At 43.8% G+C, this 57671-nt stretch carries 41 protein-coding genes and 1 pseudogene (2 of these 42 cut by a window edge); 10 read left to right on the top strand and 32 right to left on the bottom strand.

From position 1 onward, the window contains the following. From V3V99_15245 to V3V99_15235, 3 genes are all read right to left on the bottom strand, one after another. A protein-coding gene (locus tag V3V99_15245; protein MEE9444018.1) for a M28 family peptidase crosses the window boundary here: on the bottom strand, nucleotides 1-924 show its 5' portion. The gene continues 2226 nt to the left of window position 1, outside the view; the window shows 924 of its 3150 coding nt (coding positions 1-924); its start codon is at nucleotides 922-924; its stop codon lies beyond the left edge, outside the window. A gap of 260 nt (nucleotides 925-1184) precedes the next feature. Further along, complete coding sequence (locus tag V3V99_15240) at nucleotides 1185-1679, bottom strand: hypothetical protein (protein MEE9444017.1); 495 nt, start codon at nucleotides 1677-1679, stop codon at nucleotides 1185-1187. A gap of 74 nt (nucleotides 1680-1753) precedes the next feature. Continuing rightward, nucleotides 1754-2164: a DUF2784 domain-containing protein gene (locus tag V3V99_15235; GenBank protein MEE9444016.1), complete on the bottom strand. Its 411-nt coding sequence runs from the start codon at nucleotides 2162-2164 to the stop codon at nucleotides 1754-1756. A gap of 527 nt (nucleotides 2165-2691) precedes the next feature. Here V3V99_15235 and V3V99_15230 point away from each other — a divergent pair. The 7 genes from V3V99_15230 to V3V99_15200 all read left to right on the top strand — a co-directional run bounded on the left by V3V99_15230 (nucleotide 2692) and on the right by V3V99_15200 (nucleotide 13179). Next, nucleotides 2692-3066 carry a transposase gene (locus V3V99_15230; GenBank protein ID MEE9444015.1) on the top strand — a complete coding sequence of 125 codons (375 nt, stop codon included), beginning with the start codon at nucleotides 2692-2694 and terminating at the stop codon, nucleotides 3064-3066. Between the two features lie 297 nt (nucleotides 3067-3363). Then, nucleotides 3364-6786: an FG-GAP-like repeat-containing protein gene (locus tag V3V99_15225; GenBank protein MEE9444014.1), complete on the top strand. Its 3423-nt coding sequence runs from the start codon at nucleotides 3364-3366 to the stop codon at nucleotides 6784-6786. A 265-nt stretch (nucleotides 6787-7051) separates the two neighbouring features. Further along, on the top strand, nucleotides 7052-9535 hold the full coding sequence (locus tag V3V99_15220; GenBank protein ID MEE9444013.1) for a C1 family peptidase: 2484 nt from the start codon (nucleotides 7052-7054) through the stop codon (nucleotides 9533-9535). Between the two features lie 368 nt (nucleotides 9536-9903). Beyond that, nucleotides 9904-10215 carry a hypothetical protein gene (locus tag V3V99_15215; protein MEE9444012.1) on the top strand — a complete coding sequence of 104 codons (312 nt, stop codon included), beginning with the start codon at nucleotides 9904-9906 and terminating at the stop codon, nucleotides 10213-10215. Continuing rightward, nucleotides 10208-11296, top strand: coding sequence for a pentapeptide repeat-containing protein (locus tag V3V99_15210; GenBank protein ID MEE9444011.1), 1089 nt, complete (start codon nucleotides 10208-10210; stop codon nucleotides 11294-11296). Before V3V99_15215 ends, V3V99_15210 begins: the two co-directional genes overlap by 8 nt. A gap of 1 nt (nucleotide 11297) precedes the next feature. Next, on the top strand, nucleotides 11298-12029 hold the full coding sequence (locus V3V99_15205; GenBank protein ID MEE9444010.1) for a hypothetical protein: 732 nt from the start codon (nucleotides 11298-11300) through the stop codon (nucleotides 12027-12029). A 13-nt stretch (nucleotides 12030-12042) separates the two neighbouring features. Continuing rightward, the gene (locus V3V99_15200) at nucleotides 12043-13179 is read left to right on the top strand and encodes a hypothetical protein (protein ID MEE9444009.1); all 1137 of its coding nucleotides are present in this window, start codon (nucleotides 12043-12045) and stop codon (nucleotides 13177-13179) included. Between the two features lie 126 nt (nucleotides 13180-13305). Here the strand turns inward: V3V99_15200 and V3V99_15195 are convergent, their stop codons facing one another. From V3V99_15195 to V3V99_15130, 14 genes are all read right to left on the bottom strand, one after another. Continuing rightward, on the bottom strand, nucleotides 13306-13659 hold the full coding sequence (locus tag V3V99_15195) for a hypothetical protein (GenBank protein ID MEE9444008.1): 354 nt from the start codon (nucleotides 13657-13659) through the stop codon (nucleotides 13306-13308). Nucleotides 13660-13758: 99 nt separating this feature from the next. After that, on the bottom strand, nucleotides 13759-14685 hold the full coding sequence (locus tag V3V99_15190) for a hypothetical protein (protein MEE9444007.1): 927 nt from the start codon (nucleotides 14683-14685) through the stop codon (nucleotides 13759-13761). A 254-nt stretch (nucleotides 14686-14939) separates the two neighbouring features. Then, nucleotides 14940-15503 carry a serine O-acetyltransferase EpsC gene (epsC, locus tag V3V99_15185; GenBank protein ID MEE9444006.1) on the bottom strand — a complete coding sequence of 188 codons (564 nt, stop codon included), beginning with the start codon at nucleotides 15501-15503 and terminating at the stop codon, nucleotides 14940-14942. Between the two features lie 45 nt (nucleotides 15504-15548). Next, complete coding sequence (locus V3V99_15180; protein ID MEE9444005.1) at nucleotides 15549-18062, bottom strand: AsmA family protein; 2514 nt, start codon at nucleotides 18060-18062, stop codon at nucleotides 15549-15551. A 7-nt stretch (nucleotides 18063-18069) separates the two neighbouring features. Continuing rightward, nucleotides 18070-18753: a metal-dependent hydrolase gene (locus V3V99_15175; GenBank protein ID MEE9444004.1), complete on the bottom strand. Its 684-nt coding sequence runs from the start codon at nucleotides 18751-18753 to the stop codon at nucleotides 18070-18072. Between the two features lie 84 nt (nucleotides 18754-18837). Continuing rightward, entirely contained in the window at nucleotides 18838-19914 is a 1077-nt protein-coding gene (gene mnmA / locus V3V99_15170; protein MEE9444003.1) for a tRNA 2-thiouridine(34) synthase MnmA, read from the bottom strand. Nucleotides 19915-19981: 67 nt separating this feature from the next. Continuing rightward, nucleotides 19982-21148: a cysteine desulfurase NifS gene (nifS, locus tag V3V99_15165; protein ID MEE9444002.1), complete on the bottom strand. Its 1167-nt coding sequence runs from the start codon at nucleotides 21146-21148 to the stop codon at nucleotides 19982-19984. A gap of 91 nt (nucleotides 21149-21239) precedes the next feature. After that, nucleotides 21240-23189 (bottom strand): BamA/TamA family outer membrane protein, encoded by a 1950-nt coding sequence (locus V3V99_15160; protein MEE9444001.1) that lies wholly within the window; start codon nucleotides 23187-23189, stop codon nucleotides 21240-21242. Next, the gene (locus V3V99_15155; GenBank protein ID MEE9444000.1) at nucleotides 23189-26728 is read right to left on the bottom strand and encodes a translocation/assembly module TamB domain-containing protein; all 3540 of its coding nucleotides are present in this window, start codon (nucleotides 26726-26728) and stop codon (nucleotides 23189-23191) included. The genes V3V99_15160 and V3V99_15155 overlap by 1 nt, the downstream gene beginning before the upstream one ends. After that, the gene (locus V3V99_15150) at nucleotides 26721-27242 is read right to left on the bottom strand and encodes a carboxymuconolactone decarboxylase family protein (protein MEE9443999.1); all 522 of its coding nucleotides are present in this window, start codon (nucleotides 27240-27242) and stop codon (nucleotides 26721-26723) included. The genes V3V99_15155 and V3V99_15150 overlap by 8 nt, the downstream gene beginning before the upstream one ends. 207 nt (nucleotides 27243-27449) lie before the next feature. Further along, nucleotides 27450-28634 carry a S1C family serine protease gene (locus V3V99_15145; protein MEE9443998.1) on the bottom strand — a complete coding sequence of 395 codons (1185 nt, stop codon included), beginning with the start codon at nucleotides 28632-28634 and terminating at the stop codon, nucleotides 27450-27452. A 29-nt stretch (nucleotides 28635-28663) separates the two neighbouring features. Then, on the bottom strand, nucleotides 28664-29251 hold the full coding sequence (locus V3V99_15140) for a hypothetical protein (GenBank protein MEE9443997.1): 588 nt from the start codon (nucleotides 29249-29251) through the stop codon (nucleotides 28664-28666). A gap of 25 nt (nucleotides 29252-29276) precedes the next feature. Continuing rightward, nucleotides 29277-29879 carry a sigma-70 family RNA polymerase sigma factor gene (locus tag V3V99_15135; GenBank protein MEE9443996.1) on the bottom strand — a complete coding sequence of 201 codons (603 nt, stop codon included), beginning with the start codon at nucleotides 29877-29879 and terminating at the stop codon, nucleotides 29277-29279. Between the two features lie 198 nt (nucleotides 29880-30077). Next, entirely contained in the window at nucleotides 30078-31301 is a 1224-nt protein-coding gene (locus V3V99_15130; protein MEE9443995.1) for a DUF401 family protein, read from the bottom strand. Nucleotides 31302-31413: 112 nt separating this feature from the next. Here V3V99_15130 and V3V99_15125 point away from each other — a divergent pair, with 112 nt between their 5' ends. Beyond that, entirely contained in the window at nucleotides 31414-32256 is an 843-nt protein-coding gene (locus V3V99_15125; GenBank protein ID MEE9443994.1) for an aminotransferase class IV, read from the top strand. Nucleotides 32257-32416: 160 nt separating this feature from the next. Here V3V99_15125 and V3V99_15120 read toward each other — a convergent pair whose 3' ends face one another. Continuing rightward, the gene (locus V3V99_15120) at nucleotides 32417-33160 is read right to left on the bottom strand and encodes a hypothetical protein (protein MEE9443993.1); all 744 of its coding nucleotides are present in this window, start codon (nucleotides 33158-33160) and stop codon (nucleotides 32417-32419) included. A gap of 121 nt (nucleotides 33161-33281) precedes the next feature. Beyond that, entirely contained in the window at nucleotides 33282-33944 is a 663-nt protein-coding gene (locus V3V99_15115) for a hypothetical protein (protein MEE9443992.1), read from the bottom strand. A 762-nt stretch (nucleotides 33945-34706) separates the two neighbouring features. Here V3V99_15115 and V3V99_15110 point away from each other — a divergent pair. Next, entirely contained in the window at nucleotides 34707-35942 is a 1236-nt protein-coding gene (locus V3V99_15110) for a sodium:proton antiporter (protein MEE9443991.1), read from the top strand. On the opposite strand, the gene V3V99_15105 is transcribed toward V3V99_15110, so the two are convergent. From V3V99_15105 to V3V99_15075, 7 genes and pseudogenes are all read right to left on the bottom strand, one after another. Next, nucleotides 35931-36686, bottom strand: coding sequence for a 3-oxoacyl-ACP reductase family protein (locus tag V3V99_15105; protein ID MEE9443990.1), 756 nt, complete (start codon nucleotides 36684-36686; stop codon nucleotides 35931-35933). The genes V3V99_15110 and V3V99_15105 overlap by 12 nt on opposite strands. Nucleotides 36687-36722: 36 nt before the next feature. Further along, a complete protein-coding gene (gene hypD / locus V3V99_15100) occupies nucleotides 36723-39086 on the bottom strand; it encodes a trans-4-hydroxy-L-proline dehydratase (protein ID MEE9443989.1) in 2364 nt (787 codons plus the stop codon). A 6-nt stretch (nucleotides 39087-39092) separates the two neighbouring features. Further along, entirely contained in the window at nucleotides 39093-39896 is an 804-nt protein-coding gene (locus tag V3V99_15095) for a glycyl-radical enzyme activating protein (GenBank protein MEE9443988.1), read from the bottom strand. 2 nt (nucleotides 39897-39898) lie between these two features. After that, nucleotides 39899-40636, bottom strand: a complete 738-nt coding sequence (locus V3V99_15090) for a lysophospholipid acyltransferase family protein (GenBank protein ID MEE9443987.1) — start codon at nucleotides 40634-40636, stop codon at nucleotides 39899-39901. A gap of 94 nt (nucleotides 40637-40730) precedes the next feature. Then, nucleotides 40731-41506 (bottom strand): annotated as a pseudogene (locus V3V99_15085) (exodeoxyribonuclease III). Between the two features lie 67 nt (nucleotides 41507-41573). Beyond that, nucleotides 41574-43475: a DUF3857 domain-containing protein gene (locus V3V99_15080; protein MEE9443986.1), complete on the bottom strand. Its 1902-nt coding sequence runs from the start codon at nucleotides 43473-43475 to the stop codon at nucleotides 41574-41576. Nucleotides 43476-43510: 35 nt separating this feature from the next. Further along, the gene (locus V3V99_15075; protein ID MEE9443985.1) at nucleotides 43511-45457 is read right to left on the bottom strand and encodes a DUF3857 domain-containing protein; all 1947 of its coding nucleotides are present in this window, start codon (nucleotides 45455-45457) and stop codon (nucleotides 43511-43513) included. 327 nt (nucleotides 45458-45784) lie between these two features. Between V3V99_15075 and V3V99_15070 the strand changes: the two genes are divergently transcribed. After that, complete coding sequence (locus tag V3V99_15070; GenBank protein ID MEE9443984.1) at nucleotides 45785-47599, top strand: HD domain-containing protein; 1815 nt, start codon at nucleotides 45785-45787, stop codon at nucleotides 47597-47599. A gap of 11 nt (nucleotides 47600-47610) precedes the next feature. Here V3V99_15070 and V3V99_15065 read toward each other — a convergent pair whose 3' ends face one another. From V3V99_15065 to V3V99_15040, 6 genes are all read right to left on the bottom strand, one after another. Continuing rightward, nucleotides 47611-48582 carry a DUF523 and DUF1722 domain-containing protein gene (locus tag V3V99_15065; protein ID MEE9443983.1) on the bottom strand — a complete coding sequence of 324 codons (972 nt, stop codon included), beginning with the start codon at nucleotides 48580-48582 and terminating at the stop codon, nucleotides 47611-47613. A gap of 3 nt (nucleotides 48583-48585) precedes the next feature. Further along, on the bottom strand, nucleotides 48586-49374 hold the full coding sequence (locus V3V99_15060; protein ID MEE9443982.1) for a DUF116 domain-containing protein: 789 nt from the start codon (nucleotides 49372-49374) through the stop codon (nucleotides 48586-48588). Between the two features lie 54 nt (nucleotides 49375-49428). Continuing rightward, entirely contained in the window at nucleotides 49429-52386 is a 2958-nt protein-coding gene (locus tag V3V99_15055) for a hypothetical protein (GenBank protein ID MEE9443981.1), read from the bottom strand. A 15-nt stretch (nucleotides 52387-52401) separates the two neighbouring features. Then, nucleotides 52402-55257, bottom strand: coding sequence for a fibronectin type III domain-containing protein (locus V3V99_15050; GenBank protein MEE9443980.1), 2856 nt, complete (start codon nucleotides 55255-55257; stop codon nucleotides 52402-52404). A gap of 556 nt (nucleotides 55258-55813) precedes the next feature. After that, the gene (gene lpdA / locus V3V99_15045; protein MEE9443979.1) at nucleotides 55814-57205 is read right to left on the bottom strand and encodes a dihydrolipoyl dehydrogenase; all 1392 of its coding nucleotides are present in this window, start codon (nucleotides 57203-57205) and stop codon (nucleotides 55814-55816) included. Nucleotides 57206-57363: 158 nt separating this feature from the next. After that, nucleotides 57364-57671, bottom strand: partial view of a hypothetical protein gene (locus V3V99_15040; GenBank protein ID MEE9443978.1) — the 3' portion only. 271 nt of this gene lie beyond the right edge of the window; the window shows 308 of its 579 coding nt (coding positions 272-579); its start codon lies beyond the right edge, outside the window; the stop codon is at nucleotides 57364-57366.

The raw sequence follows: 57671 nt of genomic DNA, 5'->3' as shown, positions 1-57671 counted from the left end.
AATTTTATCACCGCGCGCCGCGGCTTCATCCATGTAATGATAGGAACCCCACATCCAAGATTCCTCGGAATCAAAAGCAATAAATACAAATGTCACTTCAGTCTCAATATCTGCCAATATCCTGGCTATTTCCAGCGTCCCCGCCGTTCCGGTACCATCATCGTCCGCTCCCGGACAATCAGGCACGGCGTCGAAATGCCCGCCGACGATGATTTGATAATCTGGAAATAAAGTTCCCAATTTTGTACAGACTATATTGACGCTGGGTACCAGATGGCGATCCCACAATTGAGAACCGGTAAAAGGATCATAATAAATTGAATCATATCCAAACGACGCGAATTTATCGGCAATCCAGTCGGCCGAGGCAAAGCAGGAATCAGTGCCGGTTAACCTGCGATAAAATGCCTCCAGACGATAAAGGTAGGCCTCCACCGAATCCTGCTCGATTTGATCAATCAGCCATTGCAGATCGATATTGCCCAACGTATAATCGGGATTAAGAGCCTGATAAGGCGTATAAATTATTTTCTCGGGAGTCCTGACTATCGGTGAAATATCTCCGGTCGATATACTCTTGGCATCAATATTGAATATCCGCACATCTCCCTGCTCAAAAAGCACCGGGTATTTCTGAGCATTGCTTTTATCGCGTCGGAGATCGATCGACAGCTCATCGACATCAACATTAGACGCTATAAGTTTAATGTCAATTGATGATTGCTGAATTAAATCATAGTTTTGTTTATCACAAAGTATCAAATATCCGTCATGCAATTGCATGACAGGTTGTATTGTGAGGGAATTTAAATAGCCCGCGCTGGTGTTACTCTCAACCGAGATCTTATATAGATCGGCTCCGGAAACCGGGGCAAATGAGGTAAGGAAAATGATAAAAATCGCGCATATAGATTTGATAAACATACCGCCTCCCGGACAAATCATCACAATTTTAATACTCAGACGAATTAGCCATAGATATGTTCAACGTCAGGAGTATTGGCCGCCTGAATTAAATAAAGCATAATTTACAATTTTGTCAATGATTGTTATTACTCACAAGGATTAACCGGCGAAATAGAATGTTTGCACGGGTATTCGAATATTATATACCCGTCAGTCCTAAAGATATCGGACGAATCAACCGTCTCAATAGTTATCTGAATTAGCCAGGATTAGGCATTCTAAAAAGACCAATTCACAATCGGGAATACCGGAAATTGTCCGCCCTGCTTGATTATATTAACGAGTCCGATTTGAAGGCCCTTCATACTTCGGGCATAGTTGACCAATCCCAGTTGAAACCCATTGGCGTAATTGGCGTAGTTTACAATCCCCCATTGGAATCCTTCAAAGTTGCCTTTCACAATATTCACGGCGTTATCCTGCCAGCCGACAAAATCTGCATCGGCTATACCGACAAATCCCCATTGCACTCCCTTGGTGACACCGGTCGTAGTGTGATTGACTAATCCCCAATCCAAACCGGTCACGGAGACGCTGCGGCCGTAAAGCAGACTGAGACGGACGCCGGAGATCGGATCGTTTTCATTAAAAATTTGAACCGGAGTGAAAACCGATATTTGTATCGGTCTTTTTTGTTGAGCAAATGCGGATGGAGCAATAATTAGCAGAGAAGCTATAAATATCAACGTAATTATAAAGTATTTGGATGACATACCAACCTCCTTTTCGTTCATACAAACTATAGAGGTGTTGATGACCAATAGTCAAGCAATAAATATTGTCCTGATTATAAGCAATATTTCGAAGAGTCCGCCGAAGAAGTAGTGTTCCTCTTATTCCGAATTTTCCGAGCAATCATCCAGCCGTATAGGATTAAGTTTAAACCGAGAACAAGTACGCCCAAAACTATCTGCACTTCGCGGGTCAGGCCGGTGGGATATATTATGGCCAAAAGGTAATGCTCAATGAATCCGCCGGTGTAACCGCTTTGGTTTCCCAATTGCCGGAACTGCTGTTCCCATGGGGTCAAAGGACAGATCCACCCCTGAAACTCGATTAGCATTCCCCAGATAGCCGCCGGGATATGCAGATAGGCGACCCATCGCCATTTCATTACCAGAAAGGCTCCCAATATCACGAAGCCGACAAATCCCAGATGAATGACTAAGATTATATTCGCCGCGATGATATAGCCCATATTATAAACTTTTGGAGTTGAGCTCCCCTAAGTCAAGACAAAAAAAATAGTCGGGATAGAGCCCAACGGGCTTCAGTCAAATAAACTTGTAGCGACAACTCTCGAGTTGTTCCTACAGGTGAACATCTCCTCCGTACCATTGGATATGTATAATAGTTATCCCTTTGTAGAGACAACCCTCGGGTTGTCTCCGAAAAGCATTATCTCGTCATCGCGAGGAGATCTCCCGCATAGCGAGAGGACGACACGGCAATCTCTGGTTTAGAGTTATCCACATTTGCATTTTCAATAATTCCTTTTAATGGCAAACAACAGTTAAGTTTACAGCGAATTGGGTTCGTTTTGTCCTTTTTAGTACTTGTCAATAGACTGCTCCGCCATTTATCACAAATTCTCAATCATAGACTATTCCATTCATAAATGCGATTGTTTTCAGAAATTACAATTGATTTGATATAAAATTGCAAATGCCCGGTGGCCCACCCGAAAAACAAGCGCCTACCAGAGCTATGGACCGGAGTCATCATTTGGCCGACAAGCGGCACTATCGTCGTATTATTGCCGATGCCCTGTATGTTTTTGAGGTGGTCACCAAGACTGAAGCCAGGAAGCGATTGCGGACTTTTACTGGCAAGTGGGTAGAAAAAGAACCCAAAGCGACCCGTCTCTTTCTCAAGGGAAGAGACGCCTGCTTTGTCTATCTGGACTATGATGACCCGATAAGAACGAGGTTAAAGACCAACAACCCGATTGAGAGATACTTTGAGGAAATTCGCCGACGAATTATCCCGATGAGAGCATTTAATAATGCCAAAAGCGTCGAAAGAATCGTTTATGGAATAATTGCTTACGTCTTAAATAACAAACAGGATATGCCTAATTACCAATTTACACACTTCTAAAGATATTACCTGTTTACACTACCTGAGTGATTTTCGTGTTGACAGGAGAAATACATATGGTTATACTAAAATAGGAATATAACGTCGTGGTTGGGCTGGTTAGCCAAGAACTGAAGTCTTCTGGCGAAAAATAGTTTAGTCCATCTTTGACCTTATTGTCTCATTTTAACTGGCTGCCGGAAGCCTTACCGTAGATTTTCATTCTCGTCATACAGCGTTCTCAAAGTAAGCTATCAACTGCATTCCCATCCATGACATGATACGGCCCAACTATATTGAAGACGGAGGTTCTTGAAAATGAAATCCGCAAAGGTGATTTTTATGGGATATACCATTCTACTGTCGGTGTTCATAATCCTGTCTTGCACGGCAGCAGAATGTGTGGCGTCGAATCGACCGTACCCGTATGAAAATGATTTGATTGAAATTATGTTTTCCCCCAGCATTCAGGCGCGTTTGAGAGATGGTGTTCCTGTAGATTTAAAGAGAGACGCTCTGGTGGGAATGAAAAATCTTCTTGCCCAACGCGCTGCTGTAGAATGGCATCGCATTTGTGATGTCCCTGAAGAACGGCTTGATTCAATTCATGCCAGGGGAGAGGCGCGTTCGGGGAAATCGCTGTATAATTTAAATAACATCTACCGTTTGAAGTTGCATGATGAGATTGAGATATGGGAGTTTTGTCAACAATTGGAGGAACTCCCCGAAATCATGTGCGCCCGTCCAGTTCCAAAACCAATGCCTCCGCCAACGCCGCCTGATTATGAACCGCAACAGGGATATCTTAACGAAGCCATATATATGGCCGGTCTTGGCGCGCGGCATGCCTGGGAGCTGCCGGGAGGAACTGGCAGCGGAGTTACTATCTGCGATTTGGAGTATAGCTGGAATTACAATCATGCCGATATTTCAAAATCTTTGAACTCCCAGATAAATTCAAATATCGCAGACCCTTATTCTGATGATGACCATGGCACGGCGGTGGTCGGTGAGCTGGTGTCTGACAGTAATGGCTGGGGCACAACAGGTATGTGTTATGATGCGGATTTGTATAACTGTGGAACGTATTACGGTTTGCCTACGCCCAACTGGAATGTACCCGGTGCGCTGGCGATTGCAATCGATAGCCTGTCGGCAGGAGACATTATCCTTATCGAGCAACAATGGGATTATGATAACATTGGAGGATATATTCCGATTGAATGGTGGACCGATTATGCTCCCATGGGACAATCCTACAACCCCGTATATGTGGCTATTGAAACGGCTGTTGCCAATGGGATTCATGTTGTTGAAGCAGGCGGTAATGGCGGCGTTGATACCGACACTATTGCTTGGTACGGCAATTCCGGAGGCATTATAGTCGGAGCCGGAGGTGCGATGGTACTTGCCTTTAATCAACGTTTGTTGTTTTCCAGCTATGGCTCGCGTTTTAATCTGCAGGGATGGGGCGAATACGTGATTACAACCGGATATGGCGATTTATATGCCGCTGAAGGAAAAGATTACTACTACACATCAATGTTTGACGGGACATCAAGCGCTTCTCCTACAGTAGCCGGCGCAATGGCATGCTGTGTGGGATATTGGAAGGCCCTGGGATGGGATCCGGCGCTGCTATCTCCGGACAGTCTGCGGGATATTTTAACTGTCACCGGTACCCCTCAGAATACATCCGTTCCCGGAAATATCGGTCCTCGACCCGATTTGCGGCGGGCCTGCTCGCTCATTGTGGAGCAGGAAATTGATTGGGCGGATGTGACTCAATCTCCTTTGAGTAATGATTCTGAACGCGGCTTAGGTGTGGCCGCCGGGGATTATGACAATGATGGCGATATAGATTTTTATGTCGCCAACACCGATGCTTCAAATAATTTGTTCATGAATAATGGTGACGGTTCATTTTCGGATGTCACGGCACCCCCCTTAGATGATGCCAATAGTGGAGTAGGCGTTGCCTGGGGTGATTATGACAACGATGGGGATTTGGATTTGTATTTGGCCAACCAAAATGCGGCCAATAAACTCTTCCGTAATAATGGCAGTGGCAGTTTTTCAGATGTGACCTCTGCTCCCCTAGACGATGCCGGTATGGGTATGGGTGTCGCCTGGGTTGACTATGATAATGATGGCAACCTGGATTTATTTTTGGTAGTTTACGATGGCAACGATAAACTCTTTCAAAATATTGGCGGTGCGTTTGTTGACGTTACTGCCCCGCCGTTGGGCGATGGCGGGTACGCAGGTGGCGTCGCCTCGGGTGATTATGATAATGACGGAGACCAGGATTTATATCTTACTCGCGCCAGTGCGACTTCTAACATTCTTTATCGTAACGATGGCGGAGGGGATTTCACCGACGTTACTCCGGTGGTTCTGGCCGGTGCCGAGATGAGTATTGAGGCACATTGGGAAGATTTTGATAATGATCTTGATCTGGATTTATACGTGGTAAATAACAGTGATGCCAGTAAAATGTTTCGTAACGATGGCGGAGGAATTTTTACTGACGTTACTTCCAGTCCCATAGATGATGCTGGACACAGTTATGCCGCCACTTGCGGCGATTATGACAATGACGGCGACCTGGATATATATGTGGCGGATTTATGGTTCATGTCCCGTAATAGGCTGTACCGCAATGAAGGCAATTTCAATTTTGTTGACGTTACAACCGGTCCCATTCACTATGAGAATGATGGCAGCATTGCCAGTGTTTGGACTGATTACGATCAGGATGGCGATTTGGATATTTTTGTAACAAACAATGGCTCGCCGGGTCCAAACAGACTTATCAGGAATAGGTTGAATAACGGCAATAGTTGGCTACATATAAATCTGATCGGCACGGTTTCCAACAAATCCGGCATCGGCGCCAGAGTACGGATAAAAGCCGGTGGGCAATCACAAATACGGGAAATTACCGGAAGCTCCGGTTATTGTTCATTTAATACTCTGACTGCGGAGTTTGGATTAGCAGGTAATACGCAGGCTGATTCAGTAATCATAAACTGGCCCTCCGGAATCGTCCAGGAGTTGGGCACGTATGAAGTGAATCAAGCAATCACGATTACGGAACCCGATACAACTGTAATCCTCGGCGATGCCAACGGCGACGGAGCGACAAATGTTGGCGACGCGGTTTATATCATCAATTTTGTGTTCAAGGGCGGCCCGGCTCCCGATCCTGTTTTATCTGGAGATGCTAATTGTGACGGAGCAACTAATGTTGGAGACGCGGTGTATCTGATTAATTTCGTTTTCAAAGGCGGTCCCGCTCCATGTGAGAAGAGTTATCCAACGGGTACATTGACGGCTTTCAGCAACTGCAAAAACCTTCAGAAAACATCAACAGCATCAGATAACACGCCTACAAATCTGGATTGCATTGAGTATCAATATGACGGAATTAGCACATTATCACTCAGCCATATCAACGCCGGATTTAACTGTTGCCCGGAAGAAATGATTATCAACATAAACGTTGAGAATAATATAATAACTATAGACGAGACAGGAGTTGAAGGAATTTGCAGTTGTAATTGTCTTTTTGACTTGGATTATGAAATCCGAAACCTACCTCAGGGTGAATATACAATAATCGTCAGCGAACGATTTACTTTTCCCGAGGAAGAGCTTTTAGAATTTACTGTAAATCTTTCTTCTTCGCCTATGGGGAGTTTCTGTGTAACAAGAAATTATTATCCTTGGGGATACTAATAAAAATTGCCGCCTGAATACAATCTTGTTTGTTGGGGCAGATCAGAATAAAGGTTTTTAACCAAAAGGGGGCTTTTTTTATTTTTATCACAACAGAACGTTGCTATATCCTCTTTGAGATTATGGCCTACCCTTCGTGATTCGCTGCCGGGGGAGGCCCGGTATTTTCGAATTGACAAAATAAAGGCGTATCATTATATTGGAGTAAATACAAATCATTTACTGAACTTCGAGCAGGGGCGCTTAATAACAATGGAGGTAAGAAATGAGAATTCCGTTTTTATTGCTGGGGGTCCCTCTGTTTTGCATGACACTAACATTACGGGCCGATGAACTACAGGAAATTCCTACTTGTGATAAATCAATAATAGTTCAACCTTCCTCTTCATCCGCAGTTTCGATTGGCGAGTACAGCGTTTCGAGTACCCCGATCCCTTCAGTCAAAGATATTGATTGGATAAAGGATAACCTTTCAACCGATGGTCAAAAAGCCGGACAATTTCCCTCGCGATACGATTGGCGGGAAAACGGACTGGTGTTTCCGGTCGTTAGTGTCGGCCAATGCGGTTCTAATGATGCCTTCGTAGTCCTGGAACAATTGCAATCCAGAATGCTTCTGGATGGTGTATCGACATATGATTTTTCCGAAAATAATGTCAAAGAGTGCGAATGGTACGGTTCAAGTTGCACTAGCTTAAACGATCATAGGTGCACGAATTTTCTCTCAAAATTTGGTGCGGTTATGGAAACTTGTGATCCCTATGTCGCTTCTGATGTTGCCTGTAATTCGGGTTGCCCATATGCCGCCACAGTTATGGACTGGCTGCGCATTTCGAGATCCACGCCCCATCCGACTAATGCTCTCAAGGACTATATTTATGCTTATGGACCGATATTCGCAGAATTTTACTCGGGATATAATGATGCCTGGCGAACGGAATTTGTCAACTATGACGGTTCGTACACTCTTTACTATTCCGGTACAGAGGCGGCTTCTCACCCGGTATTAATAATCGGTTGGGATGATGATCTTACTCATGCGGGTGGAACCGGCGGCTGGATAGTAAAAAATTACTGGGGTGATGACTGGGGCGGTCCCTGTGGATACGGAACCGAGCCGGGATATTTCACGATTGCCTATGGTTCGGCAAACATGGGAGCCTGGGCTTCTTGTATCACTGATTGGCAGCCCTATGATCATTATGGCGGTGTATTATCTTATGATGAAGGCGGTTGGACTAACAGCTGGGGATATCCTTCTAATCCGGATTCAGTGACCGCATGGGGCATGTGCAAATATGTCGCTCCGGAAGCGATGACAGTGACCCGGGTTGAATTCTGGACCGGCGATACTACTACCGATGTTGACGTTTATGTATATAATAATTTCGACGGAACGACGCTCAGCGGGTTGCTGGGGAGCAATCTTAATTCGAGTTTCGCGGAGGCGGGGTATCATTCCGTGGCTCTGGATGCATCTTTTAATATTGGCCAGGCAGAGGATATATATGCCGTAATCAAAGTTTCCAACCTGAACTATCCCTATCCAATAGTTGCCGATCGACAAGGGCCCGCCCAACCTGGAGGATATACATTTCTGAGTTCTGATCCATCAGTTGGCTGGTACGACATGAGTGCAGGTGAGGCACACGATGTCGCCATTCGGCTTCGCTATCAAACCGGTACCTGTATTGATAGTGATGGTGATAGTTACGGTGATGCCGGTCACCCGGAAAATGAATGCCCCACCGATAATTGTCCGGATTATTGGAATTATGACCAGGCAGATACAGATAGCGATGATGTAGGCAATATTTGTGACAACTGTCTTATTGATTACAATCCTCTTCAGGAGGACTCCGATGGCGACGGAGCAGGCGATGCCTGCGATATTTGTCCGGGCTACGATGACAATCTTGACAGTGACCTCGACGGTGTTCCCGATGGTTGTGATCTCTGTCCCGGATACGACGACACGGTCAACAACGATACTGATACGATCCCTGATGATTGTGATAATTGCCCCTATGATGATAATCCGAACCAGGCTGATTCTGACGGTGACAGCAGGGGCGATGCCTGCGATATATGTCCGGGTTATGATGACTTTATTGATGATGACTATGATGGGATTCCTAACGGTTGTGATGTCTGCCCCGGGTTCAACGACAATTTTGACAATGACAATGACGGGGTTCCCAATGGCTGTGATCTATGTCCCGGATTCGACGACAATCTTGACGATGACAACGACGGGGTTCCCAATGACTGTGATCTCTGCCCCGGGTACGACGACAATCTTGACGATGACAGCGACGGGGTTCCCAATGGCTGTGATGTCTGCCCCGGGTACGACGACATTATCAATAACGATACCGATACGATCCCGGATGGTTGCGATAATTGTCCCAATGATGCTAACCCAAATCAAGCCGATTTCGACGAGGACGATGTTGGTGACCTATGCGATAATTGTATTGAGGTTTTCAATCCCAACCAGGCCGATCAAAATGATAATGGAGTCGGCGATGCCTGTGACTACGTTTGCGGTGACGCCAATGGTGACAGGGATACAAATGTCGGTGACGCCGTTTATATCATCAACCACGTTTTCAAAGGGGGCCCACCCCCTGAGCCTCTAATAGCAGGAGATGCTAACTGCGATGGAGACTGCAACGTGGGTGATGCGGTATATTTGATAAGTCATGTCTTCAAGGGCGGCCCCATCCCGTGTTTCGACTGTCCGTAAATTGATTTGACCATACAAAAATAAAAAAGGCCGATGTTGATCGGCCTTTTTTTATTCACACAGAACGCCCCTATATTTTCTTTGGGATTATATCTGGGTCATTGAAAATTGTGGCCGACCCTTCGACGGTTTCTGATTGCCTTCAAACAAACAATGTCTTGGATTTAAATATATACTGCCCGAATTGTCTGGCGACATACATCCCCGAAATCGCATCAGAGTGACATATAGTGTCACTCTAACATTAATATCTTCCTTGAAGATATTGACAATCTAATATATATTTCCTATATTTCTTCTGCGCTCATACAGCATCATTCAGATATAAATATCGAGCGGGAAAATATAATCCAAATCTGGGAGGGGAGATGAAACGAATATTTGTAGCATTCGTCTTAATTTCGGTGCTATCCAGTACCGGATATTCACAGAGTTTACTGAATCTTATACAGTGGCCGGTTGACGAGGGTGGTAATGACCATTGGTATTCAGTCATGGCGGGACAATACTATTGGGCGTATGCTCTTATTGCGGTCTCGGTAATCGACGCTGAATCGTTACGCGACGCTTTAGCCCGCACCGACAGTCTTCAAACAAATATTATTCGCAATGAGATGGCATACAATATCAAATCTGCGGATAGTGGATTAAATAAATGCTGGATAATATGCCATGACTGAAAAAGACAATAAAAACACTGACGATTCAGCCAATGAATTTGACGCCAATCCGTCCAAGGAAGGCCCAAGCAGGTTGGAAATTCACGAAATTGAACACAGACTTGATAAGAATGAAAACGAATTAGAAGATTTAAGAAAGAAGATTGAAGAAAAAGGGAGAGATTGGCTCGGCATTCTGGCAATCGTTGGCCGTTTACTCATCGCCACAGTACTAGCGATTGCGACCTATTTAGGGGCTACGGTGATTCCTGAAACCATCAACCGACAATCTCTTGAATCACAAAAAATTATTCATTTGTCCGAATTGGTTCCGAAGCTTTACTCAGACTCAACGGCGGCCAACAGGAAGCCTATACTAATCTCTATGGCATCACATGGTGTACCGGCCGTGCCCTTTCTCCTATTGGCTTTAGAGGATGCCAACGAGAATGATGATACAGAACTGATTCAAGGCGTGATTTCGGCCATGAAGTATATGGACGACAACGCTAGAAATGAAATTAACTCCAAACTTGGCCTGGAAATAAGCCAGTTAAGGGAGGATAATCTTGGAAAGAATGTCCATTTCATGTGCTACATAATAGATATCCTTGATACCTGGCAATCGAATGAGACCACTCAAAGTCTACTGGAAAGATATTTTATAAAAGTCAGCGTCATTGACAAAAATAAAAGAAAGTTGAAAGAACTCAACGGAACGGTCTTAAATGCCCTGGCCAAAATCGGGACCATGACTTCCCGATTACCCCTTGCCGCGCTCGATTTTGAAGGGCAGGATTTGAGTGGTATCGATTTTTCCCAAGCCGATCTGAGCCAGAGCAATTTGGCCAACTGCAAGCTGACCGATTGTACTTTTGAGGGTACCATATTAGATTTGTGCAATCTTGAGGGGGCAACATTTTTTTTAAGACAACATGATAGCCATCAGGTATTGGGCATTTTTAAGAATCTATCCAAGGCTCAGTGGCAAAACGCGTATCTGGACTCAACCGTCTGCGAGTTACTCAGTGAACTCACCAAAGAGAATGGTCGGGAGGCGACAATCTTTGAATTAACCAAAACTCTTATGGATGAAATATAGAATGATAAAACGATCCACATACCCGGGTGCCATAATTTTGTTAATGCTTCCAATTATGCTCACACCGGTCACCCCCTGCGCTCAACCGGATCTGGAGAGTGACGATACCGATTCTCTTGTAGATTTGAAAATTATTGTGGAGATAGACTCAATTCCTGAAAATCTGTTGGCGCTTTCTATGGATTCCACAATTCTTATTTCCCTGTTTCGGGGGCAGTACACAAACAACAGGCCATATGCACAAAAGGTATGTACGCTGGAATACAATGAATCTCAAACAGCAAGAATGGTTTCATTCGATAGCATACCGCTGGCATCTTATACTATTGAATTTTATTTTGCCAAGTACGACCATGTATATAGCCAGACCAAGGATTTGTTGGACTCGACGGAATTCAGATTCAATCTCACCCCACATTTCTATACGGTGATGTTTTATGCCAATCCTCAAAAGTACAAGGCACATTGCACCTATAGGAAAATCAAAAAAATAAAAAACGACAGCTATTATTTCGGCGATTCAAATCCTGCCAATGGTATCATCGAAATTTCATTACTGGAAAGAAAAATATGCCGTGTGATTCTTGAAATGTGCGAACCTGAGATTGATTTTACCGAGGTTCTGGATTTTAGCTGCAATTCGTTCAGAGGGAGATATACCAAGGGCATACCTCTGGCGGACAGGTCTGCCCGGCCATTTATTGAGGTAATTATATCCCCCACTGATAAATGAGGAGATAGGAAAAATGAGCTATAGAACGATTCATATCACGGGCGCGGCATTAATTCTTCTTTTGTTGGCATCATTAGGCAATGCCCTCGATATACCATCCGAGCTATCTGAAGGTAGGGTATTCGGAGCATCTATTTCGAAAAGTGATTATGACACTTTGGTTGAGTTTGCAAAGGCTCCTCGCACCGAAATGTCAAGGCAGGTACTCGATATAATCAAGCGCGCCTACCCTGATTCCACATTGGAAAGAATCGGCTCCGGCGAACATTTTATTATTTTCCTTGCAGTCGGAGGACTCAATCAAATCGTATACATCCACGAGTATACCCATAAGGCATTTTTCATTCGATTTAAAAAAGGTTTCTGTGATCCGGGCGACATTCGCATGTTCGCACGCGATATATTTGCGATATGGATAACTGACAGCGCTGACGATTTTCTGACCTCGGTGGAGATTGATATTTCGAAATTAACACGTTCACTGCAACTTACCTCATTTGAATCGCCAGCCCCTATCAGGGAATATATCAACGAAGATGGCAATAAAAAAGAAATCGAGATCGGCATTAAGCATTTTAAGATTCCATTTCATCCGGCCAGTATTGCGCTTACCTTCGTACGGAGAGATCTGGATACATATGAAAGGAGGACCTGGAGCCGCAGTTACCGAGTTCTTCGGCCAGTTACCTTTTTTGGTGAATTCAATATTGGTATTGGTATGTTCATACCGATTTCCGATGCCGATTTGAAACGTTATGAGATTGAGTCAAATGTCATTAAGCGCAAGGATTTCGATGAGACGGTTTTTCTGACCGTCGGGCTTGATTGGTCCGCTCGCAGAGATTTAAAACATTTTGGAAGTTTCACCGGTTTGCTGCTCCCGGACTTCTTCATGGGGATTGGTGTGCCTGTGGATTTGAAGAAGATGGACAATAACAGTTGGATTTTGGGATATAGCTGGCCGATTTCAAGCGACCTGATAAAAATAAGTTTGGCCTTGCACTTGCCGGGAGAAAATTCGTTGTCCGAGGGCTATAGTGCGGGCGATACTGTGAGCGATCTGGACGCCAATTTCGCTATTGAGGAAACGGAGCTAACCTGGATCATGGGTTTATCAATTTCATTCAATTCCATTGGCAATCTGTTTTAGACAGTAGGGCAGGATCCCCGCGATCCTGCCAATACACCTTGCTTTATCGCACTTTGCGCGATTGGCAGGAGCCCTGCGGGCTCTTTCCCTACGGATTTCTATATACAGATTTATATGGATGCCTGGTTAATTCTGGTTCAACTTACTTCTATTCTTTTCTAAATAGTGAATCGTGCAAATAGTGTATGTAGAAGTATGGATTTCTTCCCTTATCTGCCCTCTCAAAACATCTCCCTTCTTGTAATCATCATATACGCCATAAGTATACTGCAAGTCATTGCGTGTAGCCTTATAGTTCTCACCCTTCTCCGTCAGGCAGATGATCTCTTTTTCACTTGCCTTAATCATCGGAATTGTCTCCCGTCTTATTTTGTCATCTTTTGACCAATTGCACATTTTGAGTTCGCCCCCCCCATCCTTAATCTTTTCCTGAAGGAATATTACAGCCCTATTCCAAAAATCATCGAAATTCATACGCATCTAACACTCCTGATATTCGTAAACTGCGTTTATGCCACCAAACTCATCAGCCCAGCCAGCCAGGGCAGGATCCCTGCGATCCTGCCAATAAATCTTGTTTCACTCGGCCCAGATACACATCCAGATTGAGATTACGCTTCCGATCGCGTCGGCGAATATCTTAGGAGTTAATTCTCGCAATTTGGCTTCATAGTCTTCGTTATTATCGGGATCGGGATTTTCCGGCGGGAATAATACCAGACTCCGCTTCTTTGTTTTGATACATAATTCAACCATAAAATCCATCAACTTATTGCGGGGAACCGCATAGGTTTTGATTTTCTTTACGTCAGCGGAATTGTCGACATCAAATGTAATTGAATCGGAGTAATCGGTCAGTTCGGTATTATCCTGCGCCCGCTGAATATCGATAAGCCCTTCCCTCAATCCGACTGGAGTGGCCGCCTTATCCCATAGCGATTCGATTTTCCCATGCCATTTGGTGGAATAATAATTCCCCTCCGCTGGCTTTTTATCGGACGGTTTGTCGTCTCGTATATCGCAGTGCATGGGAACGTTGGCATCGGCCACATAATGGGAAATAAGCAGTAGCAGATACATCAACTGCTGCATGGAATAGCTATCGTTGTGATCTCTCAGCTTAATCAAATTGGCTATAATTTTCCCCAGATGATCGACCTTAAAGGGCAATCCTCCACTGCCCGAAGCGCGATAGTAATTATCGCCGTTATCCGTGAACGTTTGCTTGGCGAAATTCGCGGCATCGCCAAATTCGCCGTCGGTAAATAGTTTAAAAGTATGGTAGTGAGCCATATCCTTGAGGATATCATCGGGAGCCCAGCTTGCTTCGGTAACATGATCGCGATGATAAAAAAGTAGTCTTTGCAGTACTTTGGCCTGCCGCCTTAACGCTTTTTTCTTATTGGAGCTTACGTTGTTGCCCGAAGGCGTTTTTACTTTGGCCAGAGAATCATAGAGAAACTCCATGGCTTTGCGAGCGATGTAGATATGCGTATTGTGTTTCATGATAAATACTCCCCTTCTTTCAGGTGGCCCCGGATTTGATGGAGATAAACGGAATACCCTGACCACGGGACCATTATTGAGAATTTTTGTTAGTTGTTCAAAAGCGCAACATCGCTAACTTACTATATTATTTATATTATGTCAACACAAATTTGTGTTTGTATGATTATCGCGAAGAGAATATTAATAATTTGGCCTTATCTCAGAATTTTTGGTATTTGGAGATTGGGGCTATGAAACCGGTACGCCTTTTTTCAATTATCGGAATATTCGGTCGGTTGGGGTTTGAGGTGGACTTTTTGACCATCCTTACGGACGATGACTCCGGGCGTGCCGACGACGGTACAGTTGTCGGGAATATCAACCATGTACAAAAAGCAATTGGCGCCGATGCTGACGTTGTTTCCGATAGTCAGTGGTCCCAAAATCGTAGCTCCGGTCCCGATGAAAACATTATTGCCGACGGTCGGATGCCGCTTGCCGACATGCTTACCGGTCCCCCCTAACGTGACATTGTGAAAGAGAACGCAATGATCCCCAATCTCGGCCGTTTCGCCGATAACTACCCCAGCTCCGTGATCGATAAAAAGCCCGCTGCCGATGGTCGCGCCGGGATGAATTTCGACACCGGTCATAAAGCGGCTTATTTGAGAAAGCATTCGGGGAATGAAAGGGATCTTGAGATTATACAGGACATGAATAATGCGATGAAAAAATATCGCGTGAAAACCGGGATAAAGAAGAAATTCAATATTTCTTGAAGCCGGATCGTTACGGCTTATCGCCCGGATATCCTCTATAATTCTTTTGAGTATCATAGTCGTTATACGATTATTCGGATTTCCGGCGTAAATATTTATCTCTTACTTTTTCTTAATCAGATTATTGAAAAGGTCTTTAACTCCTTTTTTGAGCTTGTCCTCAACTTTCTTTTTGACAACGTTTTGGTCGGTCGAGAATTTAGACAGGGTTGGGTTGAGATAAGTTCCGCCCAGATTGAAATTGACGCGGATTCGGCCGTTCTCATCGCGCAGGAGATCGCCGAGGAGGTTGGCTTTCCCTGAGTATTGCTCCGAAAGATAGAGGCTGACCTGCATATCCATATCATAGTTATCGACCGCGATGGTGCCGTTGATGTCCCAATCGCCAATCCGACTAAACAGCTTCATATCATCGAGAAGCATTTTGCCGTCACGGATAACCAGATCGGTCGTCAAATTGCGGATAGATTCCTCCTCAAATGTTTTGAATCCGGTTTTTTCGGCCAGTTTGTTTATAACGGGGAAGTTGATAATTTTCCCATCCTTGATATTGGCATTGGCCTGCGCGTTTAGCGATTTGATAAAATCCTGGGGTTCACTGCCCCGACCGGCGATCTGCCCTTTGGCATTGACCTTGCCGAAGAGATGATTTTTGATTTTGGTAAATTGAGATAAAAATTCGTTGGTTTCGACTGCCTCGGCTGTAAATTCGGAGGTAATCAGCGGCTGATACATATCGGTGATATCAACCGTTCCGGAAGCCTTGATATTTCCTGAATATATATTCCCGGCGGTATTTGTGAAAGTAATCAGCCCCTCGTCGTATTCGACGTCTCCGGATATATTTGAAAATTCCATTTCCCGAAAAATAAACCGGTCAATATTGGTTTTGCCCGACGCGCTGATATCGGGGAGGAAAATTGGAGCGGACGCTGATATAGCCTGCTGATCCGAAGGTGATACGGTTGATTGTCCCGAAGATGACGATCCTTCATCCGGCGATTGAGAAACCGCGGGTGAGGCTTCTTCTTCCGGCACAAGAATGTCATAGTTAATAAGCGGCGAGTAAAGTTCGTAATCGAGATAAGGTTTTTTGTGGCCTTTTCTCGGCTCAATCAAATGAGCGAAACCGTTTTTCAAAGTTCCGGTCAAAGAGACCGACGCACCCGGGTATTCGGCATATAGAGTATCAACGGTGACATTTTTCCTGCCAAAAGTGAGTTTCATGTTGAGTTTTTCGAGAGGCGACGTCAGGCTGTCATTGTTATAATATAGATTCTCGATTTGGGCGGTTCCGAGAAAATTGGTGTTTATCCAATCCGATTTTTTGCCCGCCGCTTTTATATCCAGATCAGCCGTGCCGATCAATTCATGGTTTAATTTTTCATCTAAAAACGGTTGAAGGCCGACCAGATTATATTTACCCTTGACGGCCAATTCGTAAATAATATCGTCCCAGTTTTTTACTTTTCCTGAGATGTCGCAGGGATTATCCGAAAGAGTTCCTCCCGCCGAATAAAACGAGATTGAATCAGAATCGAAGTCAAGTGTCAGGGTTTTGAAATGCGCCCGTCCGGCAATATTGCCGTAACCAACGGTTAAATCGTTAAATTTGAATTGTCCGCTGAAATAGGGACTGCGTTTGGTTTTTAATTCGATGCGGGATTCGACGTCGCCGGACAGTCTGCCGTTAATACGCAGCATATCCTTATCGAAATTTTCCGACGAGGGCAGGTATTTTATCAGAGGATCGATGGAAACATTATCTGCTTTGATACGGGCAAAGATCGAAATCGGATCAAACATATTGCGCACGGTCGCCTCAATATCAAAAGGGATGCCGTTCAATGTCAATCTTGATTCCTGAAGCGCCAGATCGCCATTTTGAAAATCAATATCGGCGTTATATGTAAACTCCATGTTGAGCGGAACGCCTTCGGGAATTATATCGGAAGCGATTGAGGGAATCGTCAGGGTTCCGATGGAGCGGCCTTTTTTGCCGTCGCCTTCAAGATTCAGCCTGGTTTCGAGATTGATATTATTCAGCGATGTTTTAGTGTTGGCCGAATCATCCTGAAAAGTAATGTCGCCGTGATTAATTTCAGCCCAGTCAAACGCGAACGTCATCATGGCGGCTTCTTCGGATTTCAATTTGGTCTTGTCGCCCATCGGCGTCGAGATCGGCTCTTCCCCGGTATCGATGTCAAAGCGGTAATTGACGCGACCATCAGCCGCTTTACGGAGGCGGATGACGGGATGTTCGAGAGTGATTTCGGTAAACTCCAGCCTTTTTTGAAAAAGAGGCAGGATTTTAAGGCCGCACTCCAATTCATCGATGGATATGAATTCGGCGCCGGGGAAATTTTCCGGGTTGTAAATTCTTAATCCGCCCAGCTTAAGGCTCGGCCAGGGAAATAACGAGAAAGAGACATTATCAAGTTCAACCTGGCGGTTGAGAGCGGTGGACGCTCGATCGACAATTTCTTTTCTGACGGTTTCCTCGGGGAAAAGAAATTCTCCGGCCAGAAAAAGGATGAGAATAACAAGAAGCAAAAATATTATTAATTTGGACAGACATCCCCGGCCTTTTGTTTTTTTTGATTTATCCTCTCCCATGTTGCCCTTACACCTCGATAGAATCGTTCGGTTTCATTATTATAACTTCTACACCGCTGCCTTCAAGTTTCTTTTTAAATTCTTCAGGGTCGGCATTGATTATATCCCAGGTACCAAAATGTATTGGGATGACCTTTTTCGGCTTGACAAATTCAACGGCCTTAACGGCGTCGTCAACGCCCATCGTAAAATTATCGCCGATCGGCAGAAACATAACATCGATATCGTTCATCTCGCCAATGAGTTTCATGTCGAGAAATAATCCCGTATCGCCGGCATGGTAAACGGTAGTGCCGCCCATAGTAAAGACAAAACCGCAGGGATTACCGGTATATTCCAGGCCGCTCTCCCCGGCGCCGGAACCGTGATGAGCGATAGTGAGTTTGACGCGGCCAAACTCAAAATTATAGGCTCCCCCGATATGCATGTTATGCGCCAAGGCACCTTTTTGAGAGACCCAGGTGGCCAGTTCATTAGGCGCAATGATAGTGGCACTGCAACGCTTGGAAATTTCGACGGCATCTCCCAGATGGTCGCCGTGGCCGTGAGTGGCGAGGATATAGTCAACGTCGATATCGTCAGCTTTGATCTTTGCCTGTGGATTATCGGTGATGAAAGGATCGATTATGATTTTTTGTTTGCCGTCGTCGGCCATGACGCATGAATGCCCATAAAAAGTAAGAGTAAGCATAATTCCCTCCTGATTTTTATCAAAATTGATAATACAAAAAAATATTAAGCTTTCGGGGAAATCAACAACAAATAATAATAAGAATTAGCGGCTTTCGATGAAACTGCCGGCCAGGAGAGTATCGTCGTCAAATATTACGGCCGATTGCCCGGGGGTAATCGCCCGCTGGGGTTCATCGAAAACTATCTTCAAACGGCCGTCTTCTTCGGGGAAAACAGTCGCCGGTTGAGCTATATGCTGGTAACGAATCTGTACAAAACCCCGGAATGGTTCGCTCTGAGGCGGGATCGAGACCCAGTTAATATTGGACGCGATAAGTTCCTTTGATAATAGATCGGTGCCATCACAAACATGTATGCGATTATTTTCAACGTCAATTTTATTGACATACAAAGGGTGATCATGTGTAATACACAAACCCTTTCTTTGTCCGATTGTATAAAACGGAATGCCCTTATGTTGTCCCAGAATTTTCCCGGACGGATCCACGATATCACCGGGGGGGATATTCTCGCCGGTCCACTCCCGGATGAATCTTTCGTAATTATCGTCGGCCACAAAACAAATCTCCATGCTTTCGACCGTTTCGGCGGTTTTGAGTCCGGCTTCCATGGCGATGCGGCGCGTGTCTGATTTTTGAAGCTCTCCCAGAGGCAGAATCGTTCGTGAGAGGGCTTCCTGGGAAATACCCCATAAAGCGTAGGCTTGATCGCGGCTGGTGGTTTTTCCTCGGCGAATCATGAATCTATTTTGTTCATCATTATATTCAATTTGGGCGTAATGTCCAGTGGCCATATATTCGCATCCGACCTCCCGGGCGCGTTTCAAAAACATATCCCATTTAATTTCAGTGTTGCATAATACGCATGGATTGGGAGTGCGGCCATGCCTGTATTCGTGTACAAAATTTTCAATTACGATCTCTTTGAATTCATTGCTAAAATCAAGAACATAGTGCGGCACATCAAGAGACTGGCAGACATTGCGGGCATTGTTAATGGCATCCAAATCGCAGCATCCGCCTGAAGAGCGAGCCTGTTCGGCGCCTCCAACTTCGGAATAATCCCAGAGTTTCATGGTCGCGCCGGAGACCTGATATCCTTGTTCCTTAAGCAAATAAAGGGCAACCGAGCTATCGACGCCGCCCGACATAGCGACCATAACGGACTTATTGTGATTGTTCCGGCTCATAAGAAAATAAAAAAGAGATCACCAATTAATAATAATCCTACGCTGGTTTTTGATAGGCAGCCGACATAGACCTGAGCCGTTCGATAATTTCCGGGAGAACCGAGGCGGTGTATTCAAGCTGCTCTTTGGTTGTCTGTCTTCCCATCGAAAAACGAATAGAACCCTGGGCAAGAAGCGTATCCACTCTCATCGCCTGAAGGACATGAGACGCTTCCAGTGTGCCGGAAGTGCAAGCCGATCCTGAAGACACGGCAATACCCTTAATATCTAATGATAAAATAATGGCTTCGCCTTCAACGCCTTTGAAGGACAGATTAACCGTTGAAGGAACCCGATTTTCATAAGAACCGTTAAGATAAACTTCGGGAACTTTCGCCTGAACTTCTTTTATGAAATAATCGCTTAGTTCTTTCATGCGCGCATATTCTTTGTCCATCTTGGCTACGGCCAGTCCCATCGCTTTGGCCAAACCTATAATGGAAATCAAATTTTCGGTGCCGGCCCGTTTACGTTTTTCATGTGCGCCGCCATGAACCAGGGGTGTTAGGCGCAATCCTTTGCGGACATAAAGAGCGCCGATTCCCTTGGGTCCGTATATTTTGTGACCCGATAGAGAAAGCATATCCATGCCCAGGTCTTTGACATTGACCGGGATTTTGCCGACGGCCTGAACGGCGTCGGTATGAAACAGCACACCAGCCTGGCGGCAGATTGCCGCCATTTCTTTAATTGGTTGGATGACGCCGGTTTCATTGTTGATCATCATGACAGAGACTATCGTTGTTTCCGGCTTGAGTGAATTCTTAAGTTCTTCTACCGAGATAATGCCTTCGTTGTCGCATCCCAGATAGGTTACTTCGAAGCCATTCTTTGCCAGAAAATGTCCGGATTCCAAAACGGCATGATGTTCTATTTGAGAGGTAATTAGATGATTGCCTTTTTTCTGACCCGCATAGGCGGCGCCTTTTAAGGCGATATTATCAGCTTCAGTGCCTCCGGATGTAAAATAAATCTCAGATGCCTCAGCGCCCAAAAGACTCGCGATTTTTTCGCGCGCCTCCTCCATTAATACTTTGGCCTTTTGCCCTAATCTATGCACTGATGATGGATTACCGTAAGTTTCTATCATATGTTTTTGCATGAGAGCAATGACATCTTCATGCACCGGAGTAGTGCTGTTATAATCAAGATATATTGTTTCCATACTTATCAGACCTCAATACATAGTTTACGCAATTTCAAGAAAAATTATAGCACAAATCGAAGGACTTGTCAATCCATCTTGTTTAATTAAATTAAAAGGCATACAGAATGGTAATATGCCAGCGGCTATCCTCCGCGTACACGCCGTTTCCGAGGCGATGAGCGTAATCGAGACGGAGAGGGCCGGCCGGGGATAAATATTGAAACCCGGTGCCGTAAGCGAATAAAAGATCATCGGGATCGAAATCTGAAAATGATCCCCAGCCATTACCGATATCGGCAAAAACCGAACCCCAGAATTTACCCAGAATCGGAAAACGCATTTCCTGATTAAAAATCAAATAGGAATTGGCGCCGATATTTGTACTATCTTCAAATTGATAGTCTTCATGATCGATTCGTGGTCCGATTATATTTTCCCGGAATCCTCGGATGGTATTGGCCCCGCCCAGATAAAATCTATCGTTAGTTGGAACTTCCGTTGATTTTCCCATTTCCTTAACCCAGCCGCCTTTTATCCGAGTAGCATAGATAAAGGAGCCGATGGCTCGCTGGTAGCGGGCCCATGAAAACTCGAGCTTTAAAAAGCTATCGTCTCCACTCAATATTCCGCCGACGTATTGAGCATAGTAGGTCGTGAAGGAGCCTTGTTTGGGTACAAATTTATCAAGGCGGGTGTCGCGAACGAGAATGAAGGTAAGCTTGCGCCGGATAGAGATATTTTCTTCCCGCCTGATGGCTCCGACCTGATCCTTGGAAACTCCGTAGATATTAACGCTTTCATATTCCCCGGAAATTACGGCGAACAATTGCTCGGACCATTCTTTGCGAGTCGATAAGGCAAGAAGCCAGGTTTGCACTCGATAAGGCTGTAGTTGTGAGCGTACCCCCGGCTCGAAACGGGCCGTCAGTGTCAGCGGCAGGCGCAGACCCAAAAACCGAGGTTCTGTGAATCGCGTTTGATATCTGTGCAGAATAACGCGCCAGTCAGTAAAGATTACAAAACGGGAAGTAATTGAAAATTCAAAACGGCGGGATTTGAAAATATTTCGTTTTCCCCATGCGGCGGAAAAATCCCAGGTTAAATCCCGAAGTGAGTCCTGACTGGCGCCGGTTTTAACCGTTATATAATGCGATTTTCTTTCCACAGCGGAAAAACGGAAATCGGGATTAAGACTATCGACAGCTCTTTGCGAATCGGGCAGTTGTTGGACGAAATCCAAACTGATGGAATTAAAAAGGCCGGTTGAGTATAATCGCTTCTGGGATTCCAGTATTTTTTCTCGACTGTATATTTCGCCTTTCTTGAAGGCGATCTCTCGGGCGGCAAGGTCGGACGAGTAATAGTATAAATTATCGAAGAGGACGTCGCCGAAACGAACCAGGTGGCCTTCATTGGCCGTGATAGATATATTAGTGTTTTGCGGACCGGCGCTGGAATCAACAGCGGTTTCGATAATTGCGTATGGGTAGCCGTTATTTGCGAAGCCGGTTTTCAGATCGAATACCATTTCGTTTAACTTAATCGGATCGACGGGATTTCCGGTCCGGAAACGATTGGCGATATTTCTCAATTCACCGAAAAAAGTCAGACTATCATTAGCCTGAAAATTAACGCGACCGACGATAAAGCGGTTGCCCTCGTTAATATTAATATGAATGATAGCGCCGGAGTCGCTGGTATTCATCTCAATTGATTCATCTACGCCGACGTTAAGATATCCTTCACGGTAATAGAGATACTTTATCTCAAGAGTATCGCGATTGATTGTATAGCGCAAAATTCGATTTCGAGAGCCGGATTTCAGGGCTTGCCAGAATGTATTTTTGCGTGAAAATAATTTGGAGCGAATTTTTGAATCTGAGAAAAACTGATTACCATCGACGATTATATCCGAAATGTATGGATTATCCGCCAGCCAGGACTGAAAGAGCCGATCTTCTTTGGACAGGCTCTGAGCTTGCGTTATTGTATACCCGAGCGTTAACGATGCCGTAAAAACCAACAGTGTAACAATCATATATCGAAAACGGCTACGCATCAGTATTCCCAGTGAATCTTGAACGTGAAATGATAAAGGTTTGCTTCATCGCGGCGGCCTTCAAGAAGGTAATTGCGTCCCAGTCTGATCTCAGCGCCGAATTCCTGTCCCCGATTGACATCAAAATAGCTGCTTCCGGAAATATAAAGATTGGGAAGCATATAGGTTCCGATTATGATTTGCGTCCCGGAAGGGTCAAAGCCTCCGCGATAGTTCGGGTTGATTTCAAATGTTTCCACGCCCAGGGAACGGGTTCCGATCCTTGACATTTGATTAGCTAAAAGTCCTACTCCACCAAGAGTGATCCTGTCGGATAAATTACTTCCCGTTTTTTCAGCGCCAACATCAGCATTGGCGATAATCGAGGGCAGGATATTTTCACTGGATATAGGGGTTTCGCCGGCAGGAGTAAAAATAGGATTTTCGAGATCGCCGCCGACTTGCAGTTTTAGCTCATACGAATAGCTCTCCTCCGTTTCGAAACCTGTATAACGCGGTTGAGTTCGGATACGAGTTGAAATTTCGAAATTAAGTTTGGGATTGAGCTCACCAATATTATCATAAATTATCTGCCCCCCCGGAGTCATGCGATAGGTTTTATCGTAGAGATATATTTTCCCTCGAATTACTTCCAGATTCCCAAGAAAATTGTATATTCCTGATTGACGCACGATATTCAGGTTGCCTGAAAACTCAGCGTTGATGTCACTGTTTTTTACCCAGAAGTTGGCCGGGAATTCAACTATTAAATCCAGGTCCCAGGATTTATCGGATTCGAGGGCGGTTAGAATATTGAAGCCTGATTCTTCTTCGAAGCTCTCGCCGTATTCGGCAGAATTTATTAGAATCGACCAGGTCGAATCGGTTCTGACCAGGGGCGGCGTTGAGCCGGTAACCGTAAACCCTGCTTCCCCAATGTAACCGGTAAATTCTCCCATCTCATAGTTAATTGGAATATCGAGGCAGCGGACGTTTAAATCATAGGTAAAGTTGTTTATATCATTGACCGTTATGGAACCGTTAGCCAAAATTACACCGTTTTTGTTTTTACCCTTGTTAATGATGTTTGCTTTTCCATGCACTACATTTATTAATTTGTCTGACATTTCAAGATCGATATCAACGCTGTCGAGCTTGTCTTGCAAATCAATTAGTTTAACGATTCCATTTTTCAATGAACTGGTACCGTTCAAATGAGGCTGGGTTGGTTTTCCGGATAAAATAAAATCGGCCGAGAAGTCGCCGGTTATATATTCGACCGATTCCATGACAAAGGCCGCTAAATCGAGTCTTCTATCTCTGGCGTGAATATTTATATTCTGCTCGCGGTCGTCAAACGGGATATTTTCGGAAGATAGGGCCAGATTGATCGGGAATTCTCCGGAGGCCGAATAAACGCCTTCCTCGGAATATAAAAAGGCGGAATCTATATATAAGAGAGAATCATAATAATTCAAAAATGATTTGAGTTGGCCAAGATGTAATCCGCGATATGTCAGCGAATCCAAATCAGCGGTCAGGCTGAATTTTGGATTAAGGAATTTTCCGGAGACCGTCCCCTGTGATGATAATTTTCCTGATACATCAAGGCTGTCGTCAAACATGCGCACCCAGGGAGCGATGGAGACTTTATCGATGGCCCAGCTTAAATCGAGAGTTTCATCGTAATCCGCCCGGCCGTCAAATTCGATGGCTCCGTCGGAGCCTCGAATTTGAAATTCATTGAAGATAAACCCCGCGGAATCGACAAGTATCTCCTGAGGATCGTTTGACCGGAAATTTCGTCCGGCAACTTCAAAAGTTAGTCGCTCTAGAGCAAGATTTTGAGGATAACTCAAAAAATCGAGATTGCCTTGGCCTGAAATCTCAGAGAAATAATTTTTTACCCAAACCGAGTCGATAAGAAGGATGTTGCTGTCCAAAACCATTTCGGCGGTCAGGCTGTCGAAGGGAAATGCCCACGCGTCACCATTAGCGCTTTTTATACTTATGGGACCTCGTTTGCCATAGATAAAACTGGTAATATCAAAATCCGCCGTGAAATCATTGGAATAAAAACCATAAAGCCATAATGAATCGGAGGTGAAGCTGCCGTTTAAATTGGGATCCCTAACCGGGCCGGTGAAAGTGTATTCAGCCCTGGCCGTTCCGGCCGGAAGATCGATGAATGTCTGATGGGTGAAATTTGAAAGATCTGAAAATTCTGAGTGCGCATTTACATTGATATCGCCCTTATAATCGATTTCTCCAGCGCACCAGAATTCATTGTCATAATATTTGAAAAGAAATTCGGGATAAAAATATAAACCCGACCTGGTCAATGTCATCTGGCCGCGTGCTTTATGAAAGTGATATATATCGAAATACGATTCATCCAGGTCAAGATCTACATCCATTATCATGGTTTGCGACTGGAGACCGCGACCGTTAATTTTCAACTGTCCGTTAAGATTTGATGTGAAAGAACCAAAAACGAGATTATTCAAATCAAAAGAGTCAATCTCAGCCGAAAGAAAATACCCGGACGGAGCCGATCCGAAATCGATATTACCGAATCCGGATACGGCGCATCCGTTCAGGATAAGGCCGTACAAAGTATCAAGAAATAAGACTTTGTCTTGAATTTGAAAACGAGTATGTAATGAATCAAAGCTTCTGTCTTTGAAGATGCCGGAGATAAGAACATCTCCCCCGGTTTTGCCCGCCTGATGATATATTGAGCCGGAGAGATTAATATCGCCATCGATATCGGCATCACTCAAGAGCGAAACTATATCTTCGAGGCGAATTCGGGATTCATCGATAGTCGCTTCCAGCCAGGTGCCGCCGTCGTTTTCATACACCATTGAAAACTTAAACTCGGAAGAATCACCTACTAATAGAGCATTCTGAATGGCAACCTGTTTTTTAAATATAGTAGCAACCCCTGTCGCGAATTTAATTCGATAACGGCGATCATCGCAATTCATTCGCAGCGTATCGGCTTTAACGGCGATTGTACCTTCTTCCGATTTAATAGACGCCTGTAGATCGACATCGGTCCATATTATCTTTTTTTCGGACAAAGTAAGAGCAATTTCGGCCCGGGATATCGCGAGATAACCTATCTCCCAGGCGGGCAGAAAGATTTTATTCTCACCGTTTCCTTTCAGGTTGGGCAAAATCCATCTGCCGTTATCATCTTTTTTTAAATATACCTGCGGTTTTTCGAGAGACAGACTATCGATAATCCAGCGGCGATTCCATAAATTTGAAATATCATATTTCATTGAAAGCGCCGGTATCAAGGCTATCGGAACAGTCTCATCCCCACTGCGATGATTTACCAGAACGTTTTGGAGACGGAAACCGGTGACGAATGAACCGTCGATCTCTTCAATATTGACCTCGAGACCATATTGTTCGGCCAGTTTTTCGGTAAGATATCGGTTAACCCAATTTTCGAGAATATGCGATTTGTATAGAAGGATAACTCCGGTTGTCAGTACCAGGAGAATAAAGACAATCCCGAAAAGCGGAATTTTAAACCGTTTACGCATTGATTTCCCGAGCGACCTCTTTTAGTATTTTTCGAGAGGCCTGGATATTTTTCTTAGTGCAAAAGAACCGGCAATTGTCAATAACCGCTTCAACGTCTTCTATCGCGACTTCGATATTGAGCGCACCGCGCAGGTGCGCTCGAAGCTGGTTTTCATACATCGTCACCGTAAGAGTCGCGATGACGCACAATTCGCGTATATCAAAAGTTACTCCCGTTCTCGACAATACCTGTCCATAGCCGTTGTTTATCATCCATGTCAATATTTGTGGAGAGAATGAATTTATATATAGCACTAAGCGGTCAAATGATGAACCGTATAACCGCCTGATTTTATCCATTCCATCCCGATTCCAGGTCCTGACTGTTTTACTATCATAAGGCCCGGGAAGTTGATTTCTTTTGAATTGCGAATTTGTAATTCCGGAGAATAAACGGGCCGCTTCAATCATCGCGGGAAATCCCAAAAATAAATGCGACTGTAAGATTGTTTCATAAATTGATTTTTTAGACATTCCTCGCGAAATTGTAAAAAGGATAGTATTTTTCAGGCTGTCGTTATTACGGCCGGCGATGGCGGCTGAGATTAAAGGCAGGAGAATCTGAGCCTTTTGTTTGTGGCTTCGATTTACGGGGCAGATTTTTGTTAATTGCCTTTTATTCAGTCTCAAATCCATAGTTAAGTAAACTAAACCGGATAGATTCTAAAGGCAAGATAAACTTTAACGCGAGGAGCTAAAACGACTTATCAATTTATCAAGCTGGGTTTGAAGGCGGCTCATTTCGATTCGCAGGGAATCGATTCTGTTCTGAATTTTGAAAGCTGTAATAATATCTTTATTGGTTGGATCAGATTGTTTTTCATACATATCGGGCATATAAGAACTTAAGGTTAATGTCATTGATAATTCATTCCCGCTGCGGATATATTCTATATTCACGGTGCTGTCCACTCCCCAACGGGCGGCGAGACGCTGTAATTCCCGATCGTTAGTTATTGGATAATTCGCGAAATGAGTAATAATATCGCCCGTACTGATACCGGCCCTGTGTGCGGGTGACCCCGCATCGACCGCAGACACCACGACCGCCTCCCCCCTGACCTGACCTGTTTCGTCTACCATTTCAATGGCGGTGGTTTTCAAACCGAGGTAACCGGCTTCTCTGTCACCATATAAAATGATTCGCTCAGCCGCTGTTAAAGCGGCGCCTGCCGGAAGCATTAATATACCGCCCATCATTTGTTCGGAGCTGTATTGGCCGATTGATCCGCCCGAAGTAATCAACCCTATAAGGCGCCCCGATAAACCAAAAACCCCTCCTCCGATAATTCCAGGCATGATTGAACCTGACATCAGGAAACTGCCGTCGTTTTGCCTACCGGCGATAATTCCCAGAGCAGGATAACCGGTCCCCCCCAGGGATCGGCCGAAAGCCAGGGCCAATCTGCCCGCAAAGGGTGGGTAGGGCGATAACTCTATTCTGGGCAGGATATCCGTATCGATTTTTAAAACCGCCAGGTTTAGACGACGATCAGTTCCCACCAATTCGGCCGTAATTTTCGCATCGTCAATGAGGACATAAAAATAATCGAAACCGTCTACCAGAGACAAAACCGTCATAATATGACCGCTGGAATCGATTATAACGCCGCTGCCAACCACGGCCCGCACCGGGTTGGATAAATTGTTGTTATTTTTCAAAGGAAATAACGGTGTATTGCTATCCTGCGAACGAGCCTCAATTGTTACAACGGCCGGAGAAACCCGATCGATAATTTGAGCGATTTCAAAATCGAGGCTTTCCAGCGTTTGAGCCTGAACCGAGGCGGCAATTATCAGACTTAGTATGGAAAAAAAAACCGCCGATGATCTGGCGGTTTTTGTTATCGCAACACAATTTATCAATTTAATGCTCCATTACCCCTTTTCAATTATCAGGGAATAACCAGATAATTTTTGATTACCGGTCGAACCCTGAATCCGTTGGCGCCCAAGGGGGTGGATTGAGTTGATGTCATCGTAATTCCGGGGGTTTGCCCGGAAAACAGTTCGGATCCGGAGCTGGCTCTCAAAGCTCGTGAATATTCCCGGAAACGATTGTATTGCCGGACTACCTCAGAAACGCTTTTCTTTTCATTCAATAGCGGATTATCGACCGGTTGAACCGTCAAATACAAATTATCATCCTTTAGAGTCTCAATTGATGACATCATCCGGGGAGATGATGGAGAGAAGAGCTTATCTGACATCGCTATGCCCAAACCCAATCCGATAACGATTACCGCCGTGGCGGCATAAGTTGCCAGCCTTATAAAATCAACGCGCGGTATTCGGCCCGGTAAATAGGCTTTTGATCTTGCTTCGGCAAAACCTTCCCGGCCTATCTTCTGGAATAATCTGGCATTAAACTCTTCCGATGTTTCTATATCAGGAAGACCCATAACCGCCTTGTTAAGTGACTTATATATATCCGCCTCACGGCGACAGGATCCGCAACCCTCCAGATGCTGTTCTATTTGCATCTTTACATCCGGTGCGGTTTCTCCTTTACAATAAATTGACAGGAAGGAGCGTACCTTTCGACAGCGCATTCCGTTCCTCCATTCTCGGTTTAAGCTTATCACGCAATATTGACCGGGCCCGATTCACTCGCGATTTAACGGTTCCCAGAGGAACCGATAATACCCGGGCCACTTCGTCATAGGACATTTCCTCGATATCTCGAAGCATAAAAGCGGTTTTGTATTTTTCCGGTAACGTTTTAATCGCGCTTTCCAGGATCGGCCCAAGATTCGAGGGTATTTCGGGCTCGACCGATACATCCACTTCTTTGTTCTGCATATCGAAGATATCGACATATTTATATTTCTTTTTCTTACGCAATTCGTTACGGGCAAGATTTAAAGCAATAGTATAAAGCCAGGTTGAAAAACAATGCTTAAAATCAAATCTCTCTCTGTGCTGATAAACCCGCAAAAACGCCTCCTGAATTATATCTTCAGTCCCTTCCCGGCTGATGCGCATTCGTCCGATAACATTCATCAGCCGGTCTTTGTAACGATTAACCAACTCGTTGAATGCTACCATATCGCCTTTTTGAACTTGTCGAAACAGGCGATGGTCCAGATCTTTTGCCGTTTCCTTTTCCATAATTCTCCCGCGTTCAATAAATATTACATTTTTACAGGTTCAAAGTTCCAATAAAAATATCTTCGGCGCACATTTTATTATAATAACTTTATGCCGTTAAACAAGTTCTAAATCAATCTAAAGAATTACTTTATATATTTCTCTTTAGTCATAATTAGCAAAATGATTGCCAGCTGTCTGTTCAAATTTTGCACAGGCCTATTCCGCAAGCAAATCCCATGGATAACCGAGCCAGTAAAGCAAAAATCCGAACATCGCCAAAAGAATTATCCCGGGCACAAATTTGCGATAAACTCTACCGAGATCGGCTTTGAAATACTCCGAAGTCAAAAGCAGGCAAAAATGGGTCGGTGATAATATTATGCCCAGATAGCCGCTGAGATAAGTCAGATAAATATTGTTGAGATTTATAACGGGATCGTATAGAAAGCCTGACAGGATCGGGAAACAGAGTCCAACGTAGAGGGCGACCATGCCCGACATGAGCCCGGCGAGGAATGTCACGGAAAAAATTATAAAGGCGGGATGGATACCAAATCGGGCAACTTCGGCCGGCATATCGGCCACGGCTCCGGAAAGCTCAAGCATATCTTTGAAAACGAGAATTCCAAAGACCATGAAGAACAGGCGAAACGTCAACGCCTTTTTGAGCATCTCGATTATTTTTGCCCAAGATGGGCGATTGATAATCATTGTCAAAATCGTCGCGGAGAGCAATGACAGCACGATATCGATTTCCAATGCCATTGTCAGGATAACCGCCAGAAACAATGGCCAGATAGAATATGCGATGCGGAAAATTGATTTGATATTTCTCGTCGAATGATTGCAGTTATTGGGGATTTTCAGCAGGAATAGGAATATCCCGATGGTGATCATGAATAGAGTATTTATTATTCCCAGGGCCGAAAAAATCTGCTGGGAGATCCCGCATAACCCGGCCCCGAGAATAATTCCCGGATAGAGCGGCCAGAAAAATTCCATGACATGGCGGTACCAGTAATTGGTCGCCGAGAGAAATTCCGGTTTGAGATTATCGTCTTTGAGAACTTCCTTAACCAGGGGCGCCGACAATAACGCTCCTGCCGGCATTGGCATCATCCCGATTGAAGCGGGCAAAATCGCCGTCGCCGTCCTCTTCCCCCCGGCCAGATGCTGAGCCGCGTCGGTCAGGCGGTCGAACGAGCCGGTTGTTTTTAGAAGATTACCGAGAAATGTTACTATTGCAATCGCGGCAAAAAGCCGCCAGAAATCAAACGACGAAGCTGTTCCGTAAAGAGTTTTCAATACATCCGTCGGGCCGTAGCCGAATAGAAACGGCAGGGCAATTCCCACGCCGCATAACAGATACCCGACGAAAAACTTGCGTTTGATGCCGTATATGATGACGGCCAGAACGAGGAGCAGTTTCAGTACGGTCATGGGGCGGAAAATAGGCTTGTTTTCGTTTGCTGTCAATCATTCGTAATAGTTATTGACAATTTATTTTTATGCGGTTATGCTGGTTTTCTGTTTGAACATTGGAGAGAATTAGATGCCCCAGACTGTCGTTTATATTGATGATAAAAAAGTTGATTACCGCAAGGCCGCCGTATCGGTTTTTGATTATACCCTGCATTGCGGCATCGGCCTGTTTGAATCGATCCTCGCCGTTGACGATCGTTTAATTCTCCTTGATGAACATCTCGACCGAATGGAGATGGGCATCAAACGCCTGGGGCTGGACAATCTTCGCTACAACCGCAAACGAATCAAATCAACTCTGCGCCGGGCGGCGAGAAATCATCCGGATAAAGTTAAGAAGACAAAAGTGTTATTGACGCAGGGGTACTCGCAGATGTGGCCAGGGAGCAAACCAAAACCGAAATCAATCGTGATTGTGACCGGACATCGACTGCAGTTCAAGAAACAAAAACTGATGCTTTCCCCGATGAGAATCACGACCGCCAATCCTCTACAGGGAGTCAAGACCTTAAATTATATGACCGAATGGATGAGCCAGCGGCAGGCGGTTGAGAGCGGATATGACCAGGGGATTATAATAAATCAGCGCGGGCACATTAGCGAAACCGGATCGGCCAATATTTTCATGGTCAAAAACGGGCAAATGTTTACTCCGCCGGTATCGAGCGGAGCTTTGCCGGGAATAATGCGGAGTGAAATTTTGCGCCTGGCGAAACTCCATGGTATACCTTGCCACGAGAAATCTCTAACACCAAAAAAATTATCATCCGCTGATGAAATATTCACGACTTCTTCGTTCAAACTCGTCTGGCCGGTGGTGGAATTGAAGCTGAACGGTCGGACACATAAATTCCCCCCCGGCCCCACCGCGAGATTTTTATTTGATGAATTGAAAGCGGAATTTACGGGGTGATTGATTGCCTGTTCCCATACCAGTGTAGCGACAACTCTCGAGTTGTCGTTATTGTTGAGCCGTAGGGAATGAGCCCAAAGGGCTCCTGCCATCCCACCTGGCGGGATAAAAGATCAAATGTCAACATCGCAGGGATGCCGCCCTACTTACTCGCTATTTATTAATTATCGGAAATACCTTCAATTATACGTTTTATATAAGTCACCATTGAACTGCTCAATAATTCAATTTCTTCTGGTGTAAATTCAATTATATCGCCTTCATTAAATTCGCAAGTCTTTAAATTTCTTTTGTCGGCGGATGAAATTTGCGATAGAAATTTATTATCAATCTTGCCTCCCGAATGTACAATTATATGGCGTGCTGCCTGGCCCAATATTATATCATCAACTATGCTGTCTCGCATTATCTTAGTGTCTGTATAATTATTAAATGCCCTGTAAATGCTTTTCATATCCTGAAACTTAATATCCTTATGTCTAATTAGTAGCTCTCCCAATGAAATATGTTCTTTCTTATTAATCTCATAAAGGTCCCTAATTGATACTTTAATTTCTTCTTTATTCAAATATTCAAAATTTTTATTCCCCATACTTTCATTAATGCATACTTCAAATATTCGTTTTATTGATTCACTGAAATAAGATACGAGAAGCACAACGCACTGATTATACATAACGTTATAATAGGTTTTTAGCGATTTATTCTGCCTAATCTGTTTTAATGAATTAATTGTATCATCAACGGAATAAAATGAGGTATCCAATTTATGCTTCTTAAGAAACTCTTTATGCTGCTCCAATTTTCTTATAGGAACATCTATCACATATTCATCAAATTTCAGTAACTTCTTAATCGATGATAAGTTATCATTAAAATTATCCAAAACGCGTTGATATGACATTTTGCATTCTCCTTGACTATTTTAGAAATCATCCATTTCGGATTACAGTGTTTTCTTAAATAATCGACATTATTCAGCTTGGCTGGTGTCCCACAACTTGTTGCGAGTACCAGACCACTGGTCAGTTATCCAAATGTTCACTTAACATATTTTTTGTAAAATCTATCGTTGCTTTTACATCATCGATATCAAATTCATCCCACTGGGCATGAGTTGCCTTAGTCCTAACGTGACCAGCAACACGAGCTCTTTTGGCTTTTACTGGAGAAAATATATCCATTTTTTGTAATTCAGAAATCAATGCATCCACTTTTTCATCTTTTTCAACGATTGCGTTGCTCCTGCATAATTTGCGGATACTATCTTCAAAAACAACACCTGCAATAACGCCCGATTCGTTCTTCATGTTTTTTTTCAAATAATCTTCTGCGTGATCCAAAAAATCATCGTAAATTCCTGCGTGAATACGATTGTCAATTGAGGTCAGCATACCCAATTCAATATCCTTTAGCAAATTTTCCAAAAGAGCTGTTATTGCACCGACAGCATTATTAGCCACAAGCGAACCGCCATTTGGGGCTATTTTTGAAGCTTGAGTTCTGTAAGCGCTATCCGGCTTAATTATTACGACTTGGATAATATGCAAAGCAGTAGTAATCCAACCCATACATTGAGCCTCATGGTCATCCGACCTAACTTGACCGTTTTCGTTGCCTATTTTTAGAGATTGACCTTTTTCTATTAAATCTTTTATCCGACTTTTTATACTATCTTCTACAGTCATTCATTTTCTCGCTTTCTCATTTGAAGTTAATATTATGTATTTCACACCTCAATTGCCTTCACCAATCAACCACACAAATATAATAATGTCAACATATTTTTAGACCGGTGGCCCGTCCCATCGTCCCGCTTAGAGCATTTGCAAATATCCAACCAACCCACCGCATTTTCCGAAATCATCGCTATATGTAACATGAAACATATAACAATTAAGCAATCACCAGTAGGGGCTCGTCGCGACGAGCCCGCGTTTGCGAGTATTTGCAATTTCAGGACAACTCGAGAGTCGTCCCTGCAAAAAACAGGCCCTCGCCTGTCGTAATCACCACCGGATTGATATGACCCAAAACGTTAATCTGAGGAAACAAACCCATTTTTGGAAGTTGCTCTCTGTGCCATCGGTTCCTTAGCGAAGCGGTGAACCGACGGTAGGTCATCTACGCGACAGCTGAAAACAGGCTTTCGCCTGTTGATATGACCCAAAACGTTAATCTGAGGAAACAAACCCATTTTCACATCAGATTGCATGGGGGACAACCTCTGGACACCCGCAACGCACAAATACATTTAACAAAGCTCACGGATTTTGGGGAATATTACAGATTATTAAAACCGAATCATCTCCCGGAATTCACCCAATTATGAAAAAGCTGATTGTTTACGACAACATGATTTCCTTCAAAAGTTTACGGTTGTCACAAAATATCTTATTCCGTATAATTCACTCTGATATAATTGCAAACAATAGGCAGAAAAAACGCACATGAATATCTTTATTATATTTTCCATCTTTATCACCATAGCGGCTCTGGCGAGTTATATCAATTATAGATTTATCAAATTGCCTTCAACCATCGGTCTGATGGTCATCGGATTGGGCATGTCGCTGGGAATTATCGGCCTCGATATTGTCGGCGTCGAGATTCTACAACCCGCTGAAGAATTGGTAAAAAGTGTCGATTTCGGCGAGACTCTGATGAAGGGCATGCTCAGTTTCCTGCTTTTCGCCGGTGCGATTAAGATAAACATCAACGATCTTGCCAAACAAAAATCGGTCGTCAGCGTTCTGGCTACCGTCGGAGTGTTCATGACGACATTTATCGTCGGCACCGCGATCTACTATGTTTTGCAATTATTCGGGCTGTCGTTCCCCTATATAATCTGCCTCGTCTTCGGAGCTCTCATCGCCCCGACCGATCCGGTAGCGGTCTTGTCGATTTTGAAGACAATTAACGCCCCTAAGACTCTGGAAACAAAAATCGCCGGAGAATCGCTTTTCAACGACGGCGTCGGCGTTGTCATCTTTACCGTCCTGGTCGGAATCGCCGCCGGAGAATCGACGTCATTTGGAGACGCGATATTACTTTTCGTTGAAGAAGCAATCGGCGGAGTAGTTTTCGGACTCGGTATCGGACTGGCGGCCTACCGGATGCTCAGCAAAGTCGATGATTATGCCGTCGAAATTTTAATCACACTCGCTCTCGTATGCGGAGGTTACGCCCTCGCGGCGCAACTACATACATCCGGACCGATTGCCATCGTTGTCGCCGGATTATTAATCGGCAATTATGGCCGGCGGTTAGCCATGTCGGAAACTACCCGCGACCATCTGGATAAATTCTGGGAGTTAATCGACGAAATCCTCAACGCCATCTTATTTGTCTGGATCGGCCTTGAAGTTCTGGTACTGGCTTTCACGGTTGACTTCCTGTTGATCGGATTAATAGCAATTCCTCTGACTCTGGGGGCTCGCTTTTTTAGCGTTTGGTCAACTATATCGTTATTTAAATTCCGGCGTCAGTTCACTCGCAACGCGACTCTGATTTTGACCTGGGGAGGCCTCCGCGGAGGCATATCGATCGCATTGGCATTGTCTCTCCCGGCCGGAGCATCTCGCGATTTGATTGTTTCGATAACTTATGTCGTCGTCGTTTTTTCGATATTGGTGCAGGGATTGACTATCAAAAGAATTATCACGCCAGAAGAATCACCCGCATAAAACCGCACCGCCATTAACATTCAACACTTCGCCGGTAATAAAGCTTGCCATATCCGAAGCAATGAACAAAACCGGCCCGGCCAGTTCTTCGGGAGTTCCGATGCGATGGAGCGGAATCATATTCAGTACTCTTTCCGCCTCTGGTGAATTCATCGTCGGTTTGGTCATGTCGGTATCGACCCAACCGGGAGCGACGCAGTTGACGCGGATATTATATTCGGCCAGTTCCGGAGCCAACGATTTGGTAATTCCAATAAGAGCGCTTTTGGTAGCGGCATACGGCGAACAAAACGCTTCGCCTCGCTGTCCCGCCGTCGATGAGATAAAAATAATTGAACCCGATTTTTGTTTTTTCATCTGTGCCGCGACTGCCATCGTTGGGAAAAAACATCCGAGGAGATTCGTGTCGATTGTTCTCCGCAGGCCTTCTTCGCTCATGGTGTCAATCGGATTTTCCTCCCAGATACCGGCGTTATTGACCAGAACATCGATCTTTCCGAATGATTTAATAGTCTCGGCAATCATTTCATCCACTTGCGCTTTATCGCTCACATCGGCCCTGATTGAAATCGCCTTGACACCGTGGGATATAGCTTCTTCGCAAACGCTGTCGGCTGATGATTTATCGGTTCGGTAATTAACGATTACATCGCATCCCGCCTTGGCAAATATAATAACTATTGCCCGGCCGATACCGCGCGATCCTCCGGTTACCAGAGCAGTTTTTCCCTCAAGTGAAATCATAAGCATCTCCCCCGATAGAAATTTGAAGAATTAATATCAAACAGCGCATTGTTCGGTCCGCCGGATAATCTCGTTTTGCAAATCCTCGCCCAGATCGACAAAATAATCGCTGTACCCCGCTACGCGAACGATCAAATCTTTATAGTTTTCCGGTTCCTTTTGAGCCTTGCGGAGAGTCAGTGCGCTGATAACATTGAACTGAATATGATGACCGTCCATCTTAAAATACGAGCGAATCAAATGCATGATCTTTTCCACGGCATCCTGGCTTTCAAAAATCTGCGGCGTGAATTTTTGATTCAATAGCGTCCCGCCGGTTCGAAGATGATCAATCTTCGACGCCGATTTCAATACCGCCGTTGGGCCATGCCGGTCGGCCCCCTGAACCGGAGATACTCCTTCGGAAAGGGGCACGCCCGCAATGCGGCCGTCCGGAGTCGCGCCAACAACGCTCCCGAAATAAACATGACATGTCGTCGGAAGCAGATTAATGCGATGAAAGCCGCCCTTGAAATTGGGTCGTCCGTCAATCATTCTAAAATAACTTTCAAACACCCGTCGCATGATATCATCGGCATAATCATCATCATTGCCATATTTTGGCGTATCATTCAGAAGCCTGTCATGAAATTCCTCTGAGCCTTCAAAGTTATTTTTCAGTATGTCAATAAACTCAGAGAGTAAAATAACTTTTTGATCGAATACATGATACTTAATCGACGACATACAATCGGTGACTGTTCCAAGGCCGACGCCCTGGATATAAGACGTATTGTATCGCGCCCCGCCCGAGTTGTAATCCTTACCGTTGGCAATACAATCATCAATCAGAACTGACATAAACGGCGCGGGCAAAATCTCAGCCCACAATTTTTCAATTATTAGATTACCTTTGACTTTGACATCGATAAAGTGTTTTAGTTGTTTTTCGAAGGCGCCATAGAATTTATCAAACGACTCAAACTTCGAGACATCCCCTGATTCGATCCCGATTTTCTTTCCCGTGCCAGGATCGATACCGTTATGCAATGTAACTTCCAGGACTTTGGTAAGGTTAAAATACCCGGTGAGAATATAGCTTTCTTTTCCGAAAGCCCCGGTTTCGACACACCCGCTGGCTCCGCCGCAGCGGGCATCCTCAATCTCCTTCCCCTGCCGAAGCATTTCCGGAATTATCGCGTCGGTATTGAAAAGCGACGGCTGGCCGTATCCGGTTTTAATAATTTTCAATGCTCGTTTAACGAGCTTATCCGGACTTTTTTTGCTTATCTGAACCATCGAGCCGGGCTGAAGCAGACGCATCTCTTCGATTGTATCCAGAAGCATATATGTCATATCATTGACGGCGTCTTCTCCGGCTTTGGTAACTCCGCCCAGGTTTATCAGGCAAAAATCGGTGTAAGTATTGCTTTCCTGAGCGGTAACGCCCACTTTGGGAGGGGCAGGTTGATTATTGAATTTTATCCAGAATGATTGCAAAAGTTCGTGAGCTTTTTCTTCAGTCATGCGGCCCGATTCAATATCTTCTTTATAAAATGGCATGAGATGCTGATCCAACCGACCCGGATTAAACGAATCCCACGTATTAAGCTCGGTTATAACACCTAAATGCACAAACCAGTAATACTGCATCGCTTCCCAGAGAGTATCCGGTTTCTGGGCCGGGACTTTCCGGCAAATCCGGGCCATCTCAAAAAATTCCGCCTTGCGTTTTTCATCCCGTTCTGAATTTAATAATTCTTCCAGCTTTGCGGCATATCGTTCGGCAAAACGAATTATTGCTTCGGAGGCGATTTTCATCGCCGCTAATTGTTCTTTTTTATTTGAAGCTTCAGGGTCGTTATCAAAATCAAGTCTCTCTAAACTCAACTCGATATCTTTGATAAAATCCAAAAATCCTTTTTTGTATATTTTGTCATCCAATACCGTATGCCCCGGTGCGCGCTGTTCCTGAAACTCGGTAAAGATGCCCGCGTCATAGGTGTTTTTCCAGTCCTCATCGATAGATTCAAAAATTCTGTCGCGGATGGATCTGCTCGACCAAAACGGAATAATCTCATTTTCTTGAATTTTTTTGACTTCATCCGATGCCCGGAACCAAACTTTCTCGCGAGTATCAAGGATCTCAAAATCTTTTACCGTATGAGTGCATATTTCAGGATAAGTCGGAGTGGCTTTGGGAGCCGGGCCGCGCTCCCCAACGATAAGCTCGCCGTCATTAATACAAATTTCCTTATGACTGAGGATATAATCAAATGCCATCGCACGGGCGACCGGTATCGATACTTTTTCAACTTTTCCGGATTGATAAAATTCGGTAAGCAACCGCGCCCGCTCCAATGAAATTGTCGGAACTGCTTCAAGACTTTCTTTTCTCAATCCGGCTATGCGTTCATTCACAGCTCGTTATCCTCCGATTGAAACTTGAAATCCGCGTCTTTCAAAAATACCGGCAATCTGATTCAATTCCTCTTTCGTCTGAGAATCCAGCTTGCCGAGTCGTTGCTCCATGCTGAATTTTTGCCGTTTGTCTTCCGCCAATTTATTATACGGCAAAAGAGAGACATTTTGAATTGTTTTTAATTCTGCCAAAAAATCTGCGGTATTTTGAAGATTTGTTTCGGTATCGGTGATATCCGGAATCAAGGGAATGCGGGGAACGACGATATTGCCCCACTTCAATAATTGCGTGATATTTTCGAGAATTAATTTATTCGACACACCGACATATTTTTTATGCTCTTTTTCATCAATCAATTTAAGATCAAATAAAAACAAATCCGTGAGTGTGTGAACTTTATCAAAATCTTCGGTAGGCGCATACCCCGATGTATCAACTACCGTATGATATTCTTCATTTTTACAGGTTTTCAGCAGCTCGCATAAAAAATCAACCTGCATCATCGGTTCGCCGCCTGAAAAAGTCACTCCGCCTCCGGATTGTTCGTAGAAGATTTTGTCTTTTGAGATTTCATCCATGATCTCTTCAACCGTCACTCGCCGCCCGAAAATTTCTTTTTTTTCTTTTTGATCTTTAACGGATTGACCTTTTCTGATTTTGACGCAGATAGTCTCGATTTCATTCCGGCGGCTTTCGGGATTATGACACCATTGGCAGCTGAGAGAACAGCCCTTGAAAAAAACCGTTGTCCGGATTCCGGGACCGTCATGGATCGCGAATTTTTTTATATCAATAATAAGTCCCGTCATTATTATGCGCCTTCGGGTGCCGCACTTTGCTCAATGGCATTCATGATTTTTGATAGCATCTCATTGGATCCCTCATTCGCGTTAAACTCCAGCGGCGGTTTGAATTTGATGGTTACGCGGCTGCCAAGTTTGTTTAATCTTAATTTCTTGCGGTGAAAAGCGTTTTGAAATCCGTCAATAACCACCGGCACGACAATCGGATTGAATTTTTTTATGATATACGTCACGCCTCTTCGGCCCGGCGCGTTTGGTTTGGTTGTCCCCTGCGGGAAAGTGATTACCCAACCGTCCTTGAGAGCCATTCCGATATTGGTAATATCCGTAAAACGGACCTGGCGTTTGACATCCTTATCCTTATCCCGCCAGATACGGCGGATCGATATCGAACCGGCGTATGAGACAATTTTCGGAATCCATCCCGATTTCATTGTCTCCTCAGCTGCTATAAAATAGCAGTTGAGCATGGGAGCCAAAAGATACAGCGGATTTTTGATTCCATTTGAAAAAGCCGATCGCTTACGGCTGATGACATGATAAATTCCCACCACGTCGGCAAAATAGGTTTGATGATTGGATACTATTAAAATTCCGTGCTTGCCCAGATTTTCCAGGTTCTCGGCTCCTTCAATGCGCAGCTTATTTAAAAACCGCAGCGTCAGATATGAAATTATACCGATTGAGCGCAATACTAACCGCTTAATTATCAAATAATGGCCGAATGGGTCTTTCCTGAAAATCATGTTTACAAACTCGATGATTTTACGTTATCCGTACTAGTCAGGTACCAATTATAAGCAAAAATTCAATTTTGCAAACGGTTATTTTGGACGGTTATCAAATTTTTATTTCGATACCCAGGGGGCAATGATCGGAGCCAAATATATCCGGCAGGATAAAGGCCGATTGGAGATTATTCTTCAGATTCTCGCTTGCAAAAAAGTAATCAATTCTCCAGCCGACATTCCTGTCCCGGGCGCGGGTTTTATAGTCCCACCAGGTATATAATATCCCGGTCGGTCGTCAAACAGGCGAAGAGTATCAATATATCCGCTTTCCAGCAACTTATCAATCCAGGCGCGCTCAATCGGCAAAAATCCGGAGACATTTTGGTTTTCTTTGGGGCGAGCCAAATCTATTGCTTTATGGGCCGTATTCACATCACCGCAAATAATCAGCTTCTCGCCTTTATCTTTTAATGGATTAATATACTCCAGAAAGGCCTCATAAAAATCAAGCTTGTATTGCAGCCGTTCTTTTGACGCTTTTCCGTTGGGAAAATAAACATTGAAAAGAATGAATTTCCCAAAATCCGCCGAGATAATTCTTCCCTCACGGTCGAATTTTTCAATTCCGATTTTAGTCTCGATTTTCTTTGGTTTTTCTTTCGAATACAAACCGACGCCGCTGTACCCTTTGCGTTCGGCCGATTCAAAATAAGTATGATATCCTTCGATAAATCTTAATTTCTCGGGGACTTGTTCTTCCTGCGCCTTAGTTTCTTGCAGACATAATATATCGGGCCTTTCTTCCAAAAACCAATCGAGGGCATTTTTGCGTTCAATCGCCCGAATGCCGTTAATATTCCATGAAATTATCCTGTAGGTCTGCAAAATCGAATTATTCCTTAAGAAAATAATATCTTCGCAATTGCTCACGAAATTAAAATAAAATACGAGACTATTTCAATTTTAGCTTAACATATTGTTTGTATATGTTTTTTAATTTATCAATATAAAAGGCATAATCAGTAAATTCATCGATTTTAATCATATACGCTTCGCAGGATTTTTCAAAATTGACGGCCACCAAACTATCACCAGATTCCGAATTCAAACGATATCCGCCAAAAGAAAAAGACACGTTGTCGGACGGAGGCGTGGAAATCGATTCGAGATCAAAAACCTTATCCCAGGTTATAATTATCGAATCTTTTTCCATATCGGGATAAAATAGATTGATTGGATATTCGCGATCTTCCATATCGACTTTTTCGAATCCCGAAAGTTGGCCAAATATGAGCGAAGGGCAATATATTTTCTTGCCTATTTTATCCAGTTTCTTCGCAGTACGAGCCTTAATTATGATTTCCAATGGTTTTGAAATATCCTCGAGATTTTTAAATTCATAAGATTTAACCCTGAACCTTTTCTCCGCCCCCGGAAACATATTATTGATAAACCGGCGCGTTTCATCGGCGTCATAGCGTAAAATATTACCGCGCAGGTAGCGCGCATAAGCGCCGACTATTGATATATTTGTTATGATTGTAGCAGTCAAATCTTTTTCAATGTTGATCCGCATCATGCGAGTCGTCGTATTTTTCTCAGCCAAACTCACCGAAGTTCTCCACAATTCTCCGCCGTTATTGGTCGCAACCAAAGCATTTATACCTTCATCCTGATATGGCAGTTCCCCGAAAGGACACAGGCGGCAGGTGGGGTCCATCCAGAGAGTGTCGTTGCCAACGATAGCCACCGTAATAACATGATTGAACCCAAAATTGGGAAAATCGACATCGGTGACACCCTTATTTCGAGTAAGCACCAGAGCGGGATACGCCTCAATCCCGACCTCTCGGAGACGGGAGATTAATAGAGTTGACATATCTTTGCAGTCGCCATATGCGTTCTTCTCAACCGAAGCGGCCTCATGCGGCTGCCAACCTCCGATACCAATGCTAATTAATACATATCGAATATCGCGAGTGATCTCTTCATAGATATTTTTTATGATTTCTTTCCTATTCGAATCTATTTGTTTGGCAGAGGGCGAACTCGAAAATGAATATTTATCCCAGGATAATTCATAATACCATTGCCCGATACTCCGCCAATCAGTTCCGGAAAACTCGTATTTTTCCAGCTTGAATCTATTCGGTGAAATCGCTACGCGCCCGCCCGGGCCATATCCCGCTGGGATATAATCCAAATCATCATAAGCCGGGATGTCTCGTTTTTCCCAGATATAGGCAAACGTTCCACTTGGGTCTCGACCGGCAATCGGCTCAAGCTCCAGCCCGTAGGTCTTGTAACTGATGAATCCGTTGCCCGGGATCGAGACAGAATATTTAAAATGATTCACAGGAATCTTATGTTGAAAATAAATTCCTCCCCGGAGAGAAAATAACGATGAAGATTCTTTCTTATATTCATACTCGATTGTATACGGATATCCGGGAACATCGACATCGAAAGTATAATAGCAAATGTCTTTATAGCCGGCATATTCCCCGAACCCGCAATACTTTGTCATATCCTTTTTATTTTTCTTTAAAATTTCTTTTCCCTCTTTGTCATATGCTAAAATTTCAACACTCTTTAATTTATCATACTTATTCTCACTCAGGCTAATATAGGAATAATCATCTCCCCGCGGATTTATGACCATGATTTTAACTTTTCCTATTTCAGTGAAACCCCATCCCGATACAGCGCGATCATTTATTATATATTCATAATATGCGCCGTACTCGGATATATCTTTCTCAGCGTCACCGGCATTAACCACGCTGAAAAACATGATATTCAAAAATAGCAACGAGAGAGTAATCTGCACCTTTGATTTGCTGCCTGTGGCCACGGTCGATCCCCTTCCCGGGAAAAAACCAAAAAATATTATTCAGGTTTGACAATTACGGCTGTTAGTTGATCCTCGCTTGCCAAAGCGACCTTATCGAATAGATTTCTTAGTGATGCATATTTATGAGGTTTAAACAATGGCTCAAGAATCGTTAATTTGGAACCGATGATAACGCTTGAATCAGTAACTTTTGATGTGCGTTCAAAAATTGCACCGTCAATTTCTTCAAGTATATTATCGGGAAGAATAAATTCACTAACCGAATCGGAAACAAAAACCTCAATCAAATTATGATATATCCGAGGAAAAGCAAAATCTACCGGAAAAATCCGCTTGGCGCTCTTAAAAGGATTATTCCGAAGCGCATATTGTACCGGCGAGATCAAAAGATTATCATCGAGATTACGAATTAAATCCTCGGATGTAAAATTAATTTCTCCGACAAACATTCCCGAAGTATCGAGGTCGAAGGAGCATTCGCCCAATTCATACTCTATGTCAAGGCGATCAAAATAATTGTCATCGAGGAAATCTTCCTGAGAATTCTCTTCAAATTCACGCCCATAACTGGCGGCAAAATACCCGCTATATTTACTTTCGGTACTGCACGTAACAAGTCCGTCCGAATCGACGTACATCCTCACCAGATCCAGCCGGTATGAATCAAAAGGCTGAATCGTCATTTTGACCGGGGAGCTGTTTTTGCCGTCCAGCAACAAACCGCCGTTGGTCAGACATTTGGAAGGCAGTATTCCGTATGGAATATATTTACTGGAAGCGTCTAAAAATTCCCAACCGTCATCAAATTGAGCAAATGTGATAAGATAATTGAATTGACTGGTATTAACATTTTCAGGGTCGAACTTTCCGTTTTTCCTGGTACTTATAAGTACCGGCCAGGATGGCACATCAACCGCCTTATGCAACTCTGAAATTAGCAAGTTTTTTTCTTCACTTGACCCAGATTTATTTTGAAATAATTTGGACATCTTCTCATTTGTGAACCACTGTCTCGGTGTATCTGATGTCTTGAATTCTCGGGCTACATATTCATAAATTGCTTTTGATTTTTCACGAAGATTGACTAACCCTGAAGTAATTTCAGCCGCGAGCTTCTTAACTTCCTTATTCTGATTGCAGTAATCATCATGAAGATATTTTCTGTAATCATCGCCTCTTTCTCCCCATGTCGTTGAATAGTAGGTTGTCGAACCGTATCTATTCGTGAATGAGACCAGGCGGAAACCGAGTCCGGCCATGTAGTCTTTCCGAGCGCACATATAAGGTTCGTCTTTGATTGGCAGCAGATTTTCCATATCCCAGGAGCAAACTTTTAAAAAAGCGGTTCCCATTTGTTTGGTTGGGTCCGGAATTTCTTTCTCCTGGCCGGTTCTCTTATCAAAAGGCATATTGAAATAATTGATGTTATAGCTGAATCCCTGCGATAATTCCACGTCCAAATGTGATTTCAAGACAAATAAATCATCCTGGAAAAACCAGGGTGACAAATGACGGTATCGTTTATTTCTGATTTTGTATTGGTATTCAATTATGCAGCCCGGTTCCAGCGCGGGAAACGTAAACGTTCTAATTTTATCTTTCCCTACTTCCTTATCGAAAATGGCGTCCTTGTTAACCTTATGTTTTTTGCTGTCAGAAGTAATAGTATGGGCTTTGAAATTTTTTAGTTTATCGTCTTCATCTAAATATATCTCAAATTCATCAAGTTCGTCTATCCCGGCTTGGGTCAGGATTTTTATACGAACATGACGCGCCATCTCAATTTTATCCCAGCTAACACTTAATTTTCCATTTTTAAATAATATAATAGCGTTCGCTTCGGGATAATCGGCTGGCGCCCCGATCTCCCATTCCGGAGATTCAACCTTGCCGAATTTCTGTCCCCAGCAAATTGAATTGCACCAACATATAACTAAAATTATTGCTAAAATCATTCCTGAGAATTTCTTCATAGAAATCATCTGCTACTCCCCTTGGCTTAATCCCTCATCATAATTCATAACCGGCGGCATATTACCTATATTTTAGCGTGAATCTAATATATCTCCAGGCCAATATCAAATAAAAAAAGAGATAAATTATTCCATAAACCAGGGTTTCTGCTTTGGACATAGAAAAATGCTGAAAATTCAATAATGACTGAAGTTCCATTAGCCCAAATGACCTAAGCATTAAAATTTCTTCCCTTTATCCGATAAAGAGAAAAGACGAGTATAATTGAGGCGGGCGTCTTGGACGCCCTCGATTACATATCGCAAATATTCGTAAAAGAGAGTTGATAAACATTTATGGAGCACAAATACTTCAAAAAACGTCTCGATGAAATCCTTATCGGTGAAAATCTTGTTACCGATCGGGAAATTAAAGAGGCGCTCGACCGACAACGTGAATTCGGGGGCAAGCTGGGAACTCATCTCTATCACCTGGGACATATCGACGAAAAGAATTTGGTTCGAGCCCTGTCGTTGCAATTAAATTGTGACGGAGTTGTTCTTTCCCTGATCGATATTCATAAAATGGTTATCACGATGATCCCTCAAAATGTCGCCATGTCCCGACTGGTGATGCCCTTTGATTATAAACCGGAAGATAATCTTCTCAAAATTGCTTGCCTCGACCCAACTGATCCTCATCTTGTTCGAGAATTAAAATTCGTCAGTCGGGGAAAAAATATCAAACTCTATCTCGCCACCGAGGCATCAATTATTCTGGCCATTAACAAATACTATCTCAACCGTCAAATTTCAATCGGTGAGGCGATGGCGCTGGGCATCAAAAACGCCGTCACAGACGATGATACCGTTACCGACTTTCGCCGTACCAGGAAATCGAATGAACACACGGAGTCGGACAAACGCGTATTATTAGTATCTGATGATGAGAAATCCAATAGAATATTAAAACGCCTTCTTGAGTACGACGCTTTTGATATCATGACAACCAATTCAGCCGATAAAGCCATTGATATTCTGGATAATGACGAATATGCCTGCGTTCTTATAAAGGATACGGTCCCCGGCGATTATATTGACTTAATCGATCGCGTTCGCAAAATATCGACTAAAACCATAGTACAGTTTTTCGATTCGCCTTCTAAGCTCATACTTAATCCGGAAAGTTGGCATCTGCCTTCAATAAACGGTCCCAATCCCCTGGAAATTCTAACGTCATTATTGTCGTCGCTTTCTCAATTGAATATTAATCACAGCGGCCGCGTCGGAACCTATGTCGAGAAATTATGCGAAAAGATGCGGCTTCCGGCCAAAGACAGGATTTTAATCTCGACCGCGGGATACATGCATGATTTGGCTCGATTTTATTATCGTACCGAAAGCTCGGAAGACAATCGCCGGGTCGTATCGCTTACGGCCAAACTCCTATCTTCCCTGGGATTTGATCCGGCCGTAGTCGGCATATTAAAATCGATGTATCTCGATCTGGAGAAAAAATATACAAGCCGTCTCCCTATTGAAACGCTGGGCGGCAATATCCTGACGATAATCGATCTTTTCACTGAAAGCATCCCCCGGGATGAATACCTATCGCTCGACAAATTTGACGATGTCAAGGAAAGCCTGAGAGATATGGCGGGACGATTGTTTTTGCCGGAAGTCCTGGAAGCCTTTATAGAAATGATGCAGATCGAAATCTTATTGATTCATGAAAGAAATGAAAACGGTCAAATCATGATCTACACCGAAGATTTGACCGCCCATTCGCCTCTGGAAATGAGATTAAAATATGATGGATTCAGAACCATTATCGTAAATTCCGTAGAGACTTTCGTATCTCTCTATCGCCGCAGTATGCCTGACGCGATCGTATTGGTCGTACCCGGCAAACCGGATGATATTACGCTATTGACCGCCAATCTATATAATCATGACATAAACCTGAAACATCTTCCCGTCTATGTCCTGACCAACCCTGAATCAATAAATCATTTAACCATCCTTCTTGATCAGGGAATTGAGGATATCATATCAATTGAGGATAACCTTGATTTGCTTATGACAAAGTTGCATCAGTTAAAGGCAAACCCGGAAGAGCCGGAACCTGACAATCAGGTTCGGCAAAAAACTAATCTCAACACAACAGCTTGAGAATTACCTCATTAAACATGATTTCTGAGCATCAATTCTTTGGGATGGGGATTTAAGTAAATCTGATTGGCAATATAAGTCACGCCATGGCGCAAGATGAATAATTTTAGCAATGTTACCGGAACGACCAGGGGTACAAGATTCTTATGATAATCGTTAATGACTTCCAATAAATATTTCTTATCTTCAGAATTTAAATAATCTTTTAGAAATCCAAAAATATGCTGCAGGACATTAACCTGCTTTTTGACCGTCGTTTTAATTTTCAAAGCTTCCATATATAGCCGGCTATATTCCTTTTTAAATTGCGCCGGAGTATATTGTTTTATTTTGGCCACCAATTTTCCCAACTCGGTGTAATGTTTTTGGCTGTGGGAAAGAATCAAATATTTGCTGACAGTGTGAAATTCAATAATTTTTTTTCCGGAATAACCGCCGTTAAAAAGATTATCCAGGCAATAATATGCGAAAATGCGTTCAATGAAATTTTCTCTTGTGCGGATATCGTTCAAACGCCCTTCCTCCTCAACCGGAAGAAACGGATATTTTTCCATTACCGCCCGGGCAAAGACTCCTATACCATTTGGGCGCATCGAACCCTTGTCATCATAAAGGCGGACCCTTTCCATGCCGCAACTGGGCGAGTTTTTTTTGAAAATAAATCCGGAAAGTTTGGAAAAATCCTTTTTGGATATCCTTTCGCGGGAGAATGACTTTAATTTTAAAGTCCAGTTTTTCCCCGACTTATTTCCAATCAAGCGGGGAGAATCCTGATTTCCACGCAACTGAACCGATTCGCGAGGTATTCCCATCCCCGCCCCAATTTCGGGACAGATCGACAGAAAATCAAGATAATCACCAAGGATATCGGCTATATAGCGTTCGCGCTTATGTTGGCCGTCAAAACGGACTCGAGCCCCCAGTAGACAAGAACTGACACCGATTATTATCGGTCGATTTGACGCGGTGTTTTTTGTGGTCATTTTCTAATTACTTGTCTGGACTGAGTGTCGTTTGACGGTGTCTTCAATCGTTTGCAGATCCACTTCGGTGTCTTTGCATGGTCCACTGGGACGAATATTGGGATAACCGATAACGGGGATATGAGGATTGACGTCGATAAATCCGGTCAACAAATCTCGTTCGCAGGCTACGGCAATGATTAAGCCGGGCCGCAGTTTGCGAATTTTATTGCGCGCTTCACCACCGCCTCCGGCCGTCGCCATAATGAAACCGTAAGAGTCCCGCATCGACTTCAGCGATTTAAACATCTCTTTGCTCAAACACCGCGGCAGCAGAAGCATAATCTTGTCGGTCGGTACCTGCCGAGGATCGCTGTCAATAAACAAATTATGAAGTTTTAGAAATGAATTAACGAGTCGATCTTTCGGGACACCGATGACTTTCCCAACCTTGATGGTAATATCAAGCAGGAGATTAACCAACTTGGGCACGACCACCAGGCCCGACAAAAAGGGTCGTTTCGTTAAAGCTCCCCAGATAAATAATATCAGCCAGGCAACAAGAATCGACGCAAACGCGAAATAAGAAAAATTCATAATCGGACCGGCCATGGAACTCATCTGAACGAGGCGCGGATAGATTAACCAAACGAATAATGCCGTAACTCCAAGGATAGCGGCAATCGCCGCCATAGCCATCCCGACGAATATCCGGGGATCGGCATCGGTTGAGTTAACAATTTCACCGTCCCAGCCAACCCATTCGTCGCCCAGACGGCGATCCGGTTTTTCACGTGTATCCTTTTCCGACATATCGGAATAATATACACTTAAATTTCTCGTTCGACAAAGATTTTGACAAGAAAATTAGTTTTGACAACACGACAGGGCGTAACCGTTACGGAAAATACGATTTATGAATATCACCACATCACCCAGTTCCACAAGATCATTGCAATCCACATCGGCCTTCCTGAAATCGGGAGCCGCCCCCCCCCGGTATAAATAATTCAAAATATATACGGCGTCAGAGACGTTGACGCGTTTATCAGTATTAACATCGCCGCAATCGATATCCAATCCCAAATCCCTTAAACCCTGGCGAAAAGCCTCAATATGGTCGGGATACGACATCAGAGATAACGGAAAATTGAATAAAACAAAGCGATAATCATCGCCCGAATAGCGTATGCCATTGATCTGATTGTGCATTACTGAATCGGGATATGACGAATTATATCTATAAATGGTTTCAGCATTGGTTTCTCCCGGAAATAAGCATCCGGAAATCGGAATATAACCTTGTATTGGAATGGTGGAAGTCAGAAGTTTTTGAGTATCCGCTATCAAATTCGGATACTCTCCGATTTCAGACAGAGAACCCACTAAATCGCCGATGATAGCCCCATCCTGAAACGCAATTCTGTTTACTAAAACACTATCAAGAAATAAATAATCATGAAAGAAATCTCCATCGCCATAGCGTACGGTCAATATTTGATACATGCCAAGGTTTAACTGGCTGACATTAGGCATTATGAACATTACATTGCCACCGTTCGCAAGGTAAATCGCAAGGCTGTCCAAATCCGAATTCGATAGTGTTACTCCACCTTTTTCAACGTCAATAATAACGGACTCATAATGGCTAATTTTGCTTAAATGTATACCCTCCATCCAAATTTCCTGATAGGTAACATCAATTCCGGCATTAACATTCCGCATCAATTCCATTACATATTCTTTTCGATAGGCGTCTATTTGAGGCCCATTCTCCATATTCGCGTTTACAAATAGAATTCCCTCATCCATCGCCATATACAAAAAAGTCACCTCATTGGATGGAATCGATTCCAAGCCAAGGATATTTTTTACCTTCAGATAATACCGATACGAAACTCCCGATTCAACGTCCACATCATTAAATATCAATGAAGCTGTTGAGTCATATAACGTATATGCCTCCTGCCATCTTGATCGATAAATATAATATGCGTACAGCCCCGTATCTGAGGGCGGTTCCCACGATAATACGGGAATCCCATCCTCCGTTTGAACATTCAAATTTGCCGGCGGCAGCGGCCGACCAAAAGTTATTTCACGATAAAAGGCAATTTCTGATTCTCTTCCGAAGGTATCCAGCGCCGAAACGGAAAACATAAGATTATGCGTTGGTTGCGCCCCAGAGAATATGAAAGTCGTATCGATTATTGGCAAGGGGGAAGCTCGGTGCCATTTATTACTTATGGTTGTGTCTCGAACATAAACGTTGTAACCATAAATGTCGGGACGCTGACACCTGTTCCACGACAATTCTATTGAATTTTCCAGTGATTCAACGATTTCTAACCCCACCGGTGGACCGGGTTTTGGTAGCAAGAGATTGGAATTATATACCGAATCTATCCGGCGGTGATCATCGATAATTCTCGAAAAATCAAGGCGATTTCTATAATCGCCTGGAGACGCCGGATCAAAATAACGCGCGTAATCATTGGCCTCTACATGGAAACTATCAGATACTACGCAGGCCACGGTAAACCAGACCGAATCACCGGGCGGTAGATCAAAGGGTCCGAAAGAGAGCATAAATCGACTATCAGCCGCTATGAGAATTGTCGGATTTGCAGGGGGAACCCAGCCATCGGAAGAATCCATTACGGTTACAAACAATTGGTCATAATCAATTTCCGGATGTGCCATCATATAATACTTATCTTGTTGTCGATAAGGACTACCTGTAAAACCGCCTGTAAATTCGCGAAAAGGATCCTCGGGTGTTCCTATCAGACGGGGCCCAAAATCAATATCAGGATTTCCATTAGGAACCCACCAATTGAAATTTTGAATTGGATTTTCAAAACTCGAAGCCACCAGCCGGAGCGAAACAGCGCCTCTCACGGATGCGGAATCCCAACGAGTATTGCCTTGAGGATCACCGTTGTTATCAAAACTATAGGGAATGAATAATCGGCTGGTCGGATCGCCTTCATCAATAAGGGTATCAATCACTCCGCTGATATCATCCACCCAACCGATTGGCGCATTGGGAAAATTATAAATATCCGGATCAATATAAAATCCGATCCAACCATTCTTGATATTTTTATCGAGGATGTTCTTTACTGTAAACTTTATTAAGACAAAATCATCATAAAGGATATCGGCCCAGCTATAGCTCTCTTGACGTATTTCGACTCCCAATGGGACATGCGTTTGATCATCATACATATTGGGAACTCCATTGTAACCGGGATCGCTTATTGTATCGCTATAGATGGCCACAAATTCGTCATCAGCAAAATTGCCTGTCCGCTTAAGACCGCCGATTAGGGGAGCGGCCGACAATAGTTCAAAACCACCGGTCAAACTAACCTGGTCCGCGGCTGTAGATACCAGAGTATCAATACCAACGACACCCCCGATCCAAAGGAGAATTGTATAAACGTATGAATTGCCGGATCCCTTTGGGAAAAACACGTTGGTAGTTACCTCACCCGTTTCAGGATCAACTGATCCACCAAAACTTGGGACGCGGCCGTTACCCAATGGAAAGTACCATTTGCCGGAATTGTGAACTCCGAGGTGTCTTAGTTCCGAAGCTGGTATCAGGATATTCAATAAAGTATCGGACTGGGCGGTGATAAACGATGAAAGCTCCATATTAATCCGGGGATTGGTTTTCATCCATTTTTCCGATCCGAATGCAATTGATGCAAATAGCGCTACAAACACAAGAACAACGAATACGGGGATAGTTCGCAATAACATACCTGTCTTTGATGATGACCGCTCAGCCGTATATTTTGTGTTTAAATTTTTCATCCCGTATCACTCTATTTATTCACAGCAATTGGGAGCTAACCCTTGCCGCATATAAAAATTTATCAGCATTAGCAAATCACTCATCCCATATCCGCCGTCGCAGTCAACATCACCGTTCAGATATATTTTCGACGGCTCTTCGTCATGGAAAAGATACCGAACGTAGGAAACAATATCACCGATATTGAGCCTATTATCGGCGTTGATATCCCCGCAGATATTCTGCTCATTTAGCTCTTCCACCATGGTCCTCAACAAAACCGAAGCCTCGTCCAACTCCATTAATGACAGAGGGAAGTTCAAAAGATAAAAACTATAACTCTCACCCAAATATCTAATACCATTTACCTCATCATCAGGAAAACTGCCATCCGAGGAAGATTGATATCGATAAATAGCCTCGACCTCCGCAGATGGCCAAAATGCTCCACAATAAGGTAAGCCCGTGTTCACTCCATATCCGAATTGATTTATCCGCACACTATCCCATGTTAATTGCGGATAGGACGGCAAAACAGGCGAGGCTCCGATTAAATCACCCTCAAGATTATAGCCATTCGTTACTTTCGTCGGCCCAATATAGCTCGAATCAACTCTTAGATATCTGGTGAAAATTGATTCCGGGCGGAATCTTATAATCCTGGGATCGGTTTCCGACTCAATTTCAATTCCGCAATGCCTGAGGAGGATAATCGCTTTACCTCCGTTAGACAAATAAGTTTCAAGCGTATATTCGAGCTGGGCGGATAAGGCCCCCCCTCTGTTTTCGGCGCTGATTATCAACAGCGAATAATCGGACAATTGACCGAGAGTTGGAGGATTGTTTTCATCAAATGACAAATAGAAGTAATCCAAACCTTCTAATCCCCGATACAATAGAGAATCCAAAAACAACCTATCAAACACCAGATTATCAAACAGCGATCCCGAGTTTTGATCAATAACCAGTATACCAGACGTCAATGCCATTGGGGATATTCTTATCTTTATCGATGGCGGAGATTCAAATCCGCGGGAATTAACCGCCGTTACAAAATACTCATATCGATTTCCGGACCGGGCGGACAGGTCAATAAAAGTCGTATCACTAACATTGGCAATCACTTCATGCGTTGTGAATTGTTCATCGCATCGATAAATATTATAGGAAATCACATCCAGACTGCTTGAATGCGACCAACTTAGATTGGGATACGCCTGATTACCCGATCCAATTAATGCTGATGGAGGATGAGGACCTCCGACCACCACAACCACTTCCGCAGACAATTTGCCGACGGTCGCGTTCAAATCAACCGCCGCCACGGCAAACTTATATTCTATTTCAAAATCAAGATTATTAATTGTTGCTATTGTATCGTTAATCCATGAAATGTCAGATACCTGCGACCATTCATCATTTCCGGTTCTTGAGTAAACGTAATAACCTGCAAAATCGACAGCAGACTTCTCAGACCAAGTCAGAGTAACCGAAGTATTATTGAAATCCACCAGGACCAGCTTCTCGGGAGGCCCGGGAGGAGGATAATCCAACCCATTATTAAAAATATCCAGGGCCGTGAAAGCCGTCGATATCAACCCGCTAAAATCAGAAACCTCATACCAGTCCGAAACCGATAACGGATTTGAAGGATTGAACCAGATATCAATAAATGGATTATTAAGAATTGAATCGGCGGCCATATAAGCCACTGTAAAAGTAACCTCTTCCATCGGCTGCAGATTAAACGGTCCGGCGGAAATCAAGAACCGAGTATCATTACCTTGAGCGATATCCCTCCCGATTATATCCGGATCATTCCATTGGGGATGACTGAGGGCCGCCTCAATCTGATTATAATCAATTTCCGTATGGGACATCAGATAATATTTATTGCTATCACCATAGGCAATCGCCATCGAATTACCCAGATTGCGCAATTCATATTCACGTTGACGCGGCGCCCACTCCAACCAGGTATCGTGATTGTCAACCCACCAATTGTAGTTTACGCGATAATCCGAAACCGATAATCCCAGTACCTGAATCGCAAAAGCGCCCCGGGGAGATTTGTCATTGAATTTATAATCTTTGGGATCGCCGTCCATATCCATTGAATAAGCGACGATTAAATCTGCCCATTTCCCCTGGCCGTCTATCGCGCCGTTTATAAATCCTGAAATATCATCGTTCTCATACCCGGGCGCTCGATAACCGATATCGCAGTCAGCGTATATACCAACCCACCCCTCTTCCAAAGGCAAAGTATCGATATTGGTGATCGTATATTCAACCAACTCAATTTTATCATAGGGAGGAGTAACCCACTTATAGCTGTGTGACGTTACTTTGATCCCTAAGGGATACCAATCGCGGCAATCGCCCAGATAACATCGGGCGGTTGTATCGCCGATTATTATGGTATCGTAGGCTGTCGCCAGAATTTCTAAATCGGCCCACTCATTAGCTGTGATAATTTGACCATTTGGACAAGGCAATGGATTTAATTCCGGGATGGGAGCGGTATAATCAAACGAATGCGACACCAGGGTATCATTGCCTTTTATGCCCCCCACCCATAATCCGGCCGAATGAAGATAATCAACTTGCGTCCGCTTGTTAATGACAGCGTTAAAATCTTCGGCCAAATTACCGGTCAATTCCTCATCCTGGGGAAACATATCACTATCGCCGAAAGGATCACCGATGCCCATGCGATTGGATAACGGAAGCCATAAATTGCCAAGAGTATCGGTCATTTTTTGAAAACAGTAATTATCATTTAGCGTAATTTTCTGATTCAGACTCTTTGGAAATACGGTTTTGGCACGTGAATTATGCCCGCATAAGGCGACTATAAAAATCAAAATATATATGATACTCTTTTTCATGCCAATAATTATCACCCGGCGATTATGATATTCGCTCAATCCCTATTAATATAACGTACAAATAGTCTTATTGTTAAAATTTTTGTTCCCGACCGCATACAGAAAGAGGAGTTCAAAAAAGAACTCCTCTTCTCCCACCTCAGTACATTTATAAACACTGATAACTATTTTCAAACAACGAGGAGTTTCTCCCTCACAAAGAAACTCCTCATCCCCACCTCATTAGTACCCTTCACCGCCATACAGAGTAACTAACTTCACATATTACAGTAACAACATTCATGCCGACATATAATTAAACTGGACACCGACTACTTAATGCTAAGGAGAACAACAAGATAAAATTAAAATAAAAATAATCCCGAATTACAAACGGCAATAATTATCGCATATTATGCGACAATAAAAGGTATGTATATTTGTGACGAACTCCATATTAATTAACAGTCAACAGCTTACGAAAAATTAGCAGATTTTGGCGTTTTTTTTCGCATTCGTTGGTTTTCACGCAGATTATGCGAAGTGTAAAAAGTTTTGCAGCATTCGGCGTGGCTTTTTATTTTTGACCAGGTAAATGAACCGACATTTTATGCAGATTGTGGCAGGCTTCCATTACAGATTCTGAAATTACCGGATGCGCAAATATCATAGAACCAAGATCTGAAACTGTTAATTTTTGCTTTATCGCCAGCATCGCCGTATGTATCACTTCGGTGGCATGCGGCCCGACAATATGAATCCCGAGAATTTTATCCGTTTTCTTATCCCCGATTACCTTTACTTCTCCCGCGATTTCACCCTCGGCATGAGCCTTACCCAGAGCTCGTATTGGAAATGAACCGATGGCAATCTTATGCTTTTTAGCCGCCTGTTGTTCTGTCATACCCACCGAGGCCGCTTCGGGCTGCGTGAATATTACCGAGGGGAAAGCGTTATAATCGGCCTTGACCGATCCCCCCAGGAAATTATCAACCGCCACTGCTCCTTCGGCAACAGCCGTATATGCCAAAAGTACCTTTCCGGCCACATCCCCAACGGAATATATGTTTTTCCGGTTCGTCTGCATCATCGCGTTGACTTTGACCGAGCCATTATCATTTAGTTTGATGCCAACTTCTTCGAGACCGATATCCTGAGTGTTAAACGCCCGCCCGATTGAAACCAGTACCTTTTCCGATTCCAGTTTTTTACCGTTCGTTAAGACGGCGCTGATTAATTTATTGTCCGATACTTCGAGACGCTCGACTTTGACATTGGTATGCAGCTTAATCTTTAGTTTCTTCAATTCCCGTTCAATCGTCTTCGATACCATCTCATCTTCCAGAGGCAAAGCATGTGGCATCATCTCCACCATCTCAACTTTCACCTCGAGCTGAGCCAGCATAAAAGCCCATTCGCAGCCAATCACCCCCGCTCCGATTATCAGCATAGATTCCGGTAATGATACCATTTCCAATAGGTGGTCGGAAGATAACACATTCTCGCCGTCAATCGGAAAAGCCGGAATAATCGCCGGCCGCGAGCCGGTGGCGATAATTATATTTTTCGCCTCGATTTCGGTTTCGGTTTCATTGGCCAAGTCAACATGAATTTTGTTTTTTGATACCAACCGCCCAAAGCCATTGTAATGTTCGACGCCGTAACTTTTAAATAACGTCCCGATTCCGCCTACTAAGCCGGATACGATTTTATCTTTTCTTGCCAGCATCGCCGTCCAATCCGGCCGTGGCGGTGAATCCAGTGTGATACCGAAAGATTGCGCATGTTTCATTTTTTGAAACAGATTCGCTCCGGCGATTAGCGACTTGGATGGAATACATCCCCGGTTAAGACAAACTCCGCCCAGTTTATCTTCCTCGATAACGGCGACATTAGCACCTTTGAGAGCGGCTCTGATTCCCGCGGTATATCCCCCCGGTCCGGAGCCGATAATGGCTATATCGTACATGGCTTCTCCTTGCGATTTATCAGAAATACTTTTGATAATGTACGTCAGTTCCCCAAGATTCTCAAGTATATTTTGAACGAAGCCAAGATCCCGTATAATTAAAAAACCCGGCTTAAAAACCGGGCTTTTCTACAATTTTTATTTGACGCGAGTAGATTCTATTTTTTACCGGTCAGGGTCACTATAATCACCAATGAATCTATTGTCAGGTTAAAATTATCCCGAGGAATCGCCAGTGGATAAATGCTGAATACGCCCGTTTCCAGAATCGATTTCACATCACTCAAACCGGTAATATATTCCATCGACTCCGACCAATTAATAATTGTTTTTTCAGTATTAAACGGTGACCCGGCTGGAATTTCCAGTCCTGTGAAAATCAAGTCGGATGAATCGACAATCATATCAATATCGGAATAATCGGCCAGCGTATCACTATCGATCAAAATCTGAAACGTTACCGGAG

It is taken from the genome of Candidatus Zixiibacteriota bacterium (genome assembly GCA_036480375.1).
Lineage (GTDB): Bacteria > Zixibacteria > MSB-5A5 > GN15 > JAAZOE01 > JAZGGI01.
This window is presented reverse-complemented; position numbering and strand designations above follow the sequence as displayed.

Bases quoted from the DNA above. Each gene is read 5' to 3' on its own strand.
- V3V99_15130 (MEE9443995.1), bottom strand. From the start codon at position 31,301: ATGACCGTACTGAAACTGCTCCTCGTTCTGGCCGTCATCATATACGGC.
- lpdA (MEE9443979.1), bottom strand. From the start codon at position 57,205: ATGTACGATATAGCCATTATCGGCTCCGGACCGGGGGGATATACCGCG.
- V3V99_15205 (MEE9444010.1), top strand. From the start codon at position 11,298: ATGATAAAACGATCCACATACCCGGGTGCCATAATTTTGTTAATGCTT.
- epsC (MEE9444006.1), bottom strand. From the start codon at position 15,503: ATGATACTCAAAAGAATTATAGAGGATATCCGGGCGATAAGCCGTAAC.
- V3V99_15125 (MEE9443994.1), top strand. From the start codon at position 31,414: ATGCCCCAGACTGTCGTTTATATTGATGATAAAAAAGTTGATTACCGC.
- V3V99_15055 (MEE9443981.1), bottom strand. From the start codon at position 52,386: ATGAAAAATTTAAACACAAAATATACGGCTGAGCGGTCATCATCAAAG.
- V3V99_15075 (MEE9443985.1), bottom strand. From the start codon at position 45,457: ATGATTTCTATGAAGAAATTCTCAGGAATGATTTTAGCAATAATTTTA.
- nifS (MEE9444002.1), bottom strand. From the start codon at position 21,148: ATGGAAACAATATATCTTGATTATAACAGCACTACTCCGGTGCATGAA.
- V3V99_15220 (MEE9444013.1), top strand. From the start codon at position 7,052: ATGAGAATTCCGTTTTTATTGCTGGGGGTCCCTCTGTTTTGCATGACA.
- V3V99_15195 (MEE9444008.1), bottom strand. From the start codon at position 13,659: ATGCGTATGAATTTCGATGATTTTTGGAATAGGGCTGTAATATTCCTT.
- V3V99_15140 (MEE9443997.1), bottom strand. From the start codon at position 29,251: ATGCAAATAGAACAGCATCTGGAGGGTTGCGGATCCTGTCGCCGTGAG.
- V3V99_15115 (MEE9443992.1), bottom strand. From the start codon at position 33,944: ATGACTGTAGAAGATAGTATAAAAAGTCGGATAAAAGATTTAATAGAA.
- V3V99_15105 (MEE9443990.1), bottom strand. From the start codon at position 36,686: ATGATTTCACTTGAGGGAAAAACTGCTCTGGTAACCGGAGGATCGCGC.
- V3V99_15175 (MEE9444004.1), bottom strand. From the start codon at position 18,753: ATGCTTACTCTTACTTTTTATGGGCATTCATGCGTCATGGCCGACGAC.
- V3V99_15150 (MEE9443999.1), bottom strand. From the start codon at position 27,242: ATGTCTAAAAAATCAATTTATGAAACAATCTTACAGTCGCATTTATTT.
- V3V99_15200 (MEE9444009.1), top strand. From the start codon at position 12,043: ATGAGCTATAGAACGATTCATATCACGGGCGCGGCATTAATTCTTCTT.
- V3V99_15215 (MEE9444012.1), top strand. From the start codon at position 9,904: ATGAAACGAATATTTGTAGCATTCGTCTTAATTTCGGTGCTATCCAGT.
- V3V99_15070 (MEE9443984.1), top strand. From the start codon at position 45,785: ATGGAGCACAAATACTTCAAAAAACGTCTCGATGAAATCCTTATCGGT.
- V3V99_15225 (MEE9444014.1), top strand. From the start codon at position 3,364: ATGAAATCCGCAAAGGTGATTTTTATGGGATATACCATTCTACTGTCG.
- V3V99_15095 (MEE9443988.1), bottom strand. From the start codon at position 39,896: ATGACGGGACTTATTATTGATATAAAAAAATTCGCGATCCATGACGGT.
- V3V99_15135 (MEE9443996.1), bottom strand. From the start codon at position 29,879: ATGGAAAAGGAAACGGCAAAAGATCTGGACCATCGCCTGTTTCGACAA.
- V3V99_15065 (MEE9443983.1), bottom strand. From the start codon at position 48,582: ATGACCACAAAAAACACCGCGTCAAATCGACCGATAATAATCGGTGTC.
- V3V99_15090 (MEE9443987.1), bottom strand. From the start codon at position 40,636: ATGATTTTCAGGAAAGACCCATTCGGCCATTATTTGATAATTAAGCGG.
- V3V99_15160 (MEE9444001.1), bottom strand. From the start codon at position 23,189: ATGCGTAGCCGTTTTCGATATATGATTGTTACACTGTTGGTTTTTACG.
- V3V99_15180 (MEE9444005.1), bottom strand. From the start codon at position 18,062: ATGGGAGAGGATAAATCAAAAAAAACAAAAGGCCGGGGATGTCTGTCC.
- V3V99_15210 (MEE9444011.1), top strand. From the start codon at position 10,208: ATGACTGAAAAAGACAATAAAAACACTGACGATTCAGCCAATGAATTT.
- V3V99_15110 (MEE9443991.1), top strand. From the start codon at position 34,707: ATGAATATCTTTATTATATTTTCCATCTTTATCACCATAGCGGCTCTG.
- V3V99_15240 (MEE9444017.1), bottom strand. From the start codon at position 1,679: ATGTCATCCAAATACTTTATAATTACGTTGATATTTATAGCTTCTCTG.
- V3V99_15060 (MEE9443982.1), bottom strand. From the start codon at position 49,374: ATGTCGGAAAAGGATACACGTGAAAAACCGGATCGCCGTCTGGGCGAC.
- V3V99_15235 (MEE9444016.1), bottom strand. From the start codon at position 2,164: ATGGGCTATATCATCGCGGCGAATATAATCTTAGTCATTCATCTGGGA.
- V3V99_15050 (MEE9443980.1), bottom strand. From the start codon at position 55,257: ATGAAAAAGAGTATCATATATATTTTGATTTTTATAGTCGCCTTATGC.
- mnmA (MEE9444003.1), bottom strand. From the start codon at position 19,914: ATGGTCGCTATGTCGGGCGGCGTCGATAGCTCGGTTGCCCTTTATTTG.
- V3V99_15190 (MEE9444007.1), bottom strand. From the start codon at position 14,685: ATGAAACACAATACGCATATCTACATCGCTCGCAAAGCCATGGAGTTT.
- V3V99_15155 (MEE9444000.1), bottom strand. From the start codon at position 26,728: ATGCGTAAACGGTTTAAAATTCCGCTTTTCGGGATTGTCTTTATTCTC.
- V3V99_15120 (MEE9443993.1), bottom strand. From the start codon at position 33,160: ATGTCATATCAACGCGTTTTGGATAATTTTAATGATAACTTATCATCG.